The 57671-nt window shown below is 45.1% G+C and carries 56 protein-coding genes and 2 rRNA genes (2 of these 58 running past the window's edge); 12 read left to right on the top strand and 46 right to left on the bottom strand.

Annotated elements, in window-relative coordinates; all coding sequences use genetic code 11:
- The 3 genes from V6W81_RS24475 to V6W81_RS24485 form a co-directional block, all read right to left on the bottom strand.
- Window positions 1–1125 (bottom strand): 23S ribosomal RNA (locus V6W81_RS24475) (it extends 1801 nt beyond the left edge of the window).
- A 313-nt stretch (window positions 1126–1438) separates the two neighbouring features.
- Window positions 1439–2991: ribosomal RNA gene (locus V6W81_RS24480) — 16S ribosomal RNA — on the bottom strand.
- The 16S and 23S rRNA genes sit together here, the layout of an rRNA operon.
- A gap of 461 nt (window positions 2992–3452) precedes the next feature.
- Window positions 3453–4334 (bottom strand): nucleotidyltransferase-like protein, encoded by an 882-nt coding sequence (locus V6W81_RS24485; protein WP_307219916.1) that lies wholly within the window; start codon window positions 4332–4334, stop codon window positions 3453–3455.
- Window positions 4335–4456: 122 nt separating this feature from the next.
- Between V6W81_RS24485 and V6W81_RS24490 the strand changes: the two genes are divergently transcribed.
- A complete protein-coding gene (locus tag V6W81_RS24490; RefSeq protein WP_145051590.1) occupies window positions 4457–4828 on the top strand; it encodes a DUF2614 family zinc ribbon-containing protein in 372 nt (123 codons plus the stop codon).
- 215 nt (window positions 4829–5043) lie between these two features.
- Here the strand turns inward: V6W81_RS24490 and V6W81_RS24495 are convergent, their stop codons facing one another.
- From V6W81_RS24495 to V6W81_RS24575, 17 genes are all read right to left on the bottom strand, one after another.
- A complete protein-coding gene (locus tag V6W81_RS24495) occupies window positions 5044–6795 on the bottom strand; it encodes a glycosyl hydrolase family 18 protein (RefSeq protein WP_430700920.1) in 1752 nt (583 codons plus the stop codon).
- A gap of 108 nt (window positions 6796–6903) precedes the next feature.
- Complete coding sequence (gene perR / locus V6W81_RS24500) at window positions 6904–7326, bottom strand: peroxide-responsive transcriptional repressor PerR (RefSeq protein WP_056693464.1); 423 nt, start codon at window positions 7324–7326, stop codon at window positions 6904–6906.
- 170 nt (window positions 7327–7496) lie between these two features.
- Window positions 7497–8900 carry a DUF4097 family beta strand repeat-containing protein gene (locus V6W81_RS24505; RefSeq protein WP_338540662.1) on the bottom strand — a complete coding sequence of 468 codons (1404 nt, stop codon included), beginning with the start codon at window positions 8898–8900 and terminating at the stop codon, window positions 7497–7499.
- 25 nt (window positions 8901–8925) lie between these two features.
- Window positions 8926–9540: a hypothetical protein gene (locus V6W81_RS24510; RefSeq protein ID WP_338540663.1), complete on the bottom strand. Its 615-nt coding sequence runs from the start codon at window positions 9538–9540 to the stop codon at window positions 8926–8928.
- A 148-nt stretch (window positions 9541–9688) separates the two neighbouring features.
- Window positions 9689–10399 carry an MgtC/SapB family protein gene (locus tag V6W81_RS24515; RefSeq protein WP_145051599.1) on the bottom strand — a complete coding sequence of 237 codons (711 nt, stop codon included), beginning with the start codon at window positions 10397–10399 and terminating at the stop codon, window positions 9689–9691.
- A 91-nt stretch (window positions 10400–10490) separates the two neighbouring features.
- Window positions 10491–10919, bottom strand: coding sequence for a GNAT family N-acetyltransferase (locus tag V6W81_RS24520; protein WP_338544065.1), 429 nt, complete (start codon window positions 10917–10919; stop codon window positions 10491–10493).
- A 217-nt stretch (window positions 10920–11136) separates the two neighbouring features.
- Complete coding sequence (gatB, locus tag V6W81_RS24525) at window positions 11137–12576, bottom strand: Asp-tRNA(Asn)/Glu-tRNA(Gln) amidotransferase subunit GatB (RefSeq protein WP_338540664.1); 1440 nt, start codon at window positions 12574–12576, stop codon at window positions 11137–11139.
- A 26-nt stretch (window positions 12577–12602) separates the two neighbouring features.
- Window positions 12603–14060 (bottom strand): Asp-tRNA(Asn)/Glu-tRNA(Gln) amidotransferase subunit GatA, encoded by a 1458-nt coding sequence (gene gatA, locus V6W81_RS24530; RefSeq protein ID WP_338540665.1) that lies wholly within the window; start codon window positions 14058–14060, stop codon window positions 12603–12605.
- A gap of 27 nt (window positions 14061–14087) precedes the next feature.
- Window positions 14088–14375, bottom strand: coding sequence for an Asp-tRNA(Asn)/Glu-tRNA(Gln) amidotransferase subunit GatC (gene gatC, locus V6W81_RS24535; RefSeq protein ID WP_338540666.1), 288 nt, complete (start codon window positions 14373–14375; stop codon window positions 14088–14090).
- A gap of 269 nt (window positions 14376–14644) precedes the next feature.
- Complete coding sequence (locus V6W81_RS24540) at window positions 14645–15028, bottom strand: hypothetical protein (RefSeq protein WP_056693448.1); 384 nt, start codon at window positions 15026–15028, stop codon at window positions 14645–14647.
- 153 nt (window positions 15029–15181) lie between these two features.
- Window positions 15182–15397 (bottom strand): hypothetical protein, encoded by a 216-nt coding sequence (locus V6W81_RS24545; protein ID WP_338540667.1) that lies wholly within the window; start codon window positions 15395–15397, stop codon window positions 15182–15184.
- Window positions 15390–15725, bottom strand: a complete 336-nt coding sequence (locus tag V6W81_RS24550) for a DUF5345 family protein (RefSeq protein WP_338540668.1) — start codon at window positions 15723–15725, stop codon at window positions 15390–15392. The genes V6W81_RS24545 and V6W81_RS24550 overlap by 8 nt, the downstream gene beginning before the upstream one ends.
- Window positions 15718–16254 (bottom strand): RNA polymerase sigma factor SigY, encoded by a 537-nt coding sequence (sigY, locus tag V6W81_RS24555; protein ID WP_145051607.1) that lies wholly within the window; start codon window positions 16252–16254, stop codon window positions 15718–15720. The genes V6W81_RS24550 and sigY overlap by 8 nt, the downstream gene beginning before the upstream one ends.
- Window positions 16255–16342: 88 nt before the next feature.
- Window positions 16343–16609 (bottom strand): hypothetical protein, encoded by a 267-nt coding sequence (locus tag V6W81_RS24560; protein WP_338540669.1) that lies wholly within the window; start codon window positions 16607–16609, stop codon window positions 16343–16345.
- Window positions 16610–17079: 470 nt separating this feature from the next.
- Window positions 17080–17712 carry an MBL fold metallo-hydrolase gene (locus tag V6W81_RS24565; protein ID WP_338540670.1) on the bottom strand — a complete coding sequence of 211 codons (633 nt, stop codon included), beginning with the start codon at window positions 17710–17712 and terminating at the stop codon, window positions 17080–17082.
- 6 nt (window positions 17713–17718) lie between these two features.
- Window positions 17719–18288 carry a thioredoxin family protein gene (locus tag V6W81_RS24570; protein ID WP_338540671.1) on the bottom strand — a complete coding sequence of 190 codons (570 nt, stop codon included), beginning with the start codon at window positions 18286–18288 and terminating at the stop codon, window positions 17719–17721.
- Complete coding sequence (locus tag V6W81_RS24575) at window positions 18288–18905, bottom strand: DedA family protein (protein WP_056693428.1); 618 nt, start codon at window positions 18903–18905, stop codon at window positions 18288–18290. Before V6W81_RS24575 ends, V6W81_RS24570 begins: the two co-directional genes overlap by 1 nt.
- A gap of 160 nt (window positions 18906–19065) precedes the next feature.
- On the opposite strand from V6W81_RS24575, the gene V6W81_RS24580 reads away from it, so the two are divergent.
- A complete protein-coding gene (locus V6W81_RS24580; RefSeq protein ID WP_082560313.1) occupies window positions 19066–19413 on the top strand; it encodes a dehydrogenase in 348 nt (115 codons plus the stop codon).
- 91 nt (window positions 19414–19504) lie between these two features.
- On the opposite strand, the gene V6W81_RS24585 is transcribed toward V6W81_RS24580, so the two are convergent.
- The 5 genes from V6W81_RS24585 to yyaC all read right to left on the bottom strand — a co-directional run bounded on the left by V6W81_RS24585 (window position 19505) and on the right by yyaC (window position 26116).
- Window positions 19505–20953 carry an O-antigen ligase family protein gene (locus V6W81_RS24585; RefSeq protein WP_338540672.1) on the bottom strand — a complete coding sequence of 483 codons (1449 nt, stop codon included), beginning with the start codon at window positions 20951–20953 and terminating at the stop codon, window positions 19505–19507.
- 1301 nt (window positions 20954–22254) lie between these two features.
- Window positions 22255–23481 carry a class I SAM-dependent methyltransferase gene (locus V6W81_RS24590; RefSeq protein ID WP_430700921.1) on the bottom strand — a complete coding sequence of 409 codons (1227 nt, stop codon included), beginning with the start codon at window positions 23479–23481 and terminating at the stop codon, window positions 22255–22257.
- Window positions 23482–23576: 95 nt separating this feature from the next.
- Complete coding sequence (locus V6W81_RS24595) at window positions 23577–24281, bottom strand: DUF6483 family protein (protein WP_128103552.1); 705 nt, start codon at window positions 24279–24281, stop codon at window positions 23577–23579.
- A 298-nt stretch (window positions 24282–24579) separates the two neighbouring features.
- Window positions 24580–25377: an alpha/beta fold hydrolase gene (locus tag V6W81_RS24600; protein ID WP_128103553.1), complete on the bottom strand. Its 798-nt coding sequence runs from the start codon at window positions 25375–25377 to the stop codon at window positions 24580–24582.
- 181 nt (window positions 25378–25558) lie between these two features.
- Window positions 25559–26116, bottom strand: coding sequence for a spore protease YyaC (gene yyaC / locus V6W81_RS24605; RefSeq protein WP_260985513.1), 558 nt, complete (start codon window positions 26114–26116; stop codon window positions 25559–25561).
- Between the two features lie 155 nt (window positions 26117–26271).
- Here yyaC and V6W81_RS24610 point away from each other — a divergent pair, with 155 nt between their 5' ends.
- Entirely contained in the window at window positions 26272–26493 is a 222-nt protein-coding gene (locus V6W81_RS24610; protein ID WP_056693416.1) for a DUF1128 domain-containing protein, read from the top strand.
- A gap of 219 nt (window positions 26494–26712) precedes the next feature.
- Here the strand turns inward: V6W81_RS24610 and V6W81_RS24615 are convergent, their stop codons facing one another.
- The gene (locus V6W81_RS24615; protein ID WP_128103555.1) at window positions 26713–27438 is read right to left on the bottom strand and encodes a pirin family protein; all 726 of its coding nucleotides are present in this window, start codon (window positions 27436–27438) and stop codon (window positions 26713–26715) included.
- A 139-nt stretch (window positions 27439–27577) separates the two neighbouring features.
- A complete protein-coding gene (locus V6W81_RS24620) occupies window positions 27578–28597 on the bottom strand; it encodes an asparaginase (protein WP_145051626.1) in 1020 nt (339 codons plus the stop codon).
- Between the two features lie 176 nt (window positions 28598–28773).
- Between V6W81_RS24620 and V6W81_RS24625 the strand changes: the two genes are divergently transcribed.
- The 4 genes from V6W81_RS24625 to V6W81_RS24640 all read left to right on the top strand — a co-directional run bounded on the left by V6W81_RS24625 (window position 28774) and on the right by V6W81_RS24640 (window position 30973).
- Window positions 28774–29472, top strand: a complete 699-nt coding sequence (locus tag V6W81_RS24625) for a phosphatase PAP2 family protein (RefSeq protein ID WP_128103557.1) — start codon at window positions 28774–28776, stop codon at window positions 29470–29472.
- Window positions 29473–29618: 146 nt separating this feature from the next.
- Window positions 29619–29876 carry a GlsB/YeaQ/YmgE family stress response membrane protein gene (locus V6W81_RS24630; protein WP_056693407.1) on the top strand — a complete coding sequence of 86 codons (258 nt, stop codon included), beginning with the start codon at window positions 29619–29621 and terminating at the stop codon, window positions 29874–29876.
- Between the two features lie 64 nt (window positions 29877–29940).
- Window positions 29941–30348 carry a YtxH domain-containing protein gene (locus V6W81_RS24635; RefSeq protein ID WP_338540674.1) on the top strand — a complete coding sequence of 136 codons (408 nt, stop codon included), beginning with the start codon at window positions 29941–29943 and terminating at the stop codon, window positions 30346–30348.
- 259 nt (window positions 30349–30607) lie between these two features.
- The gene (locus tag V6W81_RS24640) at window positions 30608–30973 is read left to right on the top strand and encodes a DUF5665 domain-containing protein (protein WP_145051635.1); all 366 of its coding nucleotides are present in this window, start codon (window positions 30608–30610) and stop codon (window positions 30971–30973) included.
- Window positions 30974–30990: 17 nt separating this feature from the next.
- On the opposite strand, the gene V6W81_RS24645 is transcribed toward V6W81_RS24640, so the two are convergent.
- The 11 genes from V6W81_RS24645 to V6W81_RS24695 form a co-directional block, all read right to left on the bottom strand.
- Complete coding sequence (locus tag V6W81_RS24645; protein ID WP_260985514.1) at window positions 30991–32010, bottom strand: magnesium transporter CorA family protein; 1020 nt, start codon at window positions 32008–32010, stop codon at window positions 30991–30993.
- Between the two features lie 152 nt (window positions 32011–32162).
- Entirely contained in the window at window positions 32163–32936 is a 774-nt protein-coding gene (locus V6W81_RS24650; RefSeq protein WP_145051641.1) for a sigma-70 family RNA polymerase sigma factor, read from the bottom strand.
- Window positions 32933–33385, bottom strand: a complete 453-nt coding sequence (rsbW, locus tag V6W81_RS24655; protein ID WP_145051644.1) for an anti-sigma B factor RsbW — start codon at window positions 33383–33385, stop codon at window positions 32933–32935. The genes V6W81_RS24650 and rsbW overlap by 4 nt, the downstream gene beginning before the upstream one ends.
- A gap of 18 nt (window positions 33386–33403) precedes the next feature.
- Window positions 33404–33742, bottom strand: a complete 339-nt coding sequence (locus V6W81_RS24660; protein WP_056693392.1) for an STAS domain-containing protein — start codon at window positions 33740–33742, stop codon at window positions 33404–33406.
- 82 nt (window positions 33743–33824) lie between these two features.
- Window positions 33825–35498, bottom strand: coding sequence for a response regulator (locus V6W81_RS24665; RefSeq protein WP_338540675.1), 1674 nt, complete (start codon window positions 35496–35498; stop codon window positions 33825–33827).
- 16 nt (window positions 35499–35514) lie between these two features.
- Entirely contained in the window at window positions 35515–36387 is an 873-nt protein-coding gene (locus V6W81_RS24670; protein ID WP_145051650.1) for a CheR family methyltransferase, read from the bottom strand.
- A gap of 256 nt (window positions 36388–36643) precedes the next feature.
- Entirely contained in the window at window positions 36644–40363 is a 3720-nt protein-coding gene (locus V6W81_RS24675; protein ID WP_338540676.1) for a response regulator, read from the bottom strand.
- On the bottom strand, window positions 40360–41529 hold the full coding sequence (locus tag V6W81_RS24680) for a PP2C family protein-serine/threonine phosphatase (RefSeq protein WP_338540677.1): 1170 nt from the start codon (window positions 41527–41529) through the stop codon (window positions 40360–40362). The genes V6W81_RS24675 and V6W81_RS24680 overlap by 4 nt, the downstream gene beginning before the upstream one ends.
- Before the next feature lie 336 nt (window positions 41530–41865).
- Window positions 41866–42210: a general stress protein gene (locus tag V6W81_RS24685; RefSeq protein WP_056693378.1), complete on the bottom strand. Its 345-nt coding sequence runs from the start codon at window positions 42208–42210 to the stop codon at window positions 41866–41868.
- Between the two features lie 127 nt (window positions 42211–42337).
- Window positions 42338–42871: a hypothetical protein gene (locus V6W81_RS24690; protein ID WP_056693375.1), complete on the bottom strand. Its 534-nt coding sequence runs from the start codon at window positions 42869–42871 to the stop codon at window positions 42338–42340.
- 76 nt (window positions 42872–42947) lie between these two features.
- Window positions 42948–43457 (bottom strand): DUF948 domain-containing protein, encoded by a 510-nt coding sequence (locus tag V6W81_RS24695; protein ID WP_338540678.1) that lies wholly within the window; start codon window positions 43455–43457, stop codon window positions 42948–42950.
- Window positions 43458–43679: 222 nt separating this feature from the next.
- On the opposite strand from V6W81_RS24695, the gene V6W81_RS24700 reads away from it, so the two are divergent.
- Complete coding sequence (locus V6W81_RS24700) at window positions 43680–43844, top strand: DUF1328 domain-containing protein (protein ID WP_017692264.1); 165 nt, start codon at window positions 43680–43682, stop codon at window positions 43842–43844.
- Between the two features lie 399 nt (window positions 43845–44243).
- The gene (locus tag V6W81_RS24705; protein ID WP_338540679.1) at window positions 44244–44717 is read left to right on the top strand and encodes a hypothetical protein; all 474 of its coding nucleotides are present in this window, start codon (window positions 44244–44246) and stop codon (window positions 44715–44717) included.
- Between the two features lie 123 nt (window positions 44718–44840).
- On the opposite strand, the gene V6W81_RS24710 is transcribed toward V6W81_RS24705, so the two are convergent.
- Window positions 44841–45728: a cation diffusion facilitator family transporter gene (locus V6W81_RS24710; protein WP_338540680.1), complete on the bottom strand. Its 888-nt coding sequence runs from the start codon at window positions 45726–45728 to the stop codon at window positions 44841–44843.
- Between the two features lie 301 nt (window positions 45729–46029).
- On the opposite strand from V6W81_RS24710, the gene V6W81_RS24715 reads away from it, so the two are divergent.
- The gene (locus V6W81_RS24715; protein WP_056693364.1) at window positions 46030–46218 is read left to right on the top strand and encodes a hypothetical protein; all 189 of its coding nucleotides are present in this window, start codon (window positions 46030–46032) and stop codon (window positions 46216–46218) included.
- A gap of 153 nt (window positions 46219–46371) precedes the next feature.
- Here V6W81_RS24715 and V6W81_RS24720 read toward each other — a convergent pair whose 3' ends face one another.
- The 6 genes from V6W81_RS24720 to V6W81_RS24745 form a co-directional block, all read right to left on the bottom strand.
- Complete coding sequence (locus V6W81_RS24720) at window positions 46372–47997, bottom strand: ABC-F family ATP-binding cassette domain-containing protein (protein WP_145051668.1); 1626 nt, start codon at window positions 47995–47997, stop codon at window positions 46372–46374.
- Window positions 47998–48394: 397 nt separating this feature from the next.
- The gene (locus V6W81_RS24725; protein WP_145051672.1) at window positions 48395–49483 is read right to left on the bottom strand and encodes an MBL fold metallo-hydrolase; all 1089 of its coding nucleotides are present in this window, start codon (window positions 49481–49483) and stop codon (window positions 48395–48397) included.
- 64 nt (window positions 49484–49547) lie between these two features.
- Window positions 49548–49700 (bottom strand): cytochrome bd oxidase small subunit CydS, encoded by a 153-nt coding sequence (cydS, locus tag V6W81_RS24730; protein WP_156395355.1) that lies wholly within the window; start codon window positions 49698–49700, stop codon window positions 49548–49550.
- 5 nt (window positions 49701–49705) lie between these two features.
- Window positions 49706–50740, bottom strand: coding sequence for a cytochrome d ubiquinol oxidase subunit II (locus V6W81_RS24735; RefSeq protein ID WP_145051676.1), 1035 nt, complete (start codon window positions 50738–50740; stop codon window positions 49706–49708).
- Window positions 50737–52083 carry a cytochrome ubiquinol oxidase subunit I gene (locus V6W81_RS24740; RefSeq protein ID WP_338540681.1) on the bottom strand — a complete coding sequence of 449 codons (1347 nt, stop codon included), beginning with the start codon at window positions 52081–52083 and terminating at the stop codon, window positions 50737–50739. The genes V6W81_RS24735 and V6W81_RS24740 overlap by 4 nt, the downstream gene beginning before the upstream one ends.
- A 395-nt stretch (window positions 52084–52478) precedes the next feature.
- Complete coding sequence (locus tag V6W81_RS24745) at window positions 52479–55331, bottom strand: ATP-binding protein (protein ID WP_338540682.1); 2853 nt, start codon at window positions 55329–55331, stop codon at window positions 52479–52481.
- Between the two features lie 434 nt (window positions 55332–55765).
- Here V6W81_RS24745 and V6W81_RS24750 point away from each other — a divergent pair, with 434 nt between their 5' ends.
- Window positions 55766–56461, top strand: coding sequence for a response regulator transcription factor (locus V6W81_RS24750; RefSeq protein ID WP_307220011.1), 696 nt, complete (start codon window positions 55766–55768; stop codon window positions 56459–56461).
- A gap of 54 nt (window positions 56462–56515) precedes the next feature.
- Here the strand turns inward: V6W81_RS24750 and V6W81_RS24755 are convergent, their stop codons facing one another.
- On the bottom strand, window positions 56516–56944 hold the full coding sequence (locus tag V6W81_RS24755; protein ID WP_338540684.1) for a hypothetical protein: 429 nt from the start codon (window positions 56942–56944) through the stop codon (window positions 56516–56518).
- A gap of 233 nt (window positions 56945–57177) precedes the next feature.
- Between V6W81_RS24755 and V6W81_RS24760 the strand changes: the two genes are divergently transcribed.
- Window positions 57178–57671, top strand: partial view of a virulence factor gene (locus V6W81_RS24760; RefSeq protein WP_338540685.1) — the beginning only. 649 nt of this gene lie beyond the right edge of the window; the window shows 494 of its 1143 coding nt (coding positions 1–494); it begins with the start codon at window positions 57178–57180; the stop codon falls past the right edge of the window.

Consider the following 57671-nt stretch of genomic DNA (forward strand, 5'->3'; position numbering starts at 1 on the left):
TGGCTGCTTCTAAGCCAACATCCTGGTTGTCTGTGCAACTCCACATCCTTTCCCACTTAACACACACTTGGGGACCTTAGCTGATGGTCTGGGCTGTTTCCCTTTTGACAATGGATCTTAGCACTCACTGTCTGACTCCCGGAAGTAAGTCTATGGCATTCGGAGTTTGACTGAGCTTGGTAACCCTTGCGGGCCCCGCACCCAATCAGTGCTCTACCTCCACGACTCTGTTTTCCGAGGCTAGCCCTAAAGCTATTTCGGGGAGAACCAGCTATCTCCGAGTTCGATTGGAATTTCTCCGCTACCCCCACCTCATCCCCGCACTTTTCAACGTGCGTGGGTTCGGGCCTCCAGTGCGTGTTACCGCACCTTCACCCTGGACAGGGGTAGATCACCCGGTTTCGGGTCTACGTCCACGTACTACATCGCCCTATTCAGACTCGCTTTCGCTGCGGCTCCGGCTCTTCACCTTAACCTTGCACGGGAACGTAACTCGCCGGTTCATTCTACAAAAGGCACGCCATCACCCCTAAAACGGGCTCTGACTTTTTGTAAGCACACGGTTTCAGGTTCTATTTCACTCCCCTTCCGGGGTGCTTTTCACCTTTCCCTCACGGTACTGCTTCACTATCGGTCGCTAGGAAGTATTTAGCCTTGGCAGATGGTCCTGCCGGATTCATACGGGGTTTCACGTGCCCCGCACTACTCGGGATCCGTCTCGGAGGGAACAGACTTTCAATTACAGGGCTTTTACCTTCTTTGGCGGGCCTTTCCAGACCTCTTCGTTTAACCGGTTCCTTTGTAACTCCATGTGAGACGTCCCACAACCCCAAAGAGCAAGCTCCTTGGTTTGGGCTTCTCCGCGTTCGCTCGCCGCTACTGACGGAATCACTATTGTTTTCTCTTCCTCAAGGTACTTAGATGTTTCAGTTCCCCTGGTATGCCTCTACATAACCTATGTATTCAGTTATGAGTAACTGGAAATTACCCCAGCTGGGTTTCCCCATTCGGACACCCCCGGATCAAAGCTTGCTTACAGCTCCCCGAGGCAGTTTCGTTGTTCGCCACGTCCTTCATCGGCTCCTAGCGCCTAGGCATCCTCCGTGTGCTCTTAGTAGCTTAACCATTCGCTCGTGTTCGATCTGTCGCTCCGCTTGGTTTGGACTACGTCCAAATCCAAAAGTCGCTCCATTTCGATCACTCGCTCCAGCAATCTACCGTTTTTATTGAAACTTGTTTACACAAGTTCAGCTAAAAAGGAATGTTCTAATTCGCATTTTCGTTCGTTTCGATATCTAGTTTTCAAAGAACAAGCTCCATGCAAAAGCAAGCTGTTTGAGAGTTTGAGCTCTCAAAACTGAGCAACGAGTGAGTAACTAGCCGACCTGGCTAGATTTGATATTTGAATGTTTCCGCTACGGGAAACGATTCTCCATAGAAAGGAGGTGATCCAGCCGCACCTTCCGATACGGCTACCTTGTTACGACTTCACCCCAATCATCTATCCCACCTTCGGCGGCTGGCTCCTTGCGGTTACCCCACCGACTTCGGGTGTTATAAACTCTCGTGGTGTGACGGGCGGTGTGTACAAGACCCGGGAACGTATTCACCGCGGCATGCTGATCCGCGATTACTAGCAATTCCGACTTCATGCAGGCGAGTTGCAGCCTGCAATCCGAACTGAGACCGGCTTTGTTGGGATTGGCTCCACCTCGCGGTTTCGCAGCCCGTTGTACCGGCCATTGTAGTACGTGTGTAGCCCAGGTCATAAGGGGCATGATGATTTGACGTCATCCCCACCTTCCTCCGGTTTGTCACCGGCAGTCTATCTAGAGTGCCCACCCGAAGTGCTGGCAACTAAATATAAGGGTTGCGCTCGTTGCGGGACTTAACCCAACATCTCACGACACGAGCTGACGACAACCATGCACCACCTGTCTTGAATGTCCCGAAGGAAAGGTACATCTCTGCACCGGTCATTCAGATGTCAAGACCTGGTAAGGTTCTTCGCGTTGCTTCGAATTAAACCACATACTCCACTGCTTGTGCGGGTCCCCGTCAATTCCTTTGAGTTTCAGTCTTGCGACCGTACTCCCCAGGCGGAATGCTTAATGTGTTAACTTCGGCACCAAGGGTATCGAAACCCCTAACACCTAGCATTCATCGTTTACGGCGTGGACTACCAGGGTATCTAATCCTGTTTGCTCCCCACGCTTTCGCGCCTCAGCGTCAGTTACAGCCCAGAGAGTCGCCTTCGCCACTGGTGTTCCTCCACATATCTACGCATTTCACCGCTACACGTGGAATTCCACTCTCCTCTTCTGCACTCAAGTCACCCAGTTTCCAGTGCGATCCGGGGTTGAGCCCCGGGATTAAACACCAGACTTAAATGACCGCCTGCGCGCGCTTTACGCCCAATAATTCCGGACAACGCTTGCCCCCTACGTATTACCGCGGCTGCTGGCACGTAGTTAGCCGGGGCTTTCTTCTCAGGTACCGTCACCTTGAGAGCAGTTACTCTCCCAAGCGTTCTTCCCTGGCAACAGAGCTTTACGATCCGAAAACCTTCATCACTCACGCGGCATTGCTCCGTCAGGCTTTCGCCCATTGCGGAAGATTCCCTACTGCTGCCTCCCGTAGGAGTCTGGGCCGTGTCTCAGTCCCAGTGTGGCCGATCACCCTCTCAGGTCGGCTACGCATCGTCGCCTTGGTGAGCCGTTACCTCACCAACTAGCTAATGCGCCGCAGGCCCATCCTCAAGTGATAGATTGCTCCATCTTTCCAGTTTCCTTCAGGCGAAGAAAACAAGTATTCGGTATTAGCTACCGTTTCCGGTAGTTGTCCCAAGCTTGAGGGCAGGTTGCCTACGTGTTACTCACCCGTCCGCCGCTAACCATCAAAGAAGCAAGCTTCTCATCAAGTCCGCTCGACTTGCATGTATTAGGCATGCCGCCAGCGTTCGTCCTGAGCCAGGATCAAACTCTCCAATAAAGTATTGAAAAGAGCGATTAGCTCATTTTGAATCTGACGAGATTAAAAATCTCATTTGTGCTTCGAAATCATCCAGTCCGAAGACATGTACGATTTCTCAGCGTCGATCTTGCAAGCAAGATCGTTACTCACTCGTTGTTCAGTTTTCAAAGATCAAACTTGAATCATGTTACTCGTTTTTGTGTCAACCGCGTTTTCAGCGGCGACTTTTATAATGTAACACATTTCGTTTGTTTTCGTCAAGAACTTTTTTTAAATTCTTTTTTTGAAGCATTTTGTTCTCGATGTTCTTCAGCAGAATCTGACTGTCTGTTACAACATTCTTCGTTTGAGGAACGAAATATAATGTATCATAAATCATAATTAAGAGTCAACATTTTTTTATAAATTATTAAACAAACAAAAAAGGAAGGTTTCCCCTCCTCTTTTTATACAGTATAACTGTTGAGTCCAGCACTCATTTAATTCTCAATCCAGTAACGGATTTCGCGCCCTTCTCCCCCGATTAAGGAAGGCCAACCAGGTGATTCTTTTACTAATGAACGGAAAACCAGCTTACGCAGAATAAGCGGAAGATCTTTGGCAACAAACCTTAATTGAGGATGATGAACAAGTTCATCCATACTCCAAGGTTCTTTACGGCTACCTAGCACACGTAGAAGCAGTCCCGAACATTCACTCATTTTGGACATGACAGAGAACTCGCAGGCTAGTAGAACAAGCTCCACACGTTGCTCCAGTGTCTCTGAGCTGACGGTAAGCTCCTGATATAGCTTCCACAATGCCCGATCCAAGCTCTGTACATGTGTCCAGACAGCGTGATCTGGGTATATTCCCTGTTCAATTAGTACGATTCTAGCCCAGTTCCCTAGAGCCTCAAGTACATTATAATACGCATCCACCACATGCCCTTCCTGAATGTAGCGTTTCGACTCCACATACATTCTAAGAAAGCTAGCGAATTCATGTAGAAGCTTTTGCTCTCGCAATTCTTTACTAAAAGTAGATAACTCATCTCGCAGGGCACTTATGGCACCGTCAACTTCCCAGATGATCTCTCCTTCTATCAGGCATTGCATCATGTTGTCATTGTCCCCAGTAATCACACTGCCTCGCAGCTCGTGTCTACTTGCATACATAATCTGATAACGTAGATCACCATATTTATAGTGCCCTACCTTGGATGCAACCTCATCTGATTCACATATAATAAGTACAAGCAATTCGAAATCCTGAATCAGGGAGCCGTGGAATCGCTCTCCCGGGTGGGAATAAGCGATAGCCCCAACTGCTCCCGTCTCTTCCGACTGTCCGGATAAAAAAGCTAGGTTCTTTAATTCCACGAGTCCCTCCATACAATTCATGGCAGATATGCGCCAAGTCAGTTATAATATAATTCTACAAGCAGGCTGAAGTTTCCTTCTTTTCCAGATACGATACTACTCATACGTTAGGAGCATTTTTCATGATTTTTAAATCAGCTAAAATTAATGCTTTTCGCACTTGGGGACTGTTGCTTACCATGCTAGGTATGGGTCTAATGGTCCTGGGTACGGCCGGAATTGTATTCTGGGGACATGCTGGCAAGATATTTGCTGCTGTAGGACTCGTCATTGGACTGGTTGCTATGTTGGCTAGTCTGGCGATCTACTTTTGGGCAGGCATGCTGTCAACGAGCGCTGTGCAGGTTGATTGTCCAGAGTGCGGCAAGTTAACCAAAATGCTGGGCAAGACAGATCGTTGCATGTTCTGTCATACCATCCTCACCTTAGATCCCAAACAGGCCAATACGATCGCCCCACAACTGAAAGCGCCTTCTCCTTCAAGTACAGACTAGGAATGATACAGACGAGAAAGATAAGCTTAACTCCTTGGATACCCATCATTCGCGACTGTTGTTAATGACCATTAAGATTTCAATAACAAAAAGACCCGGAATGACTACTCCGGGTCTTTTTGAATTCTACAATTGGATTAATGAAACGAAGATTATAAGTCCATTGCGTGTTCACTAGATTCTCAATGGTGTAACAATGATGAGTTAGGATAAGTTCATTTGCCATAGCCGGCTTGTTTCAGCACTTCCCAGGCAGAGGCGTTTGCAAAACTACGGTTCCACGCAGCAACGCCGCCCAGTTCCAGCGAATCAATCAGATCCACACGTGCCTGGAGAGACACGGCGTCTTCTATCCATATTTTCTTCTTTGCGCCTTCTTCCTCATATTCCACATAGTTTTGCCCACTGGCTTGATCCAGCACAGGCTTTAGTTTCTTTTCCTTAATCAGATCTGCAACGGTGTTCATACCTACCGCCTTCGAAGACACCTTGACTTCTCCCTGTTCATTCTTCTCTTCAGTCCATATCCGTGTGTATAACGGAACAGCCATAATTAGTTTATTGGCAGGCACTTCGTCTTCTTCTAAAATACGGCGCATAGATGCCTCTGTCCATGGCAGAGATGCTACTGATCCCGCCTTTGGACTTGCAGCCCAGTGTTCATCATATGCCATCACTACAATATAGTCAGCGAAAGCACCGAGAGAACGACGATCTAGAAAAGCCGACCACATTTCACTATTGGATTTTGGTGTTACATCAACAGAGAGCATCAACCCATGAATACGTGCCATCGCTTTAATTTCACGCACAAATTGCGTTATGTTAGGACCGTCATCCGTATAGACATTCTCAAAATCAATATTGATCCCGTCCAGCTGATAGGTCTGCGCATATGTCAACATCTGCTCAATAATATGAGTACGTGTCTCATACATTGCCATTGCTTCCTTCGTAATATCCGGATCAAAACTATTGTCGATCAATCCCCATACTTCCTTACCAGAGCGGTGAGCCCAGTTGACGTAGCTCTTGTCTGCCTTACTTCTCAGGTTACCTTGCCCATCTGTAATATGGAACCAGGTTGGACTAACTACATTCACTCCTGGCAACTTGCCAATAGACGAAATGTCTGGTTGGCGATTATACACTGCCTCCCATACCAAGTTTACAGGCTTAGTCTGCCATTTCTTCTCAGCTGCAGTAAGTGTGAATTTAGGCTTGTCCAGCTCCTTTTGCTCAGTGAGGGTAATGTTTTGGTTGTCCATGTAACCGGCATACCCATTGTCGAGCTGTACAAAACTTTGTTCATCCCCCGTCTGCCACACCCTCACTCGGTCATCTTGCAGCATATCGGCAATTATAGGAGAACGCTCTCCCCCTTGCTTGTACAGCGGAACCGTCTTATCTGCTTTGGTCGATCCAGTATTCACCGTAGCATATTGTATGGTATCTCCCCCACGCATAAGTAAAACTGCACCGGTTGTAGAATCTTCTTGTATAGCTATGCCATAGACCTCCTTCAGAGGTTTAAGCGGAATGTAGGCTTCATCCCCTACTACCTCCGGCTTTACCGACATCGGAAAGTCCTTATGATTCAATTCTGCTTGTGTGCTGTCTACCTTCATATGCAGCACTCGTTGGGGTGATGCAAGTATAATATCACCTGTAGCAGCTTCATAACGAATGCCTGGATCAATTACATCCTGCAGTACGCTAATGGGTAGCTTGAGCTCGTTTCCTGAACCTGAAGCCTGCCCCTCCATACGCTGTCCTTCTACAAAAATAGGTTGTTTCATCCCAATCCAATCGGGCTCTTCATAAGTTGGATTAAGCCATACATTCGTAATGAGCCAGTAAGCAGCACCCGCAACGATACAAGCCCCAAGTAAACCAGGCCAGAACGAGCGACGTTTCTGACGTGTATATCTGTTTTTTCTACTCAACAGTCTACCTCCGTTATTCATGCTGAATCTTAATCATTATGCATACATAACATCATCTAATAGCCTTAAAAACAAAAAACGTGAAGAATTCAACCGAATTCCACACGTTAATATTGTAATTCAACTCTCTTAAGTCCTGCAACTTTTACATACACCATAGACTTCCAGTCGGTGACCATGTACTTCAAATCCAGTACTTGTCTCCGCCTGCAGCTCCACGCTTTTTAACGAAGGATAGCTGAAATCTTCAATTTTGCCGCATTGATCACATATCACATGGTAATGATCCGTGACATTGGCATCGAAGCGACTTGAATTGTCTCCGTATGTTAATTCCCGAACCATGCCGGCTTCCAAAAACATCTTCAAATTGTTATATACAGTCGCCACGCTCATACTGGGAAATTGGGGTTCAAGCGCACGGTAAATTTCATCGGCTGTTGGATGCCCCATAGATTCCATCAGATAATTCAATATGGCATGACGCTGGGGTGTAATACGGACACCGGTCGTTTTCAGATGCTCCAACGCATGTTGGACACGTGTTGCCATAAAACCCACCGCCTTACCTTTCGTTCTCTAAATGAAGATCACATCATCATGTAACGCCATTCAGAGTTTGATCTTAGGCAGGAACAACGGCCAACCGTCTATCCCACCGTGTCACCTTACCTTATGATAGTTATTGTACGGCGACTACAAGTTTGTTGTCAACGCGGCAGTCACGGAACTTCCGGTGGATTGTCCTGGGAATTTTGCTCATTCTCAACCATCTGTTCCACGTCATCCCCTGTATCTTCTACATTTTGTACATCTACACTGGGGGACATGACTTCAGGATTCTCATTAATCGTCAGATCGCTGTTCCCTTCAACTTTAACCGTATATTCCCCTTCGCCTAATTGACCTTCAATCGTTTTGTTTCGCACTGTAAACGGTAGATCCGTTAATAGGTCGCCATAGCTGCTGGATCCATTCAGTTTATAGTCACCTTGATTCGGTATCAATATATTAATTGCGCCGACTGCACTGTACACTTCCCAATCGCCGCCTATTTTGGTCGAAGTAATGCTGATGCTCCCATTTAACGATTGAGCTCTGATGCCCAGATTTGCATTGTCCAAGGTGATATTCCCGTTTCTAGTCTCCGCCGTAAACTCACCAACTGAATCGGTAATACTGATACTGCCCACTTGTGTCGTTAAATCTACATCTCCAGATACCCCACGAGCTTTCATATCTCCTCGATTACTATCCAGGTCAACATTGCCAATCGCATTAGCTACAATGACATCACCATTCAGTGTTTTGCCTGAAATATCGCCAACCGCATTCGTAATTCGAATACGTCCGTTTCCCGTCTCAGCCATAATGGTGCTGATCGCTTCAGGGCGGTTCAATAAGATTGCACCATTGGATGTGCGGATGTCCAGATTAAAACGACGGTCATCCGGGACAGTGATGGTCATATTCATCCGTGGCTGTGTTTTTTCATTTTCTCCATAAGTCTTGCCCGTAGCTTTGATATAAATAACTTTCGTACCCTCTGTCTCAACAAAAGAAGCATCTGCTACAGCCTTAGCCTGAACCTCTGACGTATTGTCCACCCAGACAACCGTACGCACTTCAATTTCATCTGTGTCTCCGCGCTGGAACGCAATATCTCCATTTACGCCTTGAACGACAATATCCGAAGTTTCCATCTCCACGGGTACACGTATGGTTCCTTTATCTTGCATGTATCCAGCAGCTTGGCTATAGTCCATTGATGCGGCTCCGAGATTGAGACTCACCCTGTTCCATAAATGCATGTAATGATCCTGCTCGGTCACGATGAACACAGAAGCCGTAAGCACAAGAGATGCCAATATACCTTTTGCATCCGGTCTAAAACGCATTTTCACCTTCTCGCCCTTTACTTCCTCTGTTAAGGTCTTTCTCTTGCGAAGAAACCAGAGAAATAATAGGATGCACTCGAAACCAAGTGCAATGAGCAGCAATGGCCACCAATCCACAATTTCATAGAAATAGTCGGTTCCCCACTGCTTATCCATAATCAATAGAACACCAACTGTTATGATTAAGGAGGCAGCCGTATAGCGACCAACTCGGATTTTACGGTTCATCGTTTCCCCTCCTAGATAACGTCATTTACACTTTCGTTTTACGCAGCATACCCCATATTTCACGACCAAATATAATTAAGCCACCTATAATTAACAAGACTGCAAACACATATCCTCCATACAGCGCCAAGACCTCTTGGAACCAACGAGGTTTACGGAAGAACAATACCATGAGTGCTCCGCCTACAATGAGCAACAGTCCAAATGATATCCCTCTTTCCCAGACCATAAGCGCTTCTCCTGCAGCACGCTCATTTGGTTCCGGCTTGTCCGAGCCTCCAAGTACATTCACTCTACGCCTGCGCATCATAACCCAGTCGGCCGATTGTAATACATCATACACATTGTAGAAATAGATTATTGGAATACATAAAGCCAGCAGGATCAACAGCGGTACGTTAATCTGTATGCCGATCGATGAGAAATACAAGAGCGCCGACAAGTCCAGTAGAATGAGCAGCATAAACGTAAGACCTCTCATATATAGCCGCAAATAAATATGCCCCATACCCGGAATAATGGCACTTAATAACCCAGCGAGGAATTTATGTGTTCGGTTCCGAATGGGTTTGTTTTGGGTCATATTTTTATTTTTCCGAGGTTGATTCTTCTGTTTTTTGGGTTGCTTCTTGCTTACCATGACATGCCCCTTTCCTCAAAAAATGATGCTCACGCTCTTTGTGCATTTGGTTAGATAGTACCCTAAAGCGGCAGTAGAGTAACTGGAAGAATAATGGATACAACCAAAAACCCTCCGCCACTACTGGCCTGGGGAGGGCTGGATTCATTTATTCTACAGATACCTTGGTAATATGTTCTCGCTCTCTCAATTTGGATACAAGCTGTACTGTACTATAATCATGCGGCACATGAACATGCAGGACAACTTCAATTTTACGCTCGACGGAGACCATTTCTGCATAAGCCAAGTCTTGTTCATTTACTGTAATTTTGCGTATTTTGATCTTCTCATGCTCCAAAAAGGAAGAGATCTGCTCCAGAAAGCCGGGTTCAGATAACGTATGGAGTGTGACGACATGAAGCTTGTTACCTCGAATGTACCTTAACTCCAGCTTATTAAATACCCAGAGATTAAGCAGAACTAAGACCGTGGATACGATGGATGCAAAAAAGAACCCCGCACCTGCGGCAAGCCCAATAGCTGCAACCACCCAGATTGATGCTGCAGTTGTTAAACCAGTGATTGATTTTCCGGTGAAAAGAATCGTTCCTGCTCCCAAAAATCCGACACCCGTAATAACCGCCGTCGCTAGACGTGCCGGATCGATCCGTACATTTAATTCATTTGCAAAATCTTTAAATCCATAAACAGATAACATCATAATTAATGCAGAGCCAAGACATACCAGAATATGCGTACGCAAACCAGCCGCATGATTCGAACGCTCACGTTCTAAACCTACAAGCCCTCCCAGTAACATCGCAAGCAATAACCGTAACAAAATATGCCACTCATCAATAAACCAAGGATTACCCAAAGCCGGTGTTCCCCCTCCAAGTTGTTAACATCTTTAATCGTTAATATCTAATATTTATTCCCCAACTAATGTTGTCATACCTAAGATGAGACTAACTCTTGTGAAACGTCGTTAGCTCCACACCAGGGGCAATCTGAACAACCTCTACAGGTTTGAAGCCAAATTTAGTGTACAGATTCACTGCGGGTTGGTTCAAGGTGCCTGTAGACACGATATATCGAGGCACATGGGGATACTGCTCAAACACATGAGACATTAATGCTGCTGCGATCCCTTGACGAAAATGATTCGGATGCACCATCATACGTGTAATCGTCAACGTATTTTCCTCTTCCTTCGCTACGGCGACCGCACCAAGAAGCTCACCCTTAGCATCCATGCAACCATAAAAAGTCTCACCACAGTTCTGGAGTGTCTCGATCGTATCCATCAGAGGTGGGATCTCTTGAAATCCGATAATTTCAGCTTCTAATCGATACGCCACATGCTGAAGCCGCCAGAGCTGGCTCACTGTTTCCATCTCGTCTAATACCAAAGCTTGGATATGCACTTTCCCTCATCTCCCTCCTGCGCAATATACATTATGACCGTGCGAATAAGGTACTTAGCTATCAAAAACATGTACATGCCTACTCCATAGATAGAACTTGTTTCTATCGTCGCTATCTTCAATTTGTTTTACAAAAAAGAGGCTGTCGCAGGGACGAGCCTCTTTCTATCCGGTCTCACCGGCTGGATTAGCGGTTCAGTACGTCTGTCAGTAGTTTATTGGCCAAGCCTGGATTGGCTTTCCCCTTACTTTCTTTCATAACCTGACCAACCAAGAAACCGATGGCTTTTTGTTTACCAGCCTTGTAATCCTCAACGGATTGAGGGTTGTTTGCAACAACCTGCTCAACAATGGTAAGAATGGCTCCCTCGTCACTAATTTGGACAAGACCTTTCTCTTCAACGATCTGTTGTGGAAGTTTACCACTCTCCAGCATTTCTTTAAATACTGTTTTGGCAATCTTACTGCTAATTGTGCCCTTCTCAAGCAGTCCGATCATCTCACCTAGACCTTGACCTGTCAGAGGAACCTGAGACAACTCTAAATTACTGGTGTTCAAATGAGCAAGCAATTCACCCATGATCCAGTTGGATACCGTTTTGGCATCTTGCGTGTATTTCAAGCTATCTTCAAAAAGATCTGCAATCGCTTTGGATGAAGTAATAACCTCAGCATCATAACTTGGCAGACCATAATCCGCAGTATAGCGAGCTTTACGCTGGTCTGGAAGCTCAGGAATTGAAGCTCTAATCCGTTCTTTCCAAGCATCATCAATATGCAGGTTAACTAGGTCTGGATCTGGGAAATAACGATAGTCATGCGCCTGCTCTTTGCCACGCATAGTTAGTGTTTTGCCTTGTGCCTCGTCCCAACGACGAGTCTCTTGCACCACTTCACCGCCATCATCCAGGATCTCAGCTTGGCGGAATTGTTCATATTCCAAACCACGCTGAACACCACGGAAGGAGTTCATGTTTTTGAGTTCAGCCCGTGTACCCAGCTTCTCTTGTCCATGTGGACGCAAACTGATGTTGGCATCACAACGAAGCGAGCCTTCTTCCATCTTCACATCAGACACTTCACAATATTGCATAATTGCACGCAGCTTCTCAAGATAAGCACGCGCTTCTTCAGGTGAAGAAATCTCTGGTTCTGATACAATCTCGACAAGCGGTGTACCTACACGGTTAAAGTCAACTAATGAAGCATAGCCGCCATCAACGTGAGTAAGCTTACCTGCATCTTCCTCCAAATGGAGACGGGTAATGCCGATTCGTTTCGTTTCACCATTCACTTCGATATCAATCCAACCGTTCTCGCCAATAGGTTGATCAAATTGTGAGATTTGGTACGCTTTTGGTGAATCCGGGTAGAAGTAGTTTTTACGGTCAAACTTACTAACATCAGCAATTGTACAGTTCAGAGCCATTGCGGCTTTCATCGCGTAATCAACTGCTTGACGATTTAATACAGGCAATACACCTGGGTGCCCGAGACAGACAGGGCAAGTATGCATATTAGGCGGTGCTCCAAAGGCTGTGGAGCAACCGCAGAAAATTTTGGAGTTGGTGTGCAACTCGACGTGGACCTCAAGTCCAACGACCGTTTCATATTTAGATGCGGACATTTCTATATTCCTCCGTTCCGGGCAGTCTACAGCTGCGGACGCTGCTTGTGGAATTCCGTATTTTGTTCAAACGCATGCGCTACACGCAGTACGGTTGTTTCATCAAAGGCTTTACCAATAATCTGCAACCCAACAGGAAGTCCATCCGAGAAACCACATGGAATGCTAACTGCAGGTACGCCAGCAAGACTGACCGGAATCGTCAGAATATCATTAAGGTACATGGTCAGCGGATCATCCACTTGAGAACCTAGTTTGAACGCAGTTGTCGGAGCCGTTGGTCCGATAATCACATCATATTTAGCAAATACATTGTCGAAATCTTGCTTGATCAATGTACGTACTTTTTGTGCTTTCAGGTAATAAGCATCATAGTATCCGGAGCTAAGTGCATACGTACCCAGCATGATGCGTCGTTTAACCTCTTGCCCAAAGCCCTGACTACGGGACTGATGATACAGATCGAGTAGATTTTCAGGATTCTCTGCACGCACGCCATAACGAACACCGTCAAACCGAGCAAGGTTCGATGAAGCTTCGGAGGAGGAGAGCAAGTAATACGTAGCAACTGCATATTCGGTATGCGGGAGTGATACTTCTTCCCAAGTTGCTCCAAGCCCTTCCAGTACCTTGAGTGCCGCCATAACCTTGTCTTTAACTTCTGGATCAACACCTTCACCGATGTATTCCTTCGGTACAGCAATACGAAGCCCTTTGACATCGCCGGTAAGACTACTCAAATAATCGGGAATGTCGACTTTTGCAGATGTCGAATCCTTGGCATCATAACCTGCAATGGCTTGCAGAACATAAGCAGAATCTTCGACATTTTTGGTCAATGGCCCGATCTGATCCAATGAAGATGCAAAAGCTACCAGACCAAAACGAGATACTAATCCATACGTTGGCTTCAGGCCAACTACACCGCAATACGAAGCCGGCTGTCTTATTGAACCACCAGTATCTGATCCAAGTGTGAAGTATGCCTCTCCAGCTGCAACAGCTGCTGCAGACCCACCGCTCGATCCACCTGGTACACGATCCAGCGCCCATGGGTTACGAACAGGGTAGAAGCTTGAGTTTTCATTCGAACCGCCCATAGCGAATTCATCCATGTTCAATTTACCGATCGTTACAGTATCAGCCGCTCTAAGCTTCTCCACAACCGTTGCATCATACACCGGATCGAAATTACTCAAAAATTGGCTAGCACATGTTGTACGCAATCCGTTCGTAACGATATTGTCCTTGATCCCTACAGGCAATCCAAAGAGCAGACCTTTTTCCTCTCCACTAACAAGACGGTCATCCAACTGGCGTGCACGGGCACGAGCCCGTTCCTCATCCAATGCCAAATATGCCTTTACCTTATCTTCACGTACACCAATGTTCTCATATGCCTGATTCACGAGATCGCTGACCGACAACTCCTTGGCGTGCAGCTTGTTATGTATCTCCGGCAACGATTGTTCAAATAAACTCACGATGTTCGTCCTCCTTCCGGTTATCGGTTATTCCATTACAGCAGGCACTTTGAATTGGCCTTCTTCTTCATCCGGTGCATTGTGCATGACCTGTTCGATTGACAAACTTTCTTTTGTCTCATCTTCACGCGTCACGTTGCTTACGTGCAGGACATGACTGGTAGGTGCAATGTCGTCTGTGTTCAGCTCATTCAGCTTTTCTGCATATTTTAAAATCGCGTTCAGCTGTCCTGTCAGCATCTGCTCTTCATCAGAAGTCAGATTAAGCCTAGCAAGCTTGGCCACATGCTGAACGTCATTGTTTGAAATACTCATTTTCGGATGGCCTCCTTCATTTCGTTCAACTTCCCGAAACCGCCTAAAACGAATCGCTCGTTTAACGGGCTAAAGTCCCAAGATAACTTTTTTTATTATAGGGGAGATAGTTCGACAATTCAATGCAAAGACCCGAGACTTGTGTAATATGCAAAATAACACCACAATATGAAGCATATCTAAGTAGTTGCTCAGTCTAAGACTCACTCTCTTCCTTCTTCTATAACTAACCTCTATCTAATAAAAAAGAGTCGGCATCAGCCGACTCTCTAAATCCATGCTCGCAGATTAACCTGCTTTATAAAATCCGCTTGTGACATCACTTCGTCCGCGGTTTCCTCTTCCTCTTCCACAGCTTGAAAATCTCCGTTCATCAGATGATGAAACAGCTTCTCATTGTGTGTCGCAAGGGCGTAATCTATCAACGCTTCTCGCTCGACCCGCTCAGCTTCTTGCTTCAGCAGAACCTCTTCCAGATCAACGTCACCGGCTGGAACAAAAAAGTTCCGGTTCATTTGCGGCACTCGAAGCACGTAATCGAACGCATTGTCCGGATTCCGGTCATAAGCGATGATGAATCCATATTCCCCCACAGGAAGATTCTGCTCAAACGCATCCGCGACGATGACAACCTTCTCTCCTAAACGTAGCATCGTCTAACCTCCTGGTAGTCTAACTTTTAATTATTTGTATAGTCTACTAGAAAAGAATAGCGATGTCTAGGAATACTAGAATTATACAACATATTTGTGCAAAATCTTTTTTGGAGCGTTATTACGCGAACGATTATTGCCTTGTTCTCCCTATTATCGCATTCTACGATTGGAACGAATAACTACAAACCAGTACACAATAAGAGGGGTTGGAAATCCAGTGATCCCCCATAATCCCCATAACCAAGGGAAACGTCCACGTCTGCGTGCATCTTGAAAGATCCATGTACCCTGAAACAGTAATAGCACGGCGATAATGACAATCCAGATCAGTGGTACTTCATCTATAGGATAACGGAAATTATTCATGTGTAGTCTCCTTTCCGCGTTTACTCACCAACATCAAAGTTACAGCAATAGCCGCAACCACACTAACTACCTGAATACCCAAATAAACTGCAGGAGAAGAACGGATTAATAATGCACCTAACGTGAGAAGCATAATGCCCACCAACCAGAACAAGAACATTTCCAACCGATCTGCTCGACGCCTACTTTGTCTTCGATCCTTGGCCTGGGCTTCAAGTGACGCTAATGAAGGAATATTCACAGGTTCATATGCTTCGTCCAGCACCTTCATCTGTTGATTCAATCGTTCTAGCATTTCCCGCTGGGCCTGCTCATCCGATCTATTCATATTCCTGTAGCTCCTTTCTCAATTGACGAAGACCATACGCTGTGCGCGACTTCGCCGTCCCAGATGGAATATCTAACATCTGACCAATTTCATCATATCCATAGCCGTAATAATGTTTCAGAAGGACTGCTACCCGATGTTCAGGTGTTAGTCTGGTCATCGCATCCATAACATCCGTCCATTCCTCATTGCGACGTTCAAATTGCCAGCGCAACTTCCTAATCGCCTGATTCCGGATGACTTCAAGCCAGTTCTGTTCTCTTCGCCTGCGTCGTGTCTTATCAATATAAATACGTGTCGCAATAGTAATCATCCAAGATGAGAAAGCAGACGATCCATCATATCGATGAATATTCTCCATGCATCGAATCATCGTATCTTGTACCGTCTCTTCTGCAAGACTTGGATCCATTGTCACTTTAACGAGATACTTATATACAAATGCATAGTGACGTTGTAATAACTCAGCCAGTGCACTGTCGTCTCCTTCTGCCGCTCTGCGAACTTCTTCCAATTCGGCTGCCTTCATCTGGCCTATCACCTGCTTCCCGTTCATGTAAAGATAGTACGAAGTGAAATCCATAATCGTTCAAAGGATAGTGCAAACTTTTTCACGATCAGATTTCATTGCGGTGTTCTTGCAGTTTAATAAACCAGGGTTGCTTCCTTACTTGATTCTTTAACAACCGACTTTTCCATAAATCGTGCTTCTGTTCTAACGTTTCGTTTAATTGATGATTACTGTTATTCATCTGCGTACTCTGGTTATGTACTTGAGACCGCTCTACGACCAAATCTAATCTATTGTTCTCCATTCGACGACCTTCTTCAATAACGTACTGTTCGTTACGCTCTCCGAACTGGATTACTCGTCTTTTCTCCACTTCTACTTCCCCGCCCTCTAGTTACTTCTACTTCTATTTTTGCTTTTACCTTACTTCTTCTTCTACACTTGGCTATTCGTTCTTATTACTGCTAACAAAACAGCTTAAAACGTATTGCTACCTATACACTTCTCAAACAATCTCTTCCCCATTCATTCCTCTTGACTACATATGTATCTTGCCCAATCTATAGCCTAATACTGTCCTCATGTCTATCTCCGCCGAATCTTGTCAAACTTTATATCTACTAGGCAAAAAGGTGCTGAAAACAAAAAAAGAACGCAAACCGGGTATAGACCACAGTCTGCGTGCTTCGCAAGGTTGGGTATTTCTGATTAACGCTTCAGTTAGATGATGCTGCACAGCTTGTAACAACTAATTGCTATTCTAATGAAAAAAATGTCACTTGTCCAGACTTTCTTCTCATCAAAATGACAGATTGTTATCTTTCAGCCGATAAGCTTGTCGAATTATCTTGCGGATACGTAAGGATTGTTCTGCTTCTCATATCCGATGGTTGTTTTGGGTCCATGACCAGGATGGACTCTAACCTCATCGCCAAAGGTGTACAGCTTATTCTGAATTGAATCGATCAGATCACGTTCGCGTCCACCTGTTAGATCGGTTCTTCCTACGCCCATACGGAATAGAACATCCCCAGCAAATAGATCTTCACCACATAACAGGCTCACACTACCAGGTGAATGACCTGGAGTATGGAATACGTGGAATGTATGACCGATGAAGTTCAGTTTCTGTCCTTCATCCATCGCATATTCAGCAGGCTCTGTTGAAAGCGGTGGTGTAGCTTGTGGCCAGTTCATCGAACCATTTAACTTCGGAGATGACAACCAATCGCTTTCCAGATCATGCAAGTAGACAGGGCAACCCTTCAACTTACGGATTTCGTCCACTCCGCCCATATGATCAAAATGAGCATGAGTCAACACAATCGCTTCAATCTCCAAATCCTCAATCGCCTTCACCAGTGCACCCGGGTTCATTCCTGGGTCAATGATTATTGCTTTGCCCGGATCTTCCCCCTGCAGAAGGTATGCGTTGGTCTGTAGCGGGCCTAGTGTAAATGTACGAATCTTCAACATATTGGATCAATAACCCGAAATCAGTTCGCGCAGCTCGCTAATGATAACTGCATGTGATTCCGTTCCTTCCCCATAACGTTTAGCCATTTCCTGACGTGCCACAGCAATATTATCCTGATAGTCTGCAGCATCACGATCTGGATTAAGACGTTTGAACTCAACCATTACTTCTTGTACATGCTGTGGACGTGGTCCCCACTGACCAAGTACATGACCACCTGTGTCTGCAAAAATAACGATTGGCACGGAACGTCCGCCCATAGTCAGGAATTCATCCATCACTTCTGGATGGTTCTCCATAATAAGCACTTCTGTCGGTATGCCAGAGATTTCTAGAGCCTGGAACACAACCGGGATATTACGTACAACATCGCCGCACCAGTCAGCAGCAAGAATCAGCACACGCAGATCGTCGCGGTAGTTAAGGCTCTCAAAAAACTCACGATCCTCTTCGTTAGCCCAAGTAAAGCTATCATAGTTGGCCTGAAATTCACTTTGGTTCTTCGTCATACTCTCAATAAATTCTTTAGGAGGCAGACCTTTACCGAATTTGTGAGACAAGTTAGGTTTACTCATTACTCAACACTTCCCTTCTTTTTACGAGCATTCATCCATTTAATTAGTACATAAATAATCATAAGAGCCAGTGCTACAAGTAAAATTGGCATAATGTACGGTGCTGCTTTTTCATCAATATGTTCCCATTGATCTCCAAGAATCATCCCTAAATATATAAACAAAGCAGTCCAAGGTATAACAGCGAGGGTAGTAAGCATGATGAATTTGCCTGTATGCATTTTCGTGATGCCAGCCGGGATTGAGATAGCATGCCTTACCACTGGAACAAACCGCGCCGTGAAAATGACACCTGTACCATACCTGCGGAACCACTCTTCGGAATGGTCGATATGTTTTTTCTGGATGAGTATGTATTTCCCGTAGCGTTCCAGTACAGGTCTGCCGCCATAACGGCCAATCCAGTAAATAAATAGCTGTGCAAGCACACCGCCAACTGTACCGAAAATCATAGCACCGAAAAAGTTAATGTTTCCCTGTGATACGAGAAAACCTCCATATGCCAGCACAATTTCACTTGGAATGACCTCAAGCATTAATCCAAGCATGATCCCAAAGTATCCAAGACTTTGAATCCAATCGAACAATTGGCTGACTATGTTATGAATAACGTCCATCTCAACCCTCTTTCTTCATCCTGATTAGCAGTGCCTGTTCGCACTATGGATGTTCGTCCCTATTTTATCACAGGGCTGTAGACGTTGCTACATTGCCCAGCTGGGATTGTGTCCTGTAAGAGGAACTCCGCATATGGTATCGGAAGAGGAGCGTGATGAGATGTCAAGCAAAACCACACCCGGTACTCCCCCGGTAAAACATAACATGCCTGGTCAGAAGTTACCCTCGGCAAGAGGCATTCGGCGAGCATGCAGCAAGGAGTTATATCGTACAGCCAAACGACTCAAATTGTACGTTTCCCCCGAACTAATGAAGCAAGCAGAAGAACTATACTACGGTAAAGTGATTGGCAATCTGCTCTGGATCGGGGAAAATCGCGATAATCGCAAAAAACTGTGTGATTGGTGGAACGCAGACGTAAGCTCAGAGCTTGCTGCATTATGGAGCGTGGAGCTAGAGCCTCTTCAGCGTGCATTTCAACAGGCATTTGGTGGTTATCGACTATAGTGAAGTGAAAGCTAGAGAGCGGGAGCAGCTTTTTCTCTATTTTCCTGCCCTCTCCGCTCTCTTGTATTGCAGTTGAGCCGGTGAATATGGGTCAGCGAACGCTGCTGGAATCTTTAGAAAAATAGGCTTTGTCAGCTATCGTTCGCAGCCTATCTTCATATACGGTCGCCGCTGGTTGAAGTACGAAACGGCGGTCATTGCGATCATTACTCATCGCCACTGCTTCAACCAACCGCCTATAACGTTCAACGATATACACTCCAGCCGCAGCGGTCTGCCTGGCTTGATCCAGTTGCCCTGCCTTCAACTCTTGCTGCGCGATCTGCTGCATCCAATATACAGCGCCGAAATGAAATGTAGCATCATACCGGTTCAATGCAATCGCCTCGTTAAAATAGTGTATTGCTTGTTCGCTCTTAAGCGATTGGGCTGCGAGTTGTCCTAATTCAAAATACATTCCGGCATCTGATTGGGTATGGGACAGGCTCTGTCGTAGCATCTTCTCTGCATCGACCACAGGAAGTAAACGAGCTAGCGTAATGGCGATATCTGAACGGTATGGATTCGCTCGGGATGCCTGAATAAGTATCTGTGCTTGCTCCTCCGACAGATCCGTTGATTGCACGACTTGACGATAATGCATTTCCGCTGCCATCTGCTGGCCAGCCAGCCAAGCTATCCCGCCAATCCAACAAACCGCAGTAAGTACGATCAAACCGGTTGTAGTCCATATATTCACCATTTGATACTTATGTATAAGATCCCCTACCTCATACCTGTATCGAGAGAATACCGTTTGAGAGTATGCTTCATTGTGTTTCGCTTTCCCCCATTCATGCTGCCTTGAAGGGATTAGCTTCGTGCTACAACCGAACGGTGAAACAGATAGGCTATCTTCCAAGATCCTCCCTTTTGGACTGTGCACGGATGATTGTGCTCCCCGCGTTTGATGCATATTGAATTGTAAGGCATACGCCCAGCCACCAATCCAGATAAACATCATCCAAATTAACGTGAAGCTCCAGTCAAAATCAATTGCACCGTGAAGGCCAAAAACTAGGATGCAAGGAACTAGGTGAGTGGCATTTCGCCATACGATGCGTATTGTTGATATAAACCACAATACAACGAGCACTAGTCCGATTATGCCGGCATCCAGAGCAAGATCAAGGATGCCGCTGTGAACCTCGCCGCCGACATACGGCGAGGATTGTATGGCGCGATACATGCCGCGCCATGTATCTCCCCCGTGGCCGAGCCATGCGGCCTCGGTCCACAGCTTCAGGGCGTCCTGCCACATCCGTAGGCGGGACAGCCCTGTGCCGACACCTGCCGCGAGACGCTCGGCGGTGGAGGTCACGGCCAGCGCGGCTGCGGCAACTGCCGCCAGCGCCGTGGCCGTTACGGCGGCTGCACGCGAACTCGCGCTGCCGTGCCATAACCGGCACAGCAGCAGCGTGCCGAGCAGCGCAGCTGCCCATGCCCCGGCCAGTGCCAGCAGGCCGGGCACAGGTGCAGGCGCCAGTTGGGCAGCAGCCAACTGGCGGTGAAGCCACGCCGCGCTCGCCAGAGGCGCGGCCGTGGCCAGCAGCAGCGGCAGGCGGAATGCACGCCGCTGTAGGGCGAAGGCGCAACCGGCTGCGCAGCCGGTTGCCAGCCAAGCGCCGCGCGACTCGCTCAGCAGGAGCGCGGCGATCGCGGGCATCAGCGGCGCTGCAGCCGCGATGAGCTGCCAGGTGCGCGGCGGCTGTGCGGCTCCAGGCTGCACGCCGTGCGGCGGTCGCCAGCCGATGACGCGCGCGGCGGCGCCTAGCCGCTCCAATGCGTACATGCCGACTACGGCACCGTACGCATTGGGGTATTGCAGCAATCCGCCGAGCCGTGCTCCGGCTGAGCTTATCTCAGGGTCGGCTGTTCGCATGACCCCAAAGGGCAGCCGCATTATACCGCACACGGTTAAGATGCCGCTTAACACCAGCACGCTGCCTGTAATCTGCCAGCCGAGCTTAAACCATCCTGCTCCTTGCGGCAGCCAAGCCAATATTGCTACCAACAGAGCAAAGATGGCTAGCAAGCTCCAACGAAGCATTTCGTCTAAACTACCCTGTGTACTGTGTGAGCCGGTCAACGCATGCAGGGCAAAGCATATCATCATACCTAACGGCCAGAGCGTCCACGAAAAATAACCCAAGGCAGGTAACTGTATCGACTTATCCTCTGACTGGGCCAGACCGAATTCATTTATGTTCGGCAACCTTCGTTTAGACTTCATTTGGTGTACATAATATGATACGAAAATGAATGCGATTAATGCCCCTGCACAAGCCATCAAGAGGATTCCATAAACATCACTGGCGTAAAACAATCCCCGGCGTAGAGATGCCATCCACAAGAGCATACAAACGATCAACCCCATTGCTGCGGTTAAGCATGATTCCAGCGAATTTCTCCCTTTTCGTTTGGACGTATCCCTCTCTGCTGACACATGGCACCTCCTATCTGTATCTCTAAATTCCTTATACTGTGTCGTCGTCTTTATACTAAGCTGCTACATATATCTACCTGAGTGACGAAGCAATTCCGATTCGCTTTCATATGCTTCCCATTCAATGATTATCAGTATGGTCAGGATCTGTAGGAAACATAAACGAGCCTGCTTTTGCTTCACCGTTCCAATCTATCGACAGTTGTATTTCACCATTTCACTCTACCCATCCCACGCTACTCCATTAATCCCTCTTCCCTGAAAAGCAAAAATAAGGCCAACCAATCATTATTGGCTGACCTGAAAACACAAAAAAGCCAGCCAGAACAATTCTGGCTGACCTCAACAAATATTCATTAACAGTTCTTACAATCACTTGAAGCAGTAGCTTCGTCTATGCCAGACGCTTCCCGAGATCCGCCTCCGGGCAACAGATCTGCACAAGCTCGCTCCAAATACGGATCAGCATGAATGAAATCACGGAACGCTGTATACTCATCCCACAACTGCTTCGTTGGACCTGCTTGGCCTCTTACAGCTCGGATGAGTATATTTTTGGGCGTATGCTCCATATCGATAAATTCGAGCAATTGCGTTTTGTATCCCATTAGATCCAACAATTTAGCACGAATGGCATCTGTCGCAAGTGCAGAGAAGCGCTCTTTGAGAATACCATGGGACAACAACGGATTCATGACCGTAGACTCGATCTGGTCAAATAGCTCATGCTGACAGCATGGAACCGATAAAATAACAGAGGCTCCCCAACGGACTGCTTTTTCTAATGCCGCATCTGTCGCCGTATCGCAGGCATGTAGTGTGACGACCATATCTACTGCATTCAGCTCATCATAGTCTGCAATGTCTCCAACCAAGAACTTCAGATCACCATAATGCAGCTTGTTCGCTAGATCGTTACAATGCTCAATGACATCCGCTTTCAGATCCAGACCTATAACTTTCAAGGATCTGCGTTGCTGTACGGACAGGTAGTGATACAGAGCAAAGGTCAGATACGATTTACCACAGCCAAAATCAACAATGGTCAGCGGGCGACCTTCAGGCAGGTGGGGAATTACATCCTGCACCATCTCAAGGAAACGATTGATCTGTCTGAACTTATCGTATTTACGAGCGAGTACCCTACCTTCTTCATTCATAATTCCTAATTCGACTAAGAAGGAAACAGGGACTCCATCCTCCAGTACGTATTGCTTCTTGCGATTGTGGGACAGATCCACAGCCGTCTTGGATGCGGATTTCGTCAGAATCGACACTTTATATTTTTTGCTGATCAAAATCTGATAGTCTGCTTCTGTGGTACAGAGCAGCCCTTGACGAAACGTCTCTTCGGCCAGTTCAGTCATGCGTTCAGTCGCTTCAGCCGGAGTCAAATTCTCATGCAGCACTTTGTTGTTATAATGAAATGCGAATTGATAATGCAACTGATTTTTGAGCGTTACCGGCTTGACTTGCACTTTCGTATACGAGACATTGTCCCGTCTGCGTAGCTGGCTCCAGGTCGCCGTAATCAGCGAGTTCTGTTCAAAGATGTCTTGTATAAGCTTTCGCAATGAATCCACGGGGGTACATCTCACTTTCGATTTGGTTTGGTCAACCGTTACCATACCACAATTCCGTCCCCGCTCCAAGCAAGGACATCTAACAAGCGGTGTTCCTATCCATTCGCCGTTTCCCGATGTAACTGGGCAAACCCCTCTTCCACTTCCTCACGAGGGAGTCCTCCCGCCTCAAGCTTGGCATCTTCAAGTTCACTTAGCCGTTCATAGAATGCCTGCACATCATGACGATAATTCACAGGATGCTCTCCACCAACATGTAATAGTCTATACCAGCTGTTCTCTGCCTGATCATACTTTCCTTGCTGTTCACGGTACATGGCAAGCTGTTTCTCCGTTCGTGCCGGTCGTTCGTATTCTTTGGTTAGATCCAAAATGGACTCGACACGATCCGGCGCATCCAGCAGTTTCGGATTGGCTCCGTGATTTAGTGCATATAGATAAAAATGAAGAGATTTCATTAATCGGATGAGTTCTTCATCTAATGAATGCTGTCGTTCCTCATCATCTATGCCTTCAACCTTCGCTTTTTCACCATATATATAAGCTTCCTCTTCAAGTAGGCGTGCCGCTTGCTGCAAATTATCTACTTCAATCATGCCACGAAAACGGAATAGCTCGATAACATCCTCTGCAGGCAAAGAATTCAGCAAAGACGAATTCAAGCCAAAATTCCTGCGAAGTAATTCATCCAGTTCAGACAGTGCCTCGGCATGTTTCCGCTGTTGCTTCAACGTAAACACTTTGCCGATCGCTTCAGTCATTTCCTCCACCATGCGGAGCAGATAGTCTTTTCTGAACATCCAATGTGCCCCCTTAACGTTCGCTTGTTGACCTAACCTCGGCCTAGCAGTCTTTCATTGCGTGTTCAAAAAGGACGGACTTTGAACAACCTCTATGAACATTATTTTAATGCATGCACTATCAAAAAGCCAAAGTACGCCCCTCCAACCGTGACCTTATACGCAAAAAAACCTCTGCCTTCCCGAATAGGGTATTTGGCAGAGGTTCATATATGCATCATCGTTAATTGTTAAATGGTTAAATGGATCATCACTTTATGCTGTAAATGAAGCTAAGCCATAATCCTCGTTCTATACATTATTTCGATGAAGACAAACCATCCATAAATTGCTTAATCACCTGAATTAACTGTTCCGGTGCCTCATACATGCTCATATGTCCCACTCCGGGAATTACCGCTTGTACGATATGTGGCTTATCACTTGTGAAAGTGCGTTCTGGCGGAATGACAGCGTCCTTCTCTCCAGCAACCAACAGTACAGGTAATGGTGTAGCTGACAAAACATCACGACGATCTGGACGTTCACGCATAGCGAGCGCAGCGCCAGCAGCTCCTTGTGGTGCTGTCTGATACCCAATTTCTTTCACACGTGTAACTTGTGCCGACATGGACTCTACATGTTCTGGGGCAAATAACGCGGGAACCAAACCATCCACGAAATTCACAATTCCATCCGTCTGTATCGTTGACACGGCACGAAGTCGTTTTTCTTTCCCCTCTTCGCTATCCGGGTAAGCCGTAGAATGAATCAAACCAAAGGCATTGAGTCGTTCTGGATGACGCTGAGCAATAGACAAGGCGATGTAACCTCCCATGGAGTGACCAAGCAGAGTTGCCTTTTCTACCTTTAACTCATCCATTAATTGCAGTACATCATTGCCCATCTGATCCATCGTATAACTTCCTACAGGCGCATCCGTTTTCCCGTGTCCACGCAGATCAGGCACGATACAGCGATAGCTTCGTGCAAGCTCAGGTACCACTTCATCCCAATAGGAAGAGCTACCACAATATCCGTGGAGTAAGATCAGCGCATCTCCTTGACCTTGTTCAGCATAACAAATTGTCGTTCCATCACACATCACTTTTTCCATATGTATCCCTCTCTCTACACATAATAAATGCACTTGCGTTCATTGTAATGAATCTGGTTCATTCACTTCAAGTTCATGTTCAAAAAGGGAAATCCCATCAGGCATACTTCGTAATCAAAAGCGGACTTTTTGAACAACCTCTCAAGCTGAAGCTCAGGTTGTATATTATTAAGCTTTCCTATCAGGAATGAAACGTTTGTCCCGAAACTGCTGCTTTCAACACGGCTTCTGCAATCATGTGGGACATGTTCATCACCTGGTGAAGAGACGTCATTTGCAGCACAGTATATGGTCTTGGCCCATTCGCATTCACCACAGCGGCTACACTATAATGTCCGACGGATGGCAGGTTGCCCCCTACAGATTCAGCTGGATTCAAGGCCTGATTAAAAAGGTAAAAGTGACCTATCGCAGCCTTCGGCCCCAGACACGCATCAATGGCAATGATGACTTGATGTGGCGGGATGCATGCCAGCTTCTGTTGCAGCGTGTCTGCATCACAAGGATATGGCATTGTTCCTATAACATGCCCCACTCCTTTTCCTTCCAGCAAACTCCCTGTTAACGGCCCGAGTGCATCACCTGTAGAACGATCTGTACCAATACACACAAAGGTGATCTCATCTGGGGAGTGAACCTGATATATGTTGTGGAAAAATAAATCTAGCTCTTCTCCCTGCACACTTCTACGGGTTTCTCGATTCTGCTTGCGGATCAATTCCCGCTTATATGCTGCCAAAAACATTTCCTCCTTCGCACATCGTATGGATGTCGACTGTTATTGTATCCATCATTTTACCCGATGCCCTCTTTTCCCGCAAAAGCATTCGCCTGAGCCAGTCCAATCATGATACAATGACAACAGTTTCCGATAGGGAAGGGATGGACATAACGATGGATTTAACGCAAGCAAGTACTGCCAACATGGAATATATGATTGAGGCAATCAAAACCAAATTGCGGATGGCGAGTGGAGCCGCAATGCAAGGATCATCTTTTCCACTGGAAAAGTATGAAGACCTTCACGATCTGTATGAGATGGTTATGGGAAAAGAACACTTGAGCATCTCTGAGGTTGAAGCTGTAGCTTCTGAACTTGGTAACCTGCGCAAGTAACTTCTCTCCTGTCAGATTGTCAAATAGCATGATGGCTGACTACAGTTGATACTACATCGCAGAGTGCAACGAAAGAAGCCTTAGCACAGAAGAGGATCTATTCTCCACATCATTGTGGGAATAGATCCTCTTCTGTTTATTTATTTTCCAATATTCATAGGAACAGATTCAGTACAAATCCGCATCATCCTGAACACTAATGCATCAGAACATAACTTCTTATGGTAGATCAATCAATACAAATTCAGCAGGCTCGCTGCCCGTTCCAGTGATCTGCAGATCACAGCTCTTACGAATTCGTGCTGCATCTCCAGGTTTAAGATCGAAGTTGCCATCTGCACATTCAATGGAGATATGACCACTGATCAGGAAAAGGTGTGTCCGCCTATCTTCATGTTGTGGATACATTAGCTTTTTGCCAGATTCCAATTTGGACAAATAACATGTAACGTCCTGATGAATAGGTAACGCATCCTCCGTGCCTTCCCCGGCTTGCCCTGACACGATAGGGCACAAACGGTTCAGATGATCCTCCGGCTGAAAACGCCGGTTCGTATACGTTGGCTTTGCTTTCCGCTCAGAAGGCAAGAACCACATTTGCAGAAAACGTACCGGCTCCTCTGTTGAAGGATTGGTCTCCGAATGCTCTACTCCTGTCCCCGCACTCATCACTTGTACGGTTCCGGGTTCCAGCAATTCTTCTGTTCCCATTGTATCTGTATGCTTCAACGTGCCTGAAATGACATAACTAACAATCTCTAGATCATGATGTGGATGTCTCTTAAAGCCCTCTTGCGGCATCAGCGTGTTGTCATTATGAGCTAACAGGCAGCCAAAATGGGCATTGCTTGGGTCATCATAATCTGCAAAAGAAAAGCTAAACTCACTGTGTATCCAACCGCGATCCGACGTGTGCCTTTCTTCCGATGTCACTACTTTAATCATGTTCATCCACCTCCAAGGGTTAGAGCTGCCAGTATCTCTCCAGCAGTCCTTCATGTAAACGAATTGTATAGATTCATACCAGTTGGTATGTCATGTTTACCCTTGGTTAGACCATTCTAATCATGCACTTTAGTTCAGTTTATACGCTTTTTTTAGTTGATTGTAAAATGAATTCACTCTCTGCCCGTCCTACAATTGTGCCAGCATCATTTCGGATATCTGGTGGATATATTTCGCGTAACCTTGCAATCGTTGCTTGGTTCGCATAACCAATCTGCTCAAGAATTGACTGGGCAATCCAAGCCCATTCTTCCTCTGAACCATCAAGGATCTTAAAGGTGATGCCTAATCTTTCTTTTTTGAGCGCAAAACCGAATACACCCTTGAATCCGCCCTTGGCTACGATGTTGTCGTCTTCCAGTAGAACAGAGTCTACGCGATGAGTACCACCTACCATGAGTGGAAATTCGTTCATTGCTGCTGTAATGGTCTCTACCGCACTGCGTGTCGAAGCATCCTCGATTAGATCTGGACAGGCTAATTTCAGATAAGCGTTCGATAATGCTGATAATGGCAACGAAAATACCGGAAAGCCGCAGCCATCCGTCCCTAGTTGAATTTCATGCTGCTCAATTCCGGCCATGTACGCCATCGTCTCTAAAATCTCGCGCTGTACCGGATGTTCTCGCTCAGCGTAACTGCCTAGATCAACCTTCTTCATCTGACTGTATCCAAGAATACCTAAGTGTTTCCCTGAACAGTTATGCAAAATCCGGCGCTTCTCTCCCTGACCACGTAACCATTCATTTCGACTCTCCTCATTGAGAGGGTAACTCGCCGCACAGACTAGACATTCTTCTCCCAGTCCGATTTTGGCAGATAACTGCTCCAATACTTGGATATGAACTGGTTCTGATCGATGTGAGGATGCCATAATAGCAATCTCTTGAGCAGATAACCCATAGTGAGACGCAATTCCTGCACGAATGCCTGGAATGGCTTGAAACGGTTTGGCTGATGAACGCGTAAACGCTCTAAAATGTGGATTACCTACTGAATAAACCACTTTACCGTATTCGTCTGTAATACTTATGTGACCGTAGTGGGCGCACTCCATCTCGCCAGCACGGTATTCTTTAACTAACAGGGCACTCTCCATGCGAGTTCTCTCCTTTATGCTCCCATAATCATATCTGCTTTGCGTCACGACGCCGCATGGGATATCTTAATTAGTATAGTACAAAAACTTCATTTTTACAGTTTTTTCGACATATCTTTCGGGTAAAGCATTAACCATATTCCCATCTGACTACTTCAACGGAGGAGATACTCATCATGCTACGTAACGCCCAGTCCTCACCGAGCTTTTTGGCTAAACCCAATTCACCAATTCGTGCTCTACTTATATGGAGCATCGCAGGCATTGTCATGAGTTCTGTCGTTGTATTTCTTATTGCTGCTCTTGCCTCCATCCTGGGCACGGATGTGATTTTGCAATGGGATCATCAGATCCAACGTTTATTCTATCTTCATTCCGAAACTCGTCTTCAACTGTTTCCTTTCACTTCGTTTATTACTGCGCTTGGATCCTTTAAGATCTCTGCTCTCGCAGCCATCGGCTTCACGCTCCTGTTTTTCCTACAGCGAATTCCTCGGTTCTACTTGTATGGATATGCGTTATTGGGCAGTTTCGCCATTATGTGGGCACTGAATACTGGATTAAAAGAGATTTTCCAACGTAGCAGACCCGAGCTTGAGCATCTATTAGTTGTTCACGGCTATAGCTTTCCTAGTGGACATGCCATGATCTCCATGGGCTTTTACGGCATGCTCTTCGTCATCTGGGCTATTGAACGGCAATTACGAACATCCAGACCAGGAATTCCTATTTTATGTGGCATCATATTTGTAACGTTGATTGGTCTAAGTCGGATCATGTTAGGTGTTCATTATCCTTCCGATGTTTTCACTGGATTCATGGCAGGTCTAGCTTGGATTCTCTGCATGATTCCTGCTATTAAACAGCGGAGCTAAGAGCGCGGACAAGATACATTACATATAAATTTCCAGCGGTCTAACGACAAGTTTAACTGTTTCACCTCGAAGCACGGCGTTTATATACGAAGTAAGCAAACGCGAACAGACAACATCCTACATCAAGTTAAAAGGAGGCGGTTGTTATGTGGGGCATTATTATCAGCATAATCATGGCGGTCATTATTGGTTTGATCGGAGATGCACTTGCCGGTCACAACATGCCCGGAGGTATCATCGGCGCAATGATTGCCGGATTTGCAGGAGCCTGGTTAGGAGCACTCTTGCTTGGTAACTGGGGACCAGTTATCGGTAACTTTGCAGTGATTCCAGCCATCATTGGTACAGCGCTCTTTGTGTTCTTGCTGGGGCTTGTGTCCAGACTGTTCAGACAGGCTGCCTGATCGGTCAATAAGGTGTTCGTTGTTTCGTTATCCGTTTCTTAATTTGAAGAAGGAGTGATTGAACATGAATAAAGCAGAAGAACAATATCCTGTACAGACGGGTTCCACTTTCGCAAAAGGGATTTTCATCGGAGGTTTGCTAGGTGCAGCAGCAGCATTGCTCTTTGCTCCTAAACCAGGACGTGAATTGCGTGGTGACCTTTCCGAGAAAGTCGGTATGGTTACTGATCGTACCAAGGAAGTTGCATGCGTAGTAGGTGATAAAGCATCCGAACTAGCTAAAACGGTATCTTCTAAAACGTCTGATATTGCAAAAACCGTAAATCAAGGTCGCAATGACGTTATGGATTCCGTGCGTAGAGCTTCATCAGATATCGCTAACGAAACATCCAAAGCTTCGAACGAGGTTGCTGTAGCAGCTGAAGAAGCGAAGGACGATGCACGTAAAGAGCTGAATTCAACCAGTCTGTAAGTACATGTTCAAAAAAAGCGGTTTTCAGTACCAAGAAGATGGGATGAAGATAGAAATGGAGTAGCGGAGCGTAGGCAAACCTACGTGAGCAACAGACATTTCAGCTGAATTCCATATTCGACGCTGAGATGCCACTAGGCATCCTACGTAATCAAAAGCGGACTTTTTGAACAACTTCTATAAGGCTAATTGAATGTAAAATAGCCAGCTGAGTTTAGCTGGCTATTTCTCTTCCCATCTCATCATAGGAGGAATGAACATGAGCAAAGTTACAATTAACGGCAACTCGCCTTTATCAGGAGAACCTCCTAGACAGCAGTATGATACGTCTGAGCATCCTTTTGAACTGCGACATGAGGTGAAAAAGCTCAATACCCGTCTAGATCAAATTGCGGATAGTCTTGAGAAAGCACAGATTAAGGATATCATCGAGAACTATACCAATCCTAAGAAACGCATCATCACCAATTTCACAGCAGGTATGGCGCGTGGTTTAGGATTAACTGTCGGAACATTTGTTGTACTGGGTCTTCTCGGTTATCTCTTGAGTCAATTTGTGAACATGCCGATTGTTGGGCAATACATTGCGGATCTGCTCGGCTATATTGAAGACTACAAAAATTAGGAGGATGAGTCCCTAGCCTATCCTTTCCTAACAGAAGTGGGGCGTTTGTTCTCATCAACTGGAGGCTGGGAGGACTTCATTCTTAACAGATCCCCTGTCCAGCCTTTCATCATCATCCAAATGTACATGCCAGACATACTCGCTAGAATTAATGCAATGACCAGAACCACTCCCCAGGTTTTATCAATCAGAGGTAAGTTCTCGAAGTTCATTCCCCAGATCGCACCAGCTGCAGTAGCGGGCGTGAACACAGAGGTTACGATGGTAAGTGTCTTCATGATCTCATTGCCTCGCACACCGGAGGTTGCATTGTCGATTGAGATCAACGTGTCGATTTCTTTTTCATAGTGCTGAAAAAGTCGCTCGATCCGTTCAATTCGATGCTGAAGTTGTCGAAAAAAACGATTATCCTGTATTTCATCTAGGTAAGCTTCCTTGGAGGCTGCGATTAACTCCGAAAAAGGAATAAACTGATTGCTCCAATACAGCAATTCGTATCGAGATACGAGAATCTGATCCATCAGTGTACGTGCATTGCGTGATTCCATCTTCCGCTCTAGCTCACGCAGATTCATCTCAAAATGATCCATTCCGACATGATAATAGTGCAATATTGCTCGAAATAAAACAAACATGCCGTCTCTTGCCTCATTGCACTGATTCAGCATGGCAGCACGCTCTCCGGTATTCATGATACCCCTCGTATTATTGTCCATGTTAAGGGTAACAAGTGTGCTCTGATCCACATAAAAAAACATTTGATTTTCTTTTCGCTCGCTAGCCTTTTCATTCTTCACTGCATATAATAAAGAACCAAATATAACCGGCTCATCACCATTCATAAATCGGACAGATAAGTAATTGGAATGCACCTCTGGGATTTTACGAAGCCAATATTGCATTTCCGGGAAGGATTCCGTCAGCTCATGCAAAACTTCATCCATACTCTGTTTGTCTGGTGCTACCCAGTCCCACCACTGCCACTTATTCGAGAAAGACAATCGATCTCGTCTAATTTGCAAATCCACCTCATCCACGGGTTTTAACGCCTCCATTCAGCATACATTTGTCCTATCCTGCACAGCACTTCCAACACTCACTAATTCATTCAAAAAAGGACACGTATGCATTCCAGTGGAATCACGTGTCCTTCATTATGCCGAGCTCAACTTCATCAGAAGATTACATCTCATAGCATCGAGGCATTTGACATAATCTGTTTTAATTTCTCGGTTGCTCGCTTCTGAATTCGGGATACACTCATTTGAGATACACCCAATTTCTGTGCGATCGCCCGCTGAGACTGACCATCTTGGAAAGCCAGAATGAGCACTTTCTGCTCTTGTTCTTTCAACTGTCCTAATGCCTGCTGTAGATCCATTCGCTTCTCAACCGAATCGAAGTCATTGACATCCGCACTAATAAGTTCACCTAATGTCGCCGCACTCTCATCTTGGGATAGAGGGGAGTCTAAGGATACATAATGGTAACACTCACGTCCGGCCAACACTTCAATGGTTTCCTCCGGGGTAAGGTCAAGATACTGTGCAATCTCGTCTACGCTAGGTGAACGTTCCAATTTCACGGTTAGTTCATCAATAGCATGCTGAACGAGAGCACCTTTTTCCTTAATCCGTCTTGGCACTTGAATGTACCAGGATTTGTCTCGAAGGTAGTTCTTCATATGACCGATCATACTCTTCATTGCGTAAGGTTCGAAAGGAATCCCTAGGTTAATATCGTATTGCTGTAGCAATCGAATCAACGCCATCTGTCCTGTCTGATATAGATCCTCATACAGATCCGGACGATTTCGGGCAATCTTACCTGCGGCCATTTTAACCATCGGTTCATATTTGCGGATAAGAACAGTCGCGATTTCATTATCCTTGGTCTGCTGGTATTCCCAGATCAAACCTACAGCTTCAGACATGGACTCTGGTGGAGTCACTTTTTCGTTCATACTTTCTCCTCACTTCTTGCAAGACGTTTAACGAGTACTACTTTCGTACCTTTGCCCGTCTCACTTTCCACACTAACATCATCCATCAATGCTTGCATCAGATAGAACCCAAGTCCACCAATCTGAGCATCTGACAGTTCCTTGTCATGCAGGCCAGCACGTGTTGCAGCAGGATTGATGTGGTCAAAGCTTGCACCTTCGTCTTTTACTGTAATCGCAAGCGTTTCGCCATCCACCTCAAATACAACTTCAACCATGCCGCCTTCGTGGGAGTAGGCATACAGTACAGAATTGTTACAAGCTTCGGATACAGCCACTTTCATATCCTCAATATCTTCATAAGAGAATCCCATTTTGGATGCTACCCCATAAAGATTAAGTCTTACGATATCCACATATTCAGCTGTGGCCGGTAGGTTAAGGGTAATTCTTTCAACTTCTGCATTCATTCCTTTTTCGATCCTTTCCTATTGGGAATTCTTCTGTGAGACAAAGAATTTGGCAATACCCGTCATATCAAAAAGCTTCTGTATCTGCGCAGGAACTTCTTGTACTTCAAAGCGTGCTTCCATTCCATGTCGTGCCTTCAGAACAGATAACAGGATTCCGATCCCTGTACTGTCGATATACTTTAGATCCTTCATATTGATAATTAGATCTTGTTCCTTGTTGTCTACAAGCGGCTCCATGACCAAACGGAATTCAGGAGCAACTGACAAATCCAGTTCGCCAGTCAGATACACCGTGCATACGCCGTCGTGTGTCTCAGTCTTTGCATTGAATTTTTCATTTTTATTTGTATTCATTAGACATCTCTCTCCTGATCAATGGTTTCCTTACTAATAACCCAACTTGAGCCCATGTGAAACAAAACAAATATTGGAAAACTTAATTAGCATGATTCATGGCTGACGATCTCGGTTTAAACATTTTTCGTTGTTCCTGAAATCGCGACAATTTCTGCTTCACACTGCCCATCTTGACGGGCTTGCTAATATAATCATCCATCCCTGCCGCTGAGCAGCGTTGCTGAATACCGTCCATCACATTTGCCGTCATTGCTAAAATGACCGGCTGCTCTGTCTGAGGAAGGCGTTCACGAATGACTTTAGTACACTCGAGTCCATCCATGACAGGCATCTGCAGATCCATAAATATATAATCGTATTTTGGATGTTCTAGAACCATATCCAGTGCTTTCTGACCGTCCTCAGCCATATCTGAAACAAAGCCTAGCTTGCTTAGCATAATGGACATCAGCTTTTGGTTAATGGGATGATCATCCACAATTAATACCCTTGGCTGATGCTCGTAATTTTTCACATCAGACAGTTGCTCATCACCACCGCCCACGACAAATTCGGTTTCGACGTAACGCTGTGCCTGGATCGTGAATACAAACGTTGCTCCGAGCTTCTCCGATGTATCCAAATGGATGTGGCCACCCATCATCTCAACGAGTGTACGACAAATGGCGAGCCCCAGCCCTGTTCCGCCGTATTTACGAGTCATTGAGGTATCAAGTTGGGAGAAGGGCTGGAACAGGCGATCCACTTTGTCTGCAGAGATGCCAATGCCTGTATCTTTTACAGCAAACTCCAACGTCATTCTTCCATCCTTCTCTTCATTGACCGAAACGATGAGATACACTCCGCCATGATCCGTGAACTTCACTGCATTAGCAATCAGATTCATTAATACTTGGCGCAATCTGGCCATGTCTCCGTAAACTAGCTGCGGAACGGACGATTCCAAGAAATAGTCCAATTCGAGATTTTTTTTGCCTGCTTCGACCGTAAATAATCCCAATACCTCCCGAATGCAAGCAACTAACTCAAACGGATGCTCCTCGAGCTCCATTTTGCCTGATTCCATCTTCGTAAAGTCCAGAATGTCATTGATTACTGTGACCAAAGCATCGGCACTACGACGAACGATGTCCGCATACTCTTTCTGATCTTCCTTGAGCTCTGTTTCCATTAGCAGATCGACCATACCGATGACTCCGTTCATCGGAGTACGAATCTCGTGGCTCATCATAGCGAGAAACTCGGTCTTTGCATTAGCAGCAATCTCCGCTTCCTCTTTAGCCTGAATGAGCTGCTGGTTCATTTTCTCTAGTTCCTGCGTTTTTTGATGTAGCAGCATCGTCTGGGTCTTTAATCTTTTATTCGTCATAAACATCTCTACAAATCCCTCGATTTTGGACTTCAAAATCTGAGGAATAAACGGTTTAACCATGTAATCAATAGCTCCGGCTGAATAGCCTGCAAACAAATGCTCGGCTTCCCTGCTATTTGCAGAGATGAAAATGATGGGCACATCCTTAGACTTATCGCGGGCTTTAATTAGCCTTGCAGTCTCAATTCCATCCATTCCAGGCATTTGCACATCAAGCACAATGACCGCAAATTCGTCTTTCAGCAAACAACGAAGTGCCTCTTCGCCTGAGGTTGCTTTGACGAGTTTATATCGTTCCGATTCCAGAACCGCTTCAAGAGCAAGCAGGTTCTCGGGGCGGTCATCTACCAACAATATATGGATTGGTTCATTAAGCCCCATGACTTTGCCTAACCCCCTATTTAATCTTCCGGTATATTTTTTCCGTCCGGTCTAACGGCTCGTAGGCATCACTAAATTCCGTAAAATGTATCGATTCTTTAGACCCCAGAACTAGGACACCAAAGTGACTCAAACTTTCATGAAATAACCCATGCACTTGGTTCCGCAGTTCATCATTGAAATAAATCATGACATTGCGGCAAAAAATCACATTAAATTCGTTAAACGAACGATCCGTAGCCAGATTATGTTCGGCAAAAATAATGTTTTTCCGCAGATAAGGATGAAATATAACGGAATTGTACTTAGCCGTGTAATATTCTGAGAAGGCTTTAGTTCCCCCAGCCTCCAAATAATTGGTTGTATATAGTTTCATTTTCTCAATGCCGTACACGCCTTCCTTGGCCTGTTGCAATGAGCGATCATTCATATCTGTCGCATAGATTCTTGCTTTGTCATACAATCCTTCTTCATGAAGCATAATCGCCATAGAATAGACCTCTTCCCCGGTAGAACATCCCGCATGCCAGATTCGGATATAAGGGTATGTTCGCAACACAGGAATAATCTTTTCCCGGAAAGTACGGAATAAGGATGGATCCCGAAACATCTCCGTTACAGGAATAGACAGATTCTGCACAAATCGTTCAAATGCCGAGCGATTATGAAGCACACGCTCCTGCAAAGCAGATATCGTTTTTGCTCCTTCTGCATGTGCATAATGCCATATTCTTCGTCTCAAAGAAGGCAAGGCGTAATTTCTGAAATCATATCCATATAGACGGTGCATACCTTCCAACAGCAATTCGATTTCAATCAGTTCGCGCTCTTCATCTTGCGCCAAGCGGCCTGATTCTGCCCCCGCCTCGGTAGGTTCCCACGATGTCATAAATTCTCTCCACTCTTCTTTTGTTACTTACGTTTATATAAAATGAACAAACGATGATTACACTTGCCACTCCGATGACAGAACAGCCTTTCGATCGCTGTTATCCCCAGATTTTTCTGATTCCCTTCTCCAAAGGGAAAATCCGGGGATAAAGGCGAACGCTTTGCTTCTTCATGCTATTTCTGTCCTCTCCGTTTCCGTGTAATCATTATTCATTTTATATATCATATTGTCCTTCATTACCCAAACTAGTGGCTTACGAATACAACCATACACGCATTAATGATAATAATTGATCTGTTTGGATTGGCTTTTTCACATAATCGGATGCGCCAGCCTCAATACACTTGCCACGATCATCCTTCATCGCCTTCGCCGTTAATGCAATAATCGGCAATTTCTCGAATTTCGGAATCTGTCTGATCCGTGTCATTGCTTCATAACCATCCATCTCAGGCATCATCATATCCATCAGTACAAGGTCGATTTCTGGATTTTGCTCCAGAATCTCTAAGGCTTCACGGCCGTTCTCGGCAAAGGTAACATCCATGCGATATCCTTCTAATACACTAGAGAGAGCAAATACGTTACGAATATCATCATCAACAAGCAATATTTTCTTGCCTTCAAATAATGTTTCTTTGTTGTGTAGCTTCTGCAAAATCCGGCGTTTATCTTCAGGCAGATTCGCTTCTACCCTGTGTAAGAACAAGGTAGTCTCATCCAATAACCGTTCCGGCGATTTTACATCCTTGATAATGATGGATTCTGCATATTTACGAAGCTTCATCTCTTCCTTACTATCAAGCTCTTTTCCTGTATAAATAATAATAGGCAGATCACTCAGATATTCGTCATCCCTAATCTGATCCAACAGCTCGAATCCGGTCATGTCGGTCAGCATCAGGTCAAGCACCATGCAGTCATAACGCTGGCTATGCAGCTCGGTTAAAGCTTCTTTTCCTGTAGAGACAGCTGTTATCGCCACATCATCATGACCTATCAATTCAATAATTGCTTTACGCTGAGTTTCGTCATCCTCCACAATTAACAAACGCTTCAATTGGTTCTCTGTATAGGATTCGATATGTGAGAAGGCTTTATCCAACGAATCTTTGCTGGAAGGTTTCTTCAGATAAGCGATTGCCCCCATCATCAATCCTTGCTTCATGTCATCAATTACGGAAATAACATGTACTGGGATATGACGAGTAGTCGAGCTACCTTTCAGTTCTCCCAAAATAGCCCAGCCATCCATAACAGGCAATTGAATATCCAAAATGATCGCGTCAGGCAAATACTGACGGGCCATTTCAAGTCCCTTATCCCCTTGCAGCGCTACAATTGCTTTGAAGCCTCTTCCTCTCGCCATATCCATTAAGATATGGGCAAATTTTACGTCATCTTCGATAATCAAGAGAACTTTGTCTCCTTCGGAAATTTCACCTTGATCATCTTCTATCGTTGTTGAAGCTGTAGCTTCCGGTGCTGACAGCTCCATAAGTGCATTGCTGTCAGGATCTGGCGTGATAACGGTCTGTCTGCTTGAACGCATCATTCGAGCTTCTTTTTGTCTAATAGGCATTTCAGAAGTAACAGCCGCCTCACTCAGTGACTCCTCTAGCGGAGCTTCATCCTCATGATTATCAGGTAGATACAATGTGAACGCACTACCCACACCCTCAGAAGATTCTACCTGAATGGCTCCACCGAGCAGACGTGCAAGTTCACGGCTGATCGATAATCCTAGTCCAGTGCCTCCATACTTACGACTTGTCGTACCATCCACCTGTTGGAAGGCTTCAAAGATCAGATCTGTCTTATCGGATGGAATCCCGATCCCTGTATCCTTCACGGTAAATCCTACGTATTCCTGATTATTGTTCAGGTACGCTGGAAGTTCTTCTGAGGCTACTTTACGGCCAATGATACTTACAGATCCTCGGTTCGTAAATTTAAAGGCATTCGACAGCAAGTTACGAAGAATTTGTTTCACTCGATGGCTGTCTGTATATACCCACTCTGGTAGATTACTGTCGAAATCAATGTTGAGATCAAGCTCTTTTTTGTTCGCCATGGCGCCAAAATTCTGTTCGACAAATTGTGTTAACTCTTCCATTCGAACAGTCTCATAGTTGATATCCATTTTACCAGCGTCTACTTTGGACAAGTCTAAGATCTCATCAATCATTTTCAGTAGATCTGCACCTGACATATAGATCGTTTGAGCATACTCTTGTTGTTTAACCGTTAGATTTCCATCCTTGTTCTCAGACAATAACTGAGAAAGAATCAGTAGGCTGTTCAGCGGTGTACGTAGTTCGTGTGACATGTTAGCCAAAAACTCGGATTTGTATTTACTTGTCATCGACAACTGCATAGCCTGCTGTTCCAACTGCGTTTTTGTTTTCTCGATCTCGTCGTTCTTCTCTTCCACTTCTCGCACCTGCTCTTCAAGTGCACGCGTCTTAGCAATTAACTCCGTATTAAAGTGCTCAAGTTCCTCCTGTTGCCGCTGAAGCAGCTCCTCGGAACGCTTGAGTGCACCTGTCTGTTCCTCTAAGTTTTCGTTAGAGCGGCGTAACTCTTCCTGCTGTGTCTGCAGCTCCTCGGATTGCACTTGGAGTTCCTCCGTGAGTGCTTGAGATTCACGTAATAATTCTTCCACGCGTAAACGACGGCGAACGTTGTTAAGGATCACACCCAGATTCATAATCAACTGAGAGAATAGCTGTTTATGCAGATCGGTAAACCCATCAAATGAAGCCAGTTCAACCACACCAATAAGCTCATCCTCAAAAACAACGGGATAGATCATAATGCTCGTCGCTCGCGAAGATCCAGACGCCGAACCGATATGCACATAGTCTTCTGGAGTGTTCTCTACAATAATCGGATTCATATCCAGGGCAGCCTGACCAATCAACCCTTCTCCGATGCGATAAACTTCTTTTCCTACCGTCTCATTCTCTTCAAAAGCGTACGCACCGTAGCGTCTTAACTCATCTGGATGCTTCTCCTCATCTACTAAATAAACGACACCTAGTTGTGCACCTAATACAGGTGTGAACTCACTAATAAACATTTGCGAAATCTGGCGAATTGAACCAATTCCTCTTAACAACTCTGGAACTCTTGCAATATTCGAACTCATCCAGTTCTGATCCTGTTGCGCTTGTAAATATGCTTTCTCTATTTCCATTTTCTCTTCTAAGTCGCCCGATACTTCTTTGAATACCGTTGCAATCTGACCGATCTCATCCGTGGACTTGATCCGAATCCGTTGAATGGTACGATAACGGCCATGACCGAAGCTTGTGATCATCATGGATACCGTGTTCAGACCTCGCGTAATGCTTGGCAGCACCCACATAATGACACCTAGAGCCAGTAATACACCAGCAATCATAATGCCAAAGGTGATCTGCACAGCCTGTGTGTAAGCTTCATTGGCTGATGTAATCTCAGAATCAATCTCTTGATCCTGATAACGAGAAAGTGCATTAAGGCTATCCACTGCCTCTTTCTGAACAGCGAGTCCCGTCGAATTACGGTAGTTATTCGCATCCTCTACTCGTCCCTGCGACATCAAGCTGAGCTGCCTCGTTCCATAAGCAGCATAAGCATCCCAAGCCGTATTGACTCGGTCAACTAACTGATGCTCTGATGCACTGTCGGCACGCTCGCGGACTTCAGTGAGATAGCCTTTGGCGTTTTCCATCATTCCCTTGAGGTCACCGTCAGCAGCGCTAATCGAATTGGTCGGATTGAGCAACAAGTTAGCTAGCACTTTGGCCATATCGTTCACTTCTCCGCGTACAGCCGATGTGAATCTCACTTTCATATAACGTTCCTGATACATCTGATCCAATTGCTGATTACTATTGTTCAACCGCTCATAACTTATAAATGTAAGAGCAATAAGAATTGCCATCAGAGCGGTAAAGCCTACCAGCAGTTTATTTCTGATTTTCACTCTGCTTCCGCCCCTTCACTTAACGTGATCCATACCAGACATTTATCGTCATCCCGCTCCTGAGGAATTTCGTCATCAAAGAACAAGGTTTGCATCAAAGGCTCATTCCACCCATGCGGGCCTTTCAACTGCTCTTTGAGGAATTCAAGCTGGTCTTCCTGTTCTCCTGGAACAGCTTCCGTTAATCCATCGGTATACAGAGCAATATGACCTTCACCCTCGTAATGAATGGTTTGAGGTTCAATATCCATTTTATCGAACAGACCCACCGGACAGCACACGCTGTCGAATGTTGTAATTGAACCATCCTCACGGAAAAATAAAGCTGGTGGGTGCCCTGCGTTAACATAGTCGATCCGCTTCTTCCGCGTATCAACAACGAGGTAGATCGCAGTAAAATAATACTGCACCAATTGTTTGCCTAAATGAAGCTGGTTGAATCGTCGATTCAGCTCTTGAATAACCTTCTCTGGATCCACATACGTTGTCACCGTATCCTTCAATACGGAAGCAATAAACATCGTAAATAATGAAGAGGAAATGCCGTGACCCATCATATCTAGGAGTATTACACCATAACGCCCATCACCTAGTGGATACCACGAGTACAGATCCCCCGCTAGCTCAAAGGATGGTTTATAGATAGCATTCACTTGAAATAAGGGATCCTCAATCGCTGGGCTGAGTACGGCACTCTGAACCATAGCCGCAAGCTTGAGCTCATCCTGGATACGTTGATCGCGTTCCTTATGCCAATCCTTCTCCTGCTTCAGACGCAGCGCCAACCTGATGCGAGCCATTAATTCCACTTTATTAATTGGCTTCGTTACATAGTCAGAGGCACCGGCATCCAGAGCTTCCGCCAGCTTTTTGGAATCCCCAATAGCCGTGACCATAATGATGGGAATATCCTTGAGATTTTCAAACTTTTGCACAATGCTACAAGCTTCGATGCCATCCATCTCAGGCATCATCATATCTAGCAAAATGAGGTCAATATCCGACGGTCTCGGACGAAGTTCATCACTTTGTCCGCCTATTCCGAGGATTTCAAACATTTCCATCGCAGAACTTGCGGTTACAATGTCACGATAGTTTTCTTTTTTCAGAATTTCTCGAATGATAATGACATTCGTCGGATTGTCGTCAACAATAAGTATTTTCATTTCTATCTCCTTATCTGTGGCGTTCCGGGTTTGTCGATTAGTTGGTTTTTGTAATAACATGTAACAACCCTAATGTTACATTTTCTGCATTTTAAACGACGGTAGACATAATAATTCCTACTATAACTATAAGCGTAAAAATGAAAAACTGCTATCAGTAAATGGCACCATTAGAAGGAAATTGCGCCGCTGGTGCCCTGTTTTTGCTACGGTTCTGACCCCGCTTCCAAACTTGCAAAAACATAGATAAGGAATGGGGAAATCCCCATTCCTTATCTATGTTTTTGATTCAGTACGATACAGTAGATTATCGTAGTCGTCTGAAGCTTGTACGCTTCAATCTTTCTTTTTAGCAATCACTAGCACTTTACCTTTATCTAATTCACTTTCGTAGAAGTCTGCTTCTGCTTCAGTGAATCCCATTGATACAATTTTGGCTCTAAGCTCATCTCCACGGGAACGGAACAGATTAGCCATGGAATCAAACAATCCCTCTTCCTTGATGCCAATTTCGTTCGCATCCGCTGTGTCTGCAATTCGGTCCGTGCGATCCTTTTCATGGGCAAGAACGAAGATATGATCAGCAAGGTATCCGGTGTTTTGCAGCTCTTTCACTGCTTCTACCGCTTGGACTCCGTTTTCTACCACTTTAGCATAAGCTTGCGCATTGGTTGAATTCATCGTTTCCACTCTCCTCTGATATTCTTCTTTCTCAAGCTACTTTTAATATATAACCATAGCATTTGGGGATGAAACGCTTTATGTTTTTTTGTCCCAAGAACATCATTCACATAGACAAGATATAGCTTTAGGACAAGGTTGCATCGAATAGGTCAATCCCCTCAATCTGATCCGTGCCTGACTTCAAATAGACTTTTAAAGCTTGGTCTCCACGGAGGTATACTTCTCCATCCTCTGCAATAACATAAGGATCACCAAGCTCCTCTTGTATGGATCTTAGATCCATATCAATCCATTGTTGATTCAACTTAAACCGTTCTTGAGAAGCATCAATATGAATATATTGAATCTCTCCTGTATCTTCGCATAGTCCCACTTTCACATCCTGAAATGCAAATTCAGGGCATCCCAGATACGGATCTTCTTTTATATCCATTGGCTGACCCTTGTGATACAACATTTGATGCATGTTGTCCTCCAAAGAAATATCATTTAGAGTCCGAAATGCCTCAACTGGTTCGGATCGATCTACAGCCAGATTAACTTCTGGCGTTTTCTCTTCCAATACCGTCCATGGCAGATCATGAGCAGCGGTTGTCGCTGCCGGTTGAACGGAAAAGGGAGAAATTACGCTAAACATTACAAGCAATAGTTTCATCATGATTCTCACCCTTTCATGAAGTTCAGGTTCGTCACCGCTCTAAATGACTTCCTTCTCGTTGAACTTATATCATTAGTTATTTACGTGCACGTTGCCAAAGGTTAGCTGCAAGATCCACATACTTCAACCATTTCTTCCCACCATTTGCCGCATCATTATATGTAGCATCATAACTTTGCAGGGTACGATCCGTTTTGGTGGCTGGCGCTGCCTGTACATGAATCGGTTCAGAAGCTTTATCTTCTTGTGGATTAGAGCGTTTGGTCTGGAATTTAGCAATCATAGTAGAGGAAACTTGTTTCGCCGCGGCAGTTACTTCGTTAAGCACCTCGCCTAGGTTTTGAACAGATTCCATAACTGGATCGATTTTTTTCATTTTGTTTTGTACATCTGCCGTAATATCATTCGCATGTCTCACCGTCTGTTTCACTTCATAACTGAGTTCATCAATCGTTTTTTGGACTTCCTGTAGCGTCTGGGATACATTGTCCAATGAACTCTGAGCGGATTTTAAAGTACGAATTAAAAAGAAAACCAAGACTGCAAAGGCCACCGCAATTAAAGCCACGCTAATTTGATAGATCATAGAAGAACCTCGCTTTCGATATACTATCTGATTGTTATTATTGCTATAGTTACCCGACCATTTCCGGGACGAAACAAACGATAAAACTCACTTCATATAATCACTCGTTTGGAAAAATCATGAATGTTTCAACTCAAAAGTCCTCGGTTAAAGAACAACTACACAAGGCGGCGAGGTGTTCAAATCTCGCTCCACAATTTCAAATCGAAAGGATGAAAACTCATGTTGAAATGGTCTGTATTGTTTCTGATTATTGCACTTGTCGCAGGTATTTTCGGGTTTTTCGGAATCGTTGAAGCGGCTGCATCGATCGCTAAAGTCCTCTTCTTCATCTTCGTTGTACTGTTCGTAATCTCCCTCATTACGGGACGAAGCCGAATGCGATGAATGAGGCAACTCAATGAAAATCAAGTCTTACATACAGAAGCCTATCGTGCTTATCATAGCCGGTAGGCTTTTGTTTGTGTACAAATAGATAAAACATCATTCCACACCCTGCCCTGCCTATACCTCTATTATGTATTACACTCCCTTCCCCTCTATTCCTGAATCGCTCTCCCGCCGACTACAAAATCACAACGTAAATAGGACTTTTTTGACATAGCCAAATTGAGTTTATCCCACTGAAGTATGATTTTTACAAGCATTCCTAATACCCACAAATGCTCCAGTTGACTCTGGAGGAAGCAAGAAAATATTGTTATAATTTGTGATTCATAGGTGAGCTTGCTTGGTTATTTTTAACACAGGACAACAAACTACATACCTACTGAGGAGGAATTACAAATGAAAAAAATCGTAAGTTTTGCTGCTGCTTTAACGTTGATGGGTTCGATGGCTGCTGCTGCAGGTGCTGAGGAAGCGGTTACTGGAACAGTAACTCCTGAAACTGGAACTGAAGCAACAACACCAGCAACAACAACTCCGGCTGTTGAAGTTAACAAACCAGCTGTAGAAACAGTTGAAGGTACAGTTGAGGGCGTTACAGGTACTACAACTGAAACTTCAACAACTACACCTGACAAAATGGTCGATGAGCCTGTTGTAAAAGCGGGAGACGAAGTTCTTGAGCCTACAATGCTGCTTAACCTGTTAGAGCGCACTTGGTTCTATGATGCTCCAAACGGTAAGCCAATCGGCGCACTTGGTTCGCAAGTCATCGACACTACAGGCGAAGTTGTTGATGGTTTCGATGGCGGTGAATGGGTACAAGTGTACACTTGGAAAGGCAAAGCTTGGATTCACGTTGCTATTCAGTAATATCGTATAATCCTTCTAGACATAAGTAAAGAGGACAGCACGTGAAACCGTGACTGCCCTCTTTTTGTTTTGAAAGCCGATTAAAATGAGCTTATCCATCTTAGAGATCTAGTGTAATGATCTTCACTCATTCTTCGGGATACCTTCGATCCTAGGCTCGACGTGTACATGAACCTGCATAATGTTATGTGATCGTTTCAATCGCTCCTCCACCCTATCACAGATCTGATGACCTTCGATCAGACTAAGTTTCCCGTCCACCTCGATGACGATATCCACCAATACATGACTCCCATGAATCCGTGCTTTGACATCTTTAATCGTCTCCACGCCAGGGACACGAGCAACGGAAGATCGAAGATCAGTTAACTCCTTTTGATCAAATCCATCGGTCAGACGATGTGTGCAGTCTCTGAAAATCTCCCAAGCTGTCCTGCAAATCAGTAACCCTACAGCGATAGCTGCAACTTTATCGAGCCAAGGTAAGCCGAATTGAGCACCGATAATCCCGATGGCTGCTCCGATACTGACCCACGCATCCGAACGATTGTCCTTGGCAGCCGCCATAAGTGCCTGACTGTTAATTTGTTTGGCTAGACGAGAGTTATAGCGATACACACCTAACATTGCAATAGCGCATATAACCGCAACTCCTGCTGCCCACAGATTGGGTGCTACAAAGCTGCCATCATACCAGGAGCGTATGGCTTCAACAAGCACTTGAAGTCCCACCACAGCCATAATAAACGAAGCAATGAGTGCCGCAACCGTCTCTGCTCTGAAATGACCATATGTATGGTCGGAATCCGGAGGCTTTTGTGAAATCCGGAGACCAATCAGCACTGCGACAGAAGCTACAATATCGGTGACATTATTATATCCATCCGCTACCAAAGCACTGGAATCAAATATATAACCACTGACTAATTTGAAAGCAGACAAGACAAGGTAAGCTGCAATGCTGACCCAAGCTCCCCGCTCTCCCTTGCGGATTTCTTCATAAGCATTCAAATCAGTGACACCCCTTTACTATCTCATATTCAGGTTCAATCATCGTACCAAAGGCTCTCCTTGTGGGTCTACAGAAACAGTGTTGCCAGAATGCAGTGCTATAGAGGTGCTGAAACAAAGTTGTTAGAATGCATCGGTGTAGGTGAGTAGACAGAAAGTTGGTTGTATTCAACATTGCGAGTATATGCTGAAGATCAGCATTTTATCAGGTTGCCCTTGTAGGGCTTTTGTAAAACGTATAAAATAAGGACATCCCGTCCAACTCGGACGGCTTAACTGTAAGACCGGGAGGGAAATAACGATGAGCGATAATACTGAACCGAAAAAAGTCAGTTTGCAGGATGCGATACGCCAAAAACTGGCGCAGAAGAAGGAACAATCAAAATCCGGCAACCAATCCAGTGCCTATTTTGAAGGTGGTCCTAAGGCGATGAAGAGCCAAAACAACAAAAAGCCTAACAATCAGCGCCGCCGTACTGGCGGATCCTAGACCTTTGGAGTGTATTCCCCAATGCACGCTATAGAACGGCCTCTAATGGCTTCTAGGCTTGGTAGTTACCTGCTGTGACTGCAACCAAAAAAAGAACCGCGACAATCCTCCAAAGAGGCTTCGCGGTTCTTTTTATATATCTATATCTTTTATTTACGCTTCAACCGGGTACATCTTGTTCCGTAATTCCTTAATCTCGTCGCTCTCCAGGTATTCATCATAGCTCATTTGACGATCAATGATGCCTGTTGGCGTGATTTCGATAATACGGTTGGCAATCGTTTGAATGAACTGATGGTCATGGGATGTAAACAGCATTGTGCCATCAAAATCAATCATACCATTGTTCAGCGCTGTAATGGATTCGAGATCCAAGTGGTTCGTTGGCTCATCCAGAATCAATGCGTTAGCACCAGTTTGCATCATTTTCGCCAACATACAGCGAACTTTCTCTCCCCCGGAAAGCACGCTTGCTTTCTTCAAGGACTCCTCACCTGAGAACAGCATCCGACCTAGGAATCCACGCAAATAGGTTTCATCCTGATCTTTGGAGTACTGGCGCAACCAGTCAACCAAAGTCATCTCGACACCATCAAAGTATTTGGAGTTGTCTTTCGGGAAATAAGCTTGTGATGTCGTTACACCCCAAGTATATTCACCACTATCAGCTTCAATCTCACCCATCAGAATATCAAACAACAGTGATTTGGCATTACCGTTCGGACCCACAAATGCGATTTTATCGCCTTTGTTCACCACAAAGCTAATGTCATTCAACATGTTCACACCATCAATCGACTTGCTTACACGATCAACAGTCAACAGTTGTTTACCCGCTTCACGCTCAGGCTTAAAGTTGATAAATGGATATTTACGGTTCGATGGACGAAGGTCATCCAGTGTAATTTTGTCGAGTTGTTTCTTACGGGAAGTCGCTTGTTTGGACTTCGACGCATTTGCTGAGAAACGTTGAATAAAGGCTTGCAGCTCTTTAATCTTCTCTTCTTTTTTCTTGTTCGCATCACGTTGCAATGCAAGTGCCAATTGGCTGGACTCGTACCAGAAGTCATAGTTACCTACATACAACTGGATCTTACCAAAGTCGATATCAGCAATGTGTGTACATACTTTGTTCAGGAAGTGACGGTCATGGGATACCACAATAACGGTACCTTCATAATCCATCAAGAAGTTCTCCAACCATTGAATGGATTCGAGATCCAAGTGGTTGGTAGGCTCATCGAGAAGCAGGTTGTTTGGACGACCAAACAATGCCTGTGCCAAGAGTACACGTACTTTTTCGTTACCGCTCAGCTCTACCATTTTCTTCTCATGCATGTCACGGTCGATACCCAGACCAATCAAGAGTGCCGCTGCATCTGGCTCAGCATCCCAGCCATTCAACTCAGCAAATTCACCCTCAAGCTCACCTGCGCGCAAACCATCTTCTTCTGTAAAGTCAGCTTTGGCATACAAAGCATCCTTTTCCTTCATGATGGAATAGAGACGACTATGACCCATAATGACAGTTTCGAGAACTGGATACTCATCATATTCAAAATGGTTTTGCTTCAAAACGGCCATACGTTCGCCCGGGGTGATGTGCACCTCGCCCGAGTTTGCTTCAATTTCACCTGATAAAATTTTCAAGAACGTTGATTTACCGGCACCATTGGCACCGATCAAGCCGTAACAGTTACCTGGTGTGAACTTGATATTCACATCTTCAAAAAGTGCACGTTTTCCGTAGCGGAGCGTTATGCCGCTTGTACTAATCATTAAGCATTACCATCCTTTATTTATTAATCTGCATTCTGCATGAATAGCAACTTGCATTAATCTTGGATTCAATATCCCGTAGCCTATTCTGGCACCATATTATAACACAAAAAAGCGGCGAATTCGAAAATAGGCCGCTTTTTACATTAAGATACATGTTCAAAAAGGACGGTTTTCAGTACCGAGAAGATGGGATGAAGATAGAAATGGAGTAGCAGAGCGTAGGCAAACCTACGTGAGCAACGGACATTTCGGCTGAATCCCATATTCGATGCTGAGATGCCATCAGGCATCCTTCGTAATCAAATGCGTACTTTTTGAACAACCTCTTCAAGATTTGGTAATCAATTATTCATGCGGGTATAACCCTTACATTAGCATATTTGGCTTGCTATTGTTAGTCTTGTTTATGTGTTTCATGCCTGATACGTAATGTCTCTCCGTGACCAAGCACACGAATCCGCTCTGCACTTATTCCTAATTTCTCACGTTCTGCTTCCAGACGGTCAAGCGCCTCCCTAGGTGTATCGTCAGCCAGTCTGAATGTTCCGTAGTGCATAGGCACCATAAGCTGGGAGCCACACTCCACGAATCCCTGCAATGCTTCTTCTGGTGTCACATGCTGAGAGGTCATAAACCATTCTGGATCGTACGCACCAATCGGCATCAGCGTAACACCAATATCGAAACGTTCACCAATTGTTTTGAACCCTGGGAAATAGCCCGTATCCCCAACAAAATAAATAACGGGTGGCTTCTCTACACTTTGCTGCGCCGTTAATTCCTGCGATGCAGAAGCTTCGGATTGTTGGGCATGAGACGTGTTGCCTGTTGCACCTGCTGAATCGTTTTGCATGTTCGTAGCAGCCATTTCCTCAGCAGCTTCAGAAGATGTGGGATGAACCACCTCCAACACATAACCACCCCAGTGAGAGCTGTTCGTGTCAAACAATGTACGTCGTGTCCAGTGTTGGGCAGGCACAAAGCTTATTTTTACACCACCCACGGTCATATGTTCCCACCATTTCATCTCGTGACAACGGTGAAAACCTTTACGAATCATCTTCCGCTTCAGTCCGTCTGGTACGATCAACAGTGTTTTGGCTGTAATCAGCTTCCGTAAGGAGGCCAGATGCAGATGATCATAGTGGGAATGGGAGATCAAAATAATATCGAGCGGTGGAATATCCTGAATCGGAATACCAGGGGCACCCAGTCTACGTTGAAATCCCATTTTCTCTGCCCATACCGGATCCGTCACGATATTTAAACCGTAGTATTGAATAAAAAAAGTGGAGTGACCAATCCAGGTAAGTGTTGTCTCCTCCCGGTTGGCATGTAAGTAATCCAGCTCCGGTGGGTGCTTAGGTACAGTGTACGAATAATCCTTTACCTTGTTGCGCCGCTCTTCCCTCCACTGCTTGAATTCCTTCAATGTCTTATCCGTGCTTACATTATCAATATTGTTATAACGAATTTTCGGCATGAAAGGGTCCTCCTCCCTTCCTACTATTTTAACCCAGGATCAACCTATTTGAAAAAACAGCCTGTTAGTCCTTCGGGTTTTTGCACATCGCCAAGTACACAAATAAAAAGGCAATCGCGGCTACGATAATCAGTGGTGGAGCATACATAATCGTAAATGTCTCAAAAAAACTCAAGCCTGTAATCCCCGGAATGCCGGATACACCTTCCAGATACATGAAGCTCATCCCTTCTTCTTGCCCGAATATCCACGGACGTAGTTCGCATCAAATAGAAACAGTTTCATGATCAGCACCAGCGATGGAATAAGCACCAGCAGTCCTAGACTGAACGCTGTAATCAGTGCAATCCCCATCGTTCGATTCGTAAAGCTATCATAAATGTTAATGTACGGGTACAGAATGTACGGCAAATGGGAACGACCATATCCATACCAAGCAAAGGCAAATTGCAGCATCACGGCGATAAAACACCAGCCCAAATACTTTCGCTTCCATACAAGCGATAAAGCAATGACAAAACATATAAACGAAGCGATAAACATCCAGGAGATATCAAGCATCCGTTCAAAGTGAAGCGGATTCTGTTTGTTAATTTGCAAAAATGCAAGAAAACTCGCAAATATTGTAGGTAAGCTCCATAACAGCGCGTACTCCCTCAACACTTCAAAAGCAATTTCATCCCCTGCCCGCTTGGCATAATAGGACAAGAACATCGCCGAAATGTACAACACACTCACGATTGCCAGCAATACAACAGACCACGTGTAGGGGTTCGTCAGGAACTCTCTCCAGCGAAAAAACACCTGCTCACCGACCTGCTCAATAATGCCTCCTTCGGATATAGCCAAAATGGTGGAAAATACCGCCGGGATCAATAATCCCGTCGCACCGTATAAAGCCATGTAAATCCGACTGTTCTTGCCATGATTACCGTAGGTATTATAGGCGTAATACACACCCCGGATCGCCAGCAATACAATCGCAAGTGATCCGGGCACTAAGAGTGCCGTACCATAATAGAAGGCACTATCGGGATAAAACCCCACCAGGCCGACGACAAAAAAGATAAGAAATACGTTCGTCACTTCCCACACCGGAGATAGATATCGCTGAATAATGTTGTGAATCTTATTCTCGTGACCGGTTAGCAGACTATAAAAGCTGAAAAAGCCTGCTCCAAAATCAATGGAGGCTACGATTAGATATCCAAATAGGAACGTCCACAAGATCGCAATGCCAGCAATTTCGAAGCTCAATGCACGATCCCTCCTTCAAGCCCCAGTGAGTCCAGTTCTTTCTCTGCTTCCTTGTTACGGAATAGCTTGCTAAGCACCCGAATACAAGAGAAACAGAGTATCAGATACAGCACAATGAACAGCACCAGCATCCAACCGACAGATGAAGATGTGGTTGCTGCTTCGGATACTTTCATATACCCACGTAAAATCCACGGCTGTCTACCCACCTCTGCAAACATCCATCCTAGCTCTATCGCAATCATCGCGAGTGGCCCCAGCAGAACAATGCCTAACAATAGCCACTTCGGATACGGCTTACGCCCTGGTAACCAACGACGAAACACATAGAGCACTGGGATCAATAAGATGATTACCCCTGTGGTTACTTTGAGATCGAACATATAGTGAATGGACAACGGTGGTCTGAGGTCTGCTGGATATTCTTCAAGCCCTTTCACTTCGGTGTCCAGACGGTTCCCTGCCAAAATACTAAGTGCATACGGAATCTCCAGTGCATACTTCACCTCGTTGTTCTCATCCAAAATACCGCCGTAGACTAACGGTGCCTTGGTCATCGTCTTGAAATGCCATTCGGCCGCCGCCAGCTTCTCTGGCTGGTACTTGGCTAAGAACTTCCCAGAAGAGTCACCAATCATGACGGTACTTACCGCAAATACAAGCGCACACACTGTCGTTAGTTTAAGTGCCTTTTTGTAATACACGTGATCTCGTCCCCGAAGCAAACTGAATGCTGCTATTCCGGCAAGCACACCTGCACTCAGCGTATAGGAGGATGCCAGTACATGAGATACTTTGGTCGGCGTAGCCGGATTAAGCATCGCTGCAATGGGGTGAATATCCTTCATAATGCCGTTCACAAGTGTAAATCCCTGAGGCTGATTCATAAATGAGTTAACGGTTGTGATAAATATGGCCGATGCCGATGATCCTAGCGCAACTGGAATGAGCAGCAGCATATGGGTATATTTCTTTTTGAACCGATCCCACGTATACAGATAGATCCCCAGAAAGATCGCCTCGATGAAGAAAGCAAATGTCTCCATAAAAAGGGGCAGCGCTATCGCTTGACCTGCAACACGCATGAACATCGGCCAGAGCAAGCTAAGCTGCAACCCGATAGATGTACCGGTTACTACACCAACGGCCACGGTGATGACGAAACCTCGCGCCCATCTCCGTGCTAGCAATGTGTAATGAATATCATTTGTACGCAATCCGCGCCATTCTGCCAGAGCAATCATTAGCGGAACGCCAACACCGATTGAAGCAAAAATGATGTGAACAAACAGAGTAAGACCAGTCAAAATACGACTTAATAGAACTGGGTCCATCGAAGACATGGGTGACACTCCTCTTCAGCATAGTCAGTATGTATTACTAAGCTTTCGGCTACAGACATGAGGGAAGCCCTTCTCAATAGCTCATGATGCGAATGATACTTTTCACAACGGCATATAACACCACAACGGCCGCCACCAGACAGACGATGATGAGCGTTTTCTCCTGTTTACGAAACATATCCCAGCCATCCTCCTTATTCACGAATTGCAAAAATTGGCTCTATAAACAGTTTGCAAAAGTTCATCTTTTTTTATCCCGAAAAATGTAAAATACCAAAAAAGCCTTTACCTTCGCAGTACGCCGAGGCCCACTGAAAGATAAAGACTTTATTATGAACAACAAAATTAAATAATGGCTTTTTATTATGGTGTCACTGAATTCCTAATATAACTTATTACAAGAGTTCATTCTGTTTAGGCAACCTGATCTTAAACGTACTTCCCTTGCCTGGTGCAGAGATGAAGCCAATTGTCCCTTCATGATCCTCTACAATCTTACGCGAGATGTATAGTCCAATGCCGGTTCCACCAATCTGGCGATGATCGGAATTATCTACACGATAAAACTTCGTAAAGAGTAGGTCCTTCACGTTCTCTGCGATACCAATTCCGTAATCACGTACATCAATACACAACCATTCCTCTTCTTCCCACAGTGTGATATCGATGCGATCGGTGCCTGGAGAATATTTGACTGCATTGCCTATTAGATTGTGCAATACCTGTACCATTCGATTCTGATCCGCATATGCAAAGAAATCACCATTAAACGCATGAACCTCAATACGCTGTACCGATTTCATGTTCCATTGCTCGGCGACACCCTCCACTAATTCCAGCAGTGGCACATACGTTTTGTGATACGTTAAGCCTTCATTATCCAGACGCTGGATATCCAGAACATCATCTAGTAAGCTGCTGAGCCTTGCTCCCTCCGCCGAAATCGTCTCCATAAACTCTTGACGCTGGGATGCCGGCAGATCATACATCATCATTAACTCCACATACCCCATAATGGTCGCTACCGGTGTACGCAACTCATGGGATACAACACTAATTAGTTCATTCTTCATTCGATTCAGATGTTCTTCCTGTGTCCGATCCCGGAACACCAGCAGAAATCCATGGTTTTTGCCCGGCACATCCACCTGCTTGATATATAGAGAAAACACACTTTTTCTCACATCATTAAACCAGAACTCGGTCTCCACAAACGAACGTTCTCCGTTCAGAAAAGCATGGGTTTGCTCTGTCAGATTAAAATCATCGGTTAAGACGATCTGGTCAATTGCTTGAGCAAAATCTTCAATCGATTTGCCTAGGAAGTTTCCTAAGCCAAACATCTCTTCTATCCGTCTGTTCACGATGGTAATCGTGCCTGAACGGTCAGACATGACCAGCCCTTCACGGACAGATTCGATAAAATGTTCACTAATGTCCCGCTGCTCCTGAATTGCATTCTTCTCATGGTATAACTCAGCATTTAACTGCTCTAGAGCAAGTGCATGCCGCACCCGTTCTTCTTCGGCTCTCGTTCGTTCAGTAATATCCTTAATAAAGAGGTTGTATAACGACTCATTGTTGCCTAGACGAATCTCCACAATCTTGTACTCAATCGGAAATAACGCACCGTTCCGACGAATACCTGAAATTTCATCCACAATGGTATATCGCTTTCCCTGCTTATACTCGTATTGCTCAAGCATTTTTTTGATCTCAACACAGCTCGCACCTTGGAATAGAGACGGGGCATCCGTTTGCAGAATAACCTCTTCCCGCGTTAAACCGAACATTCTCTCCGCTTCAGGGTTGAATTCTATAATAAGTCCATTGGAGTCCACTGCAATAATGGCATCAATGGAAGAATCAATAATGGCGCGTTTAATCTCTTCACTATTCTTCAGCTCTTTGGTTCTTTCCCTGACTCGATCCTCGAGCGTTAGTTTGTCTTGGCGGATCTGTTCGAATTGTTCAATAAGCACATCAGCCATCTTGCGTAAATTACCAATCAGGATCTGCACTTCTGTAACGTGACTTGTCGGCCACTCCATCTTGCCATTATTACGGAATAACAGCCTTGGTAGAGAACCTGTCACACGAGTAAGCCGTTGCATAGGACTTACCACCTTGCGACTTAGCGGGGCAGCCACCAGCATGGAAGTGACGATAATGATATACAGGCTTTGAAGTGTGGTCAGGTAGACCGATTCAATGCGATTATAATAATTTTCAGAGCTTGTTTCGATGATGACCCGATAAGGGAGACCTGGTATTGGATCTGCTTCATAGATGAACGAAATCTTTTTCCAGAAATTGAGTATATTCCGCTGATGCGATTCACCAGAATGGACGAGAAGATCATTGTCTCCCGTCTGGATCAGTCGATACTGCTCCAAATCCAGTATATCCCCAGTCTTCAGATCACCTAACCCCGAAGCTACCACCTTTCCGTCGCCTGCACGAAGCAGAATAACATTCACACCCAATAGATGATGGTACCGCTCCATATTTTGAGTCATATTATCCGCCGTTACATATCCACTGTTCAGATCCTGAATAACTGCCGTAGCGGCATGCTCCATATTCGCACGGATGGCATCATTAATCTGATCGAGTTGCCTACGGCTATCGGCCGATAACAAAGCTAGAGACACGATTACTACAAAAGCCACAACATATTTGAACGCTATACGTGATAGTGGAATCGTACCGGTTCTCTTCGCCTTATCCTCACCTGTTGTAATCCAAAAATCCACCACGATGCCCGCAATTAATGCATTCACCATGCTAATGACAGCAATATGCATATACGCATACTTCACATCTTCTAGACTCATACCCTGAATGAAGTAGCCATACGTTGTAATTGGTAACGACATCACTACCCAAAATACAGCGTTAGCTTTAATGATACTGCCATTCTTCCAACGAATCTGCCACGCTAACATCCATATGAGTTCAACATAACGCAGCATGGCGATAACCATCGTTTCAGGTTCTAATTCTGTTAACAAAAGTTTGAGGATAAGAATGATCGTCATGGCTACAAATCCATAGATTGCACCATGTAATCGCAAGGCAACTAACACCGCTGCGCTTACCAATACCAGATTTACGCCACAAAATAATGTCACTGGAAATAAACTGCTTACTGTACCCAGCAGGATTAGGATTGCTGTTCCAATCCAAGGAACACGTAGTTTCAATATGACCCAATCCAACATCTGTCTTGCTCTGATATTAGCCATCAGCACATTTCCTTTTGCTATTTCTCTTATGTATTTTAAATGGCAAACTTAGTTCCTCCCATTAATAAGGGTAAATAACGACACTTTTCCCCCTAAATCGTTCCTGATCTATTATACTGTAGTTAGGTCATGTTATCTCTTTGGCAATTATTGAATGGTCGCCAAGCGTATTACACTCATGATAGAATAGTGAAGTTTGGCTACAGCAACCGTTTCTATACATACATGAATTCATCTCACAGTATCTTAAGCTGCTTCAACAATTAGGCCTCGTTCCCGAAATTCATTGTTTAGTACGTTATGAAATAAGATAGATTCATTCACCCTATATTTTGGAATAAAATCATTAAAATTTTTGCAGTATTTCAAACAATATTTAAGTATGAACTTCGTAATTTCTTAACAAATTCAATTCACCCAGGAGTGTGACCTCAATGATCAAAGTACTTCTTATAGAGGATGAGAAAAATCTCGCGGACATGATCGCTTTCTTTCTTGAGGAGGAGGGGTACATAACTGAACGGGTTCATCATGCAAAGGATGCTCTACTGCTGTTCCCTCAGTTTCAACCAGACATTGTGGTGACTGATCTCATGTTGCCTGAAACGGATGGCAATGATCTTGTAGATGCGTTTCGCCAGCAATCAACAGTGCCTATTCTTATGATCTCTGCAAGCACAATGTTAAACGATCGACTTCGAGCATTACATAATGGTGCAGATGATTTCCTATGTAAACCCTTCAGTCTGAAAGAGCTCGATGCTCGAATTAAGGCTCTATTGCGCCGATCAGCCATTACCTATTCCGACAAACCGCTCCAAGAGGAAAAACCGGCCGATGTGGCCGGACATGTGAGCGTGAATGAATATAGACGTACCCTTTTTGTGGATGGACAAGAAATCGAGGTTACGCATATTGAGTTTGAAATTATGAAAGAATTATACGGTAATCCCGGTAAAGTATTTACACGTAATGAGCTTATGGATCGCATTAAAGGCTCAGAACGGGCGTATCTGGATCGTACCATTGATGTACACATCTCCAGCTTGCGCAAAAAGATTGAACCCGATCCCAAAAATCCCCGTTTCATCAAAACGGTTTGGGGAACTGGATATAAATATGTCATCTAGCTTTACTATCGTTGCTTGAATCATCACTTAAATACATAGCCATTACTTCCCCTGTCATGATCGAATGGACATGGTGGAAGGAATGGCGTTTTTATTGTCTTGCGGAGAAGATTGAAGCCAGCGCTGAATTTCGGATAACCACTGATCTAATTGTTCGGGGTGCCACAAGCTAAGCTTAACTTCCCCTGAACCCGAAATTTGCTGCAAATGTCGTTTGCGAATAAGTGAGTGGAAATCAGTAATGACAAGCAATGGAATCTGAGGCATAAACGCCCGAATTGCATTAGCTGCGGATATGGCACAGGAGGCATCCTTATAATCCACGATACAATAACGGGACTTCTCCCATCCGCTCTGCTCTTTCATTATTCCTTCGTGTTCTCGTTCGCATGTCTCTTCGACGATCCATTGTCGCAACGTTGGAATCATATCGTCATATGCAATGCTACGGCTTCCATCCGAAAGAATAGTAATGGGCTCCATAATGTTACCTCCAGTAATTTCATTACTTCTATTGTGAGCTTTTTCATTTAAAAATGTTTGTGCGTGAACATGAAAGAAGTGTTAACAATCTTCGCACTTCTTTACAATATACATTTGGTGCATTAGCGTTGATTTCGCAGTTTAGACACATTCATGTAAAATAGAGAAGTACCCGTGTGCTTTAGTTCACGGGAATCTAAGAGAAGATCTGGTAATATAGGAGGTTATGATCGATGAATATTGTTTCCATTGAACCAACACCCAGTCCTAATACGATGATGTTGCATCTGGATGAACGTCTGGAAGACGGAATCCGCAAAACATATACGCTGGACAATGAGCGCTCTGCCCCAGCCTTTATTCGCCAAATGCTTCACATCCCTGGTGTAAAAAGTGTGTTTCACACCACCGACTTTGTAGCTTTGGATCGTAAAGGGAATGCAGACTGGTCCGTTATCCTCGGTGAAGTTCAGAGCCGTCTAGGCCAACAGGGTCTAGATTTGGATTGGATTGACGGTGAAGACCATTCCGGCGAACACTTTGGTGAAGCACAAGTATTCGTACAATTCTTCCGAGGTGTGCCTATGCAGATCCGGGTAAAAGCAGGTGCAAAAGAGGAACGTGTCGGACTCTCAGATCGGTTTGTCAAAGCCGTTACTGAAGTCGCCAGTGCTACGCTGATCAAAGAACGGAAGCTGAAGGACTACGGTGTTCGTTACGGTGAACT

Origin of the sequence: Paenibacillus tundrae (assembly GCF_036884255.1) — a bacterium.
In the GTDB taxonomy this organism is placed as follows: Bacteria; Bacillota; Bacilli; order Paenibacillales; family Paenibacillaceae; genus Paenibacillus.

Excerpts from the sequence above, each read along its gene's own strand:
- V6W81_RS24625 (WP_128103557.1), top strand. The coding sequence starts at position 28,774 with ATGCTACGTAACGCCCAGTCCTCACCGAGCTTTTTGGCTAAACCCAAT.
- V6W81_RS24495 (WP_430700920.1), bottom strand. The coding sequence starts at position 6,795 with ATGAATAACGGAGGTAGACTGTTGAGTAGAAAAAACAGATATACACGT.
- V6W81_RS24580 (WP_082560313.1), top strand. The coding sequence starts at position 19,066 with ATGTCAAGCAAAACCACACCCGGTACTCCCCCGGTAAAACATAACATG.
- V6W81_RS24745 (WP_338540682.1), bottom strand. The coding sequence starts at position 55,331 with ATGGCTAATATCAGAGCAAGACAGATGTTGGATTGGGTCATATTGAAA.
- V6W81_RS24540 (WP_056693448.1), bottom strand. The coding sequence starts at position 15,028 with ATGCTACGTTTAGGAGAGAAGGTTGTCATCGTCGCGGATGCGTTTGAG.
- V6W81_RS24505 (WP_338540662.1), bottom strand. The coding sequence starts at position 8,900 with ATGAACCGTAAAATCCGAGTTGGTCGCTATACGGCTGCCTCCTTAATC.
- V6W81_RS24700 (WP_017692264.1), top strand. The coding sequence starts at position 43,680 with ATGTTGAAATGGTCTGTATTGTTTCTGATTATTGCACTTGTCGCAGGT.
- gatC (WP_338540666.1), bottom strand. The coding sequence starts at position 14,375 with ATGAGTATTTCAAACAATGACGTTCAGCATGTGGCCAAGCTTGCTAGG.
- V6W81_RS24595 (WP_128103552.1), bottom strand. The coding sequence starts at position 24,281 with ATGTTCAGAAAAGACTATCTGCTCCGCATGGTGGAGGAAATGACTGAA.
- V6W81_RS24565 (WP_338540670.1), bottom strand. The coding sequence starts at position 17,712 with ATGTTGAAGATTCGTACATTTACACTAGGCCCGCTACAGACCAACGCA.
- V6W81_RS24680 (WP_338540677.1), bottom strand. The coding sequence starts at position 41,529 with ATGAAAATACTTATTGTTGACGACAATCCGACGAATGTCATTATCATT.
- V6W81_RS24575 (WP_056693428.1), bottom strand. The coding sequence starts at position 18,905 with ATGGACGTTATTCATAACATAGTCAGCCAATTGTTCGATTGGATTCAA.
- V6W81_RS24650 (WP_145051641.1), bottom strand. The coding sequence starts at position 32,936 with ATGAACGAAAAAGTGACTCCACCAGAGTCCATGTCTGAAGCTGTAGGT.
- rsbW (WP_145051644.1), bottom strand. The coding sequence starts at position 33,385 with ATGAATGCAGAAGTTGAAAGAATTACCCTTAACCTACCGGCCACAGCT.
- V6W81_RS24740 (WP_338540681.1), bottom strand. The coding sequence starts at position 52,083 with ATGTCTTCGATGGACCCAGTTCTATTAAGTCGTATTTTGACTGGTCTT.
- V6W81_RS24725 (WP_145051672.1), bottom strand. The coding sequence starts at position 49,483 with ATGCCGAAAATTCGTTATAACAATATTGATAATGTAAGCACGGATAAG.
- V6W81_RS24510 (WP_338540663.1), bottom strand. The coding sequence starts at position 9,540 with ATGGTAAGCAAGAAGCAACCCAAAAAACAGAAGAATCAACCTCGGAAA.
- V6W81_RS24630 (WP_056693407.1), top strand. The coding sequence starts at position 29,619 with ATGTGGGGCATTATTATCAGCATAATCATGGCGGTCATTATTGGTTTG.
- V6W81_RS24550 (WP_338540668.1), bottom strand. The coding sequence starts at position 15,725 with ATGAATAGATCGGATGAGCAGGCCCAGCGGGAAATGCTAGAACGATTG.
- V6W81_RS24640 (WP_145051635.1), top strand. The coding sequence starts at position 30,608 with ATGAGCAAAGTTACAATTAACGGCAACTCGCCTTTATCAGGAGAACCT.
- V6W81_RS24615 (WP_128103555.1), bottom strand. The coding sequence starts at position 27,438 with ATGATTAAAGTAGTGACATCGGAAGAAAGGCACACGTCGGATCGCGGT.
- sigY (WP_145051607.1), bottom strand. The coding sequence starts at position 16,254 with ATGAAGGCAGCCGAATTGGAAGAAGTTCGCAGAGCGGCAGAAGGAGAC.
- cydS (WP_156395355.1), bottom strand. The coding sequence starts at position 49,700 with ATGTATCTGGAAGGTGTATCCGGCATTCCGGGGATTACAGGCTTGAGT.
- V6W81_RS24750 (WP_307220011.1), top strand. The coding sequence starts at position 55,766 with ATGATCAAAGTACTTCTTATAGAGGATGAGAAAAATCTCGCGGACATG.
- V6W81_RS24545 (WP_338540667.1), bottom strand. The coding sequence starts at position 15,397 with ATGAATAATTTCCGTTATCCTATAGATGAAGTACCACTGATCTGGATT.
- gatB (WP_338540664.1), bottom strand. The coding sequence starts at position 12,576 with ATGTCCGCATCTAAATATGAAACGGTCGTTGGACTTGAGGTCCACGTC.
- V6W81_RS24600 (WP_128103553.1), bottom strand. The coding sequence starts at position 25,377 with ATGGAAAAAGTGATGTGTGATGGAACGACAATTTGTTATGCTGAACAA.
- V6W81_RS24570 (WP_338540671.1), bottom strand. The coding sequence starts at position 18,288 with ATGAGTAAACCTAACTTGTCTCACAAATTCGGTAAAGGTCTGCCTCCT.
- V6W81_RS24695 (WP_338540678.1), bottom strand. The coding sequence starts at position 43,457 with ATGATCTATCAAATTAGCGTGGCTTTAATTGCGGTGGCCTTTGCAGTC.
- V6W81_RS24660 (WP_056693392.1), bottom strand. The coding sequence starts at position 33,742 with ATGAATACAAATAAAAATGAAAAATTCAATGCAAAGACTGAGACACAC.
- V6W81_RS24670 (WP_145051650.1), bottom strand. The coding sequence starts at position 36,387 with ATGACATCGTGGGAACCTACCGAGGCGGGGGCAGAATCAGGCCGCTTG.
- V6W81_RS24705 (WP_338540679.1), top strand. The coding sequence starts at position 44,244 with ATGAAAAAAATCGTAAGTTTTGCTGCTGCTTTAACGTTGATGGGTTCG.
- V6W81_RS24620 (WP_145051626.1), bottom strand. The coding sequence starts at position 28,597 with ATGGAGAGTGCCCTGTTAGTTAAAGAATACCGTGCTGGCGAGATGGAG.
- V6W81_RS24665 (WP_338540675.1), bottom strand. The coding sequence starts at position 35,498 with ATGGGGCTTAATGAACCAATCCATATATTGTTGGTAGATGACCGCCCC.
- V6W81_RS24490 (WP_145051590.1), top strand. The coding sequence starts at position 4,457 with ATGATTTTTAAATCAGCTAAAATTAATGCTTTTCGCACTTGGGGACTG.
- V6W81_RS24720 (WP_145051668.1), bottom strand. The coding sequence starts at position 47,997 with ATGATTAGTACAAGCGGCATAACGCTCCGCTACGGAAAACGTGCACTT.
- V6W81_RS24520 (WP_338544065.1), bottom strand. The coding sequence starts at position 10,919 with ATGGAAACAGTGAGCCAGCTCTGGCGGCTTCAGCATGTGGCGTATCGA.
- V6W81_RS24690 (WP_056693375.1), bottom strand. The coding sequence starts at position 42,871 with ATGATGAAACTATTGCTTGTAATGTTTAGCGTAATTTCTCCCTTTTCC.
- V6W81_RS24685 (WP_056693378.1), bottom strand. The coding sequence starts at position 42,210 with ATGAATTCAACCAATGCGCAAGCTTATGCTAAAGTGGTAGAAAACGGA.
- perR (WP_056693464.1), bottom strand. The coding sequence starts at position 7,326 with ATGGCAACACGTGTCCAACATGCGTTGGAGCATCTGAAAACGACCGGT.
- V6W81_RS24755 (WP_338540684.1), bottom strand. The coding sequence starts at position 56,944 with ATGGAGCCCATTACTATTCTTTCGGATGGAAGCCGTAGCATTGCATAT.
- V6W81_RS24635 (WP_338540674.1), top strand. The coding sequence starts at position 29,941 with ATGAATAAAGCAGAAGAACAATATCCTGTACAGACGGGTTCCACTTTC.
- V6W81_RS24715 (WP_056693364.1), top strand. The coding sequence starts at position 46,030 with ATGAGCGATAATACTGAACCGAAAAAAGTCAGTTTGCAGGATGCGATA.
- V6W81_RS24610 (WP_056693416.1), top strand. The coding sequence starts at position 26,272 with ATGGATTTAACGCAAGCAAGTACTGCCAACATGGAATATATGATTGAG.